The 57,241-nt window shown below is 72.0% G+C and carries 50 protein-coding genes (1 of these 50 cut by a window edge); 33 read left to right on the forward strand and 17 right to left on the reverse strand.

The window, feature by feature from the left end:
* Positions 1-1,276: tetratricopeptide repeat protein (locus AWQ68_RS43465; protein ID WP_084463747.1), on the forward strand; the 1,276-nt coding region annotated here is incomplete at its 5' end.
* A 119-nt stretch (positions 1,277-1,395) separates the two neighbouring features.
* Here AWQ68_RS43465 and AWQ68_RS07370 read toward each other — a convergent pair.
* Both AWQ68_RS07370 and AWQ68_RS07375 read right to left on the reverse strand, forming a co-directional pair.
* On the reverse strand, positions 1,396-2,322 hold the full coding sequence (locus AWQ68_RS07370; RefSeq protein WP_066937660.1) for an MBL fold metallo-hydrolase: 927 nt from the start codon (positions 2,320-2,322) through the stop codon (positions 1,396-1,398).
* Between the two features lie 765 nt (positions 2,323-3,087).
* Positions 3,088-4,314, reverse strand: a complete 1,227-nt coding sequence (locus tag AWQ68_RS07375) for a DUF1015 family protein (RefSeq protein WP_245655793.1) — start codon at positions 4,312-4,314, stop codon at positions 3,088-3,090.
* Between the two features lie 87 nt (positions 4,315-4,401).
* On the opposite strand from AWQ68_RS07375, the gene AWQ68_RS07380 reads away from it, so the two are divergent.
* Together AWQ68_RS07380 and AWQ68_RS07385 are read left to right on the forward strand one after the other, a co-directional pair.
* Entirely contained in the window at positions 4,402-4,824 is a 423-nt protein-coding gene (locus AWQ68_RS07380) for a tetratricopeptide repeat protein (protein WP_066936756.1), read from the forward strand.
* 8 nt (positions 4,825-4,832) lie between these two features.
* A complete protein-coding gene (locus AWQ68_RS07385; protein ID WP_066936759.1) occupies positions 4,833-5,837 on the forward strand; it encodes an HAD-IIA family hydrolase in 1,005 nt (334 codons plus the stop codon).
* A gap of 96 nt (positions 5,838-5,933) precedes the next feature.
* Here the strand turns inward: AWQ68_RS07385 and AWQ68_RS07390 are convergent, their stop codons facing one another.
* Positions 5,934-6,281, reverse strand: coding sequence for an SCP2 sterol-binding domain-containing protein (locus AWQ68_RS07390; RefSeq protein ID WP_066936761.1), 348 nt, complete (start codon positions 6,279-6,281; stop codon positions 5,934-5,936).
* Between the two features lie 707 nt (positions 6,282-6,988).
* Here AWQ68_RS07390 and AWQ68_RS42190 point away from each other — a divergent pair.
* The 13 genes from AWQ68_RS42190 (at position 6,989) to AWQ68_RS07455 (ending at position 20,278) form a co-directional block, all read left to right on the forward strand.
* Complete coding sequence (locus AWQ68_RS42190; RefSeq protein ID WP_157545011.1) at positions 6,989-7,192, forward strand: hypothetical protein; 204 nt, start codon at positions 6,989-6,991, stop codon at positions 7,190-7,192.
* A 250-nt stretch (positions 7,193-7,442) separates the two neighbouring features.
* Positions 7,443-8,252, forward strand: coding sequence for a TlyA family RNA methyltransferase (locus AWQ68_RS07400; RefSeq protein WP_066936767.1), 810 nt, complete (start codon positions 7,443-7,445; stop codon positions 8,250-8,252).
* Positions 8,253-8,281: 29 nt separating this feature from the next.
* Positions 8,282-9,169: an NAD kinase gene (locus AWQ68_RS07405; protein WP_066937662.1), complete on the forward strand. Its 888-nt coding sequence runs from the start codon at positions 8,282-8,284 to the stop codon at positions 9,167-9,169.
* 80 nt (positions 9,170-9,249) lie between these two features.
* The gene (gene recN / locus AWQ68_RS07410; protein ID WP_066936770.1) at positions 9,250-10,968 is read left to right on the forward strand and encodes a DNA repair protein RecN; all 1,719 of its coding nucleotides are present in this window, start codon (positions 9,250-9,252) and stop codon (positions 10,966-10,968) included.
* 73 nt (positions 10,969-11,041) lie between these two features.
* Complete coding sequence (gene steA, locus AWQ68_RS07415; protein ID WP_066936773.1) at positions 11,042-12,238, forward strand: putative cytokinetic ring protein SteA; 1,197 nt, start codon at positions 11,042-11,044, stop codon at positions 12,236-12,238.
* Entirely contained in the window at positions 12,235-13,215 is a 981-nt protein-coding gene (locus tag AWQ68_RS07420) for a copper transporter (RefSeq protein WP_066936776.1), read from the forward strand. Before steA ends, AWQ68_RS07420 begins: the two co-directional genes overlap by 4 nt.
* 119 nt (positions 13,216-13,334) lie before the next feature.
* Complete coding sequence (locus AWQ68_RS07425) at positions 13,335-14,258, forward strand: hypothetical protein (RefSeq protein ID WP_157545053.1); 924 nt, start codon at positions 13,335-13,337, stop codon at positions 14,256-14,258.
* Positions 14,259-14,271: 13 nt separating this feature from the next.
* Positions 14,272-15,951, forward strand: a complete 1,680-nt coding sequence (gene murJ, locus AWQ68_RS07430) for a murein biosynthesis integral membrane protein MurJ (RefSeq protein WP_157545015.1) — start codon at positions 14,272-14,274, stop codon at positions 15,949-15,951.
* Positions 15,944-17,068 (forward strand): glycosyltransferase family 4 protein, encoded by a 1,125-nt coding sequence (locus AWQ68_RS07435; protein ID WP_066936782.1) that lies wholly within the window; start codon positions 15,944-15,946, stop codon positions 17,066-17,068. The genes murJ and AWQ68_RS07435 overlap by 8 nt, the downstream gene beginning before the upstream one ends.
* Before the next feature lie 237 nt (positions 17,069-17,305).
* Positions 17,306-18,262, forward strand: coding sequence for a TerC/Alx family metal homeostasis membrane protein (locus tag AWQ68_RS07440; RefSeq protein ID WP_373281506.1), 957 nt, complete (start codon positions 17,306-17,308; stop codon positions 18,260-18,262).
* A 137-nt stretch (positions 18,263-18,399) separates the two neighbouring features.
* Positions 18,400-19,044 (forward strand): phosphatidylserine decarboxylase, encoded by a 645-nt coding sequence (locus AWQ68_RS07445; protein WP_245655794.1) that lies wholly within the window; start codon positions 18,400-18,402, stop codon positions 19,042-19,044.
* Entirely contained in the window at positions 19,031-19,879 is an 849-nt protein-coding gene (gene pssA / locus AWQ68_RS07450) for a CDP-diacylglycerol--serine O-phosphatidyltransferase (protein ID WP_066936787.1), read from the forward strand. Before AWQ68_RS07445 ends, pssA begins: the two co-directional genes overlap by 14 nt.
* Before the next feature lie 105 nt (positions 19,880-19,984).
* Positions 19,985-20,278 (forward strand): hypothetical protein, encoded by a 294-nt coding sequence (locus AWQ68_RS07455; RefSeq protein WP_066936791.1) that lies wholly within the window; start codon positions 19,985-19,987, stop codon positions 20,276-20,278.
* A 22-nt stretch (positions 20,279-20,300) separates the two neighbouring features.
* On the opposite strand, the gene AWQ68_RS07460 is transcribed toward AWQ68_RS07455, so the two are convergent.
* Entirely contained in the window at positions 20,301-20,951 is a 651-nt protein-coding gene (locus AWQ68_RS07460) for an MBL fold metallo-hydrolase (RefSeq protein WP_066936794.1), read from the reverse strand.
* A gap of 226 nt (positions 20,952-21,177) precedes the next feature.
* On the opposite strand from AWQ68_RS07460, the gene uvrA reads away from it, so the two are divergent.
* From uvrA to AWQ68_RS07515, 11 genes are all read left to right on the forward strand, one after another.
* Positions 21,178-24,018, forward strand: a complete 2,841-nt coding sequence (gene uvrA / locus AWQ68_RS07465; protein WP_066936797.1) for an excinuclease ABC subunit UvrA — start codon at positions 21,178-21,180, stop codon at positions 24,016-24,018.
* A gap of 517 nt (positions 24,019-24,535) precedes the next feature.
* Positions 24,536-24,958, forward strand: coding sequence for a Rieske (2Fe-2S) protein (locus AWQ68_RS07470; RefSeq protein WP_066936800.1), 423 nt, complete (start codon positions 24,536-24,538; stop codon positions 24,956-24,958).
* A gap of 72 nt (positions 24,959-25,030) precedes the next feature.
* On the forward strand, positions 25,031-27,013 hold the full coding sequence (gene uvrC, locus AWQ68_RS07475) for an excinuclease ABC subunit UvrC (RefSeq protein WP_066936803.1): 1,983 nt from the start codon (positions 25,031-25,033) through the stop codon (positions 27,011-27,013).
* Positions 27,013-27,885, forward strand: coding sequence for an RNase adapter RapZ (rapZ, locus tag AWQ68_RS07480; RefSeq protein WP_066936806.1), 873 nt, complete (start codon positions 27,013-27,015; stop codon positions 27,883-27,885). The genes uvrC and rapZ overlap by 1 nt, the downstream gene beginning before the upstream one ends.
* Positions 27,882-28,850: a gluconeogenesis factor YvcK family protein gene (locus AWQ68_RS07485; protein WP_373281507.1), complete on the forward strand. Its 969-nt coding sequence runs from the start codon at positions 27,882-27,884 to the stop codon at positions 28,848-28,850. Before rapZ ends, AWQ68_RS07485 begins: the two co-directional genes overlap by 4 nt.
* Positions 28,851-28,913: 63 nt before the next feature.
* Complete coding sequence (gene whiA, locus AWQ68_RS07490) at positions 28,914-29,894, forward strand: DNA-binding protein WhiA (RefSeq protein WP_066936809.1); 981 nt, start codon at positions 28,914-28,916, stop codon at positions 29,892-29,894.
* Between the two features lie 221 nt (positions 29,895-30,115).
* A complete protein-coding gene (gene gap / locus AWQ68_RS07495; RefSeq protein WP_066936811.1) occupies positions 30,116-31,120 on the forward strand; it encodes a type I glyceraldehyde-3-phosphate dehydrogenase in 1,005 nt (334 codons plus the stop codon).
* Entirely contained in the window at positions 31,120-32,310 is a 1,191-nt protein-coding gene (locus AWQ68_RS07500; RefSeq protein ID WP_066936816.1) for a phosphoglycerate kinase, read from the forward strand. The genes gap and AWQ68_RS07500 overlap by 1 nt, the downstream gene beginning before the upstream one ends.
* Positions 32,307-33,089 (forward strand): triose-phosphate isomerase, encoded by a 783-nt coding sequence (gene tpiA, locus AWQ68_RS07505; protein WP_084463750.1) that lies wholly within the window; start codon positions 32,307-32,309, stop codon positions 33,087-33,089. The genes AWQ68_RS07500 and tpiA overlap by 4 nt, the downstream gene beginning before the upstream one ends.
* Positions 33,090-33,198: 109 nt before the next feature.
* Entirely contained in the window at positions 33,199-33,429 is a 231-nt protein-coding gene (gene secG, locus AWQ68_RS07510) for a preprotein translocase subunit SecG (protein WP_061255550.1), read from the forward strand.
* 126 nt (positions 33,430-33,555) lie between these two features.
* A complete protein-coding gene (locus tag AWQ68_RS07515) occupies positions 33,556-33,903 on the forward strand; it encodes an RNA polymerase-binding protein RbpA (RefSeq protein ID WP_082776862.1) in 348 nt (115 codons plus the stop codon).
* A 116-nt stretch (positions 33,904-34,019) separates the two neighbouring features.
* Here the strand turns inward: AWQ68_RS07515 and AWQ68_RS07520 are convergent, their stop codons facing one another.
* Together AWQ68_RS07520 and AWQ68_RS07525 are read right to left on the reverse strand one after the other, a co-directional pair.
* Entirely contained in the window at positions 34,020-35,636 is a 1,617-nt protein-coding gene (locus AWQ68_RS07520; RefSeq protein WP_066936820.1) for an amidohydrolase, read from the reverse strand.
* Positions 35,637-35,743: 107 nt separating this feature from the next.
* Positions 35,744-37,141: an NAD(P)/FAD-dependent oxidoreductase gene (locus AWQ68_RS07525; RefSeq protein WP_066936824.1), complete on the reverse strand. Its 1,398-nt coding sequence runs from the start codon at positions 37,139-37,141 to the stop codon at positions 35,744-35,746.
* Positions 37,142-37,332: 191 nt separating this feature from the next.
* On the opposite strand from AWQ68_RS07525, the gene AWQ68_RS07530 reads away from it, so the two are divergent.
* Positions 37,333-38,364, forward strand: coding sequence for a GNAT family N-acetyltransferase (locus AWQ68_RS07530; RefSeq protein ID WP_066936827.1), 1,032 nt, complete (start codon positions 37,333-37,335; stop codon positions 38,362-38,364).
* A gap of 46 nt (positions 38,365-38,410) precedes the next feature.
* Here the strand turns inward: AWQ68_RS07530 and AWQ68_RS07535 are convergent, their stop codons facing one another.
* The gene (locus tag AWQ68_RS07535; RefSeq protein WP_066936830.1) at positions 38,411-38,770 is read right to left on the reverse strand and encodes a hypothetical protein; all 360 of its coding nucleotides are present in this window, start codon (positions 38,768-38,770) and stop codon (positions 38,411-38,413) included.
* Positions 38,771-38,840: 70 nt separating this feature from the next.
* On the opposite strand from AWQ68_RS07535, the gene AWQ68_RS07540 reads away from it, so the two are divergent.
* A complete protein-coding gene (locus AWQ68_RS07540; protein ID WP_066936834.1) occupies positions 38,841-39,353 on the forward strand; it encodes a hypothetical protein in 513 nt (170 codons plus the stop codon).
* Complete coding sequence (locus AWQ68_RS45645) at positions 39,313-39,741, forward strand: hypothetical protein (protein WP_066936837.1); 429 nt, start codon at positions 39,313-39,315, stop codon at positions 39,739-39,741. The genes AWQ68_RS07540 and AWQ68_RS45645 overlap by 41 nt, the downstream gene beginning before the upstream one ends.
* Before the next feature lie 152 nt (positions 39,742-39,893).
* On the opposite strand, the gene pgl is transcribed toward AWQ68_RS45645, so the two are convergent.
* From pgl to tkt, 6 genes are all read right to left on the reverse strand, one after another.
* Positions 39,894-40,670, reverse strand: a complete 777-nt coding sequence (gene pgl, locus AWQ68_RS07550) for a 6-phosphogluconolactonase (RefSeq protein ID WP_066936839.1) — start codon at positions 40,668-40,670, stop codon at positions 39,894-39,896.
* Between the two features lie 292 nt (positions 40,671-40,962).
* Entirely contained in the window at positions 40,963-41,877 is a 915-nt protein-coding gene (locus tag AWQ68_RS07560; RefSeq protein ID WP_066936845.1) for a glucose-6-phosphate dehydrogenase assembly protein OpcA, read from the reverse strand.
* A 16-nt stretch (positions 41,878-41,893) separates the two neighbouring features.
* Positions 41,894-43,477 (reverse strand): glucose-6-phosphate dehydrogenase, encoded by a 1,584-nt coding sequence (zwf, locus tag AWQ68_RS07565; protein WP_084463794.1) that lies wholly within the window; start codon positions 43,475-43,477, stop codon positions 41,894-41,896.
* 189 nt (positions 43,478-43,666) lie between these two features.
* Positions 43,667-45,292: a phosphoglucose isomerase-related protein gene (locus AWQ68_RS07570; protein WP_066936848.1), complete on the reverse strand. Its 1,626-nt coding sequence runs from the start codon at positions 45,290-45,292 to the stop codon at positions 43,667-43,669.
* A 1-nt stretch (position 45,293) separates the two neighbouring features.
* Positions 45,294-46,397, reverse strand: coding sequence for a transaldolase (gene tal, locus AWQ68_RS07575; protein ID WP_066936851.1), 1,104 nt, complete (start codon positions 46,395-46,397; stop codon positions 45,294-45,296).
* Positions 46,398-46,404: 7 nt separating this feature from the next.
* Positions 46,405-48,438 carry a transketolase gene (tkt, locus tag AWQ68_RS07580; protein ID WP_373281510.1) on the reverse strand — a complete coding sequence of 678 codons (2,034 nt, stop codon included), beginning with the start codon at positions 48,436-48,438 and terminating at the stop codon, positions 46,405-46,407.
* A gap of 369 nt (positions 48,439-48,807) precedes the next feature.
* Here tkt and AWQ68_RS07585 point away from each other — a divergent pair, with 369 nt between their 5' ends.
* On the forward strand, positions 48,808-49,740 hold the full coding sequence (locus AWQ68_RS07585; RefSeq protein ID WP_084463795.1) for a heme o synthase: 933 nt from the start codon (positions 48,808-48,810) through the stop codon (positions 49,738-49,740).
* Positions 49,741-49,765: 25 nt separating this feature from the next.
* On the opposite strand, the gene AWQ68_RS07590 is transcribed toward AWQ68_RS07585, so the two are convergent.
* On the reverse strand, positions 49,766-51,346 hold the full coding sequence (locus AWQ68_RS07590) for a N,N-dimethylformamidase beta subunit family domain-containing protein (RefSeq protein WP_218006803.1): 1,581 nt from the start codon (positions 51,344-51,346) through the stop codon (positions 49,766-49,768).
* Positions 51,347-51,538: 192 nt separating this feature from the next.
* Here AWQ68_RS07590 and AWQ68_RS07595 point away from each other — a divergent pair, with 192 nt between their 5' ends.
* Together AWQ68_RS07595 and AWQ68_RS07600 are read left to right on the forward strand one after the other, a co-directional pair.
* Positions 51,539-52,909 (forward strand): PrsW family intramembrane metalloprotease, encoded by a 1,371-nt coding sequence (locus AWQ68_RS07595; protein ID WP_084463752.1) that lies wholly within the window; start codon positions 51,539-51,541, stop codon positions 52,907-52,909.
* Between the two features lie 210 nt (positions 52,910-53,119).
* Positions 53,120-54,178: a lytic polysaccharide monooxygenase auxiliary activity family 9 protein gene (locus tag AWQ68_RS07600; protein WP_066936860.1), complete on the forward strand. Its 1,059-nt coding sequence runs from the start codon at positions 53,120-53,122 to the stop codon at positions 54,176-54,178.
* Between the two features lie 391 nt (positions 54,179-54,569).
* Here the strand turns inward: AWQ68_RS07600 and AWQ68_RS07605 are convergent, their stop codons facing one another.
* From AWQ68_RS07605 to AWQ68_RS07615, 3 genes are all read right to left on the reverse strand, one after another.
* Positions 54,570-55,280: a SanA/YdcF family protein gene (locus AWQ68_RS07605; RefSeq protein ID WP_066936863.1), complete on the reverse strand. Its 711-nt coding sequence runs from the start codon at positions 55,278-55,280 to the stop codon at positions 54,570-54,572.
* A 73-nt stretch (positions 55,281-55,353) separates the two neighbouring features.
* Entirely contained in the window at positions 55,354-56,022 is a 669-nt protein-coding gene (locus AWQ68_RS07610) for a response regulator (RefSeq protein ID WP_066936866.1), read from the reverse strand.
* A 17-nt stretch (positions 56,023-56,039) separates the two neighbouring features.
* Positions 56,040-57,241, reverse strand: the 3' portion of a protein-coding gene (locus tag AWQ68_RS07615; protein ID WP_066936869.1) for a sensor histidine kinase. 1 nt of this gene lie beyond the right edge of the window; 1,202 of the gene's 1,203 nt are visible here — the last part of the coding sequence; its start codon straddles the right edge of the window (only 2 of its three bases are visible, at positions 57,240-57,241); the stop codon is at positions 56,040-56,042.

Below are 57,241 nucleotides of genomic sequence, written 5' to 3' on the forward strand. Positions count from 1 at the left end.
CGACGTGGATTCGCGCCCGTCGGGCGGACGGTTCCAGCGGAGCGATGAACGCGGTGGGCGCCCGTTCCGGGAGCGGGACGGCGAGGCCGGGTTCCGCGACCGCCCGCGCCGTCCGTCCGGCCCGCGTGAGGACCGCGGCGGGGACAGGCCGTTCAGCCGTGAGGATTCCTCGGGCGGGAGCCGTACCCGATATGGGCAGGAGACCGAGCCCAACGAGCGCGAGAAGCTGCCCGAGCTGGCGCCCGACATCACGCCGGAGGAGTTGGACAGCGAGGCGCGCGAAGAGCTGAGGTCGCTGCCGAACGACCTGGCCAAGCTGGTGGCCTGCCACCTCGTCGCGGCCGCTCGCGCGCTGAGCGAGGAGGAGCCCGAGCAGGCGTACGAGCACGCGAAGGTCGCACGCCGTTTCGCCGGCCGGATCGGCGTGGTGCGCGAGGCGGTCGGGATCGCGGCCTACCACGCGGGACAGTACGCCGAGGCGCTCGGTGACCTCCGGGCCGCGCGGCGCCTGACGGGCTCGGACGAGTACCTGCCGATCATGGCCGACTGCGAGCGGGGCCTCGGCCGTCCGGAACGTGCTCTGGATCTGGTCCGCTCCCGCGAGGCCGAGCGACTGAACCGGTCCGGGAAGATCGAGCTGGCGATCGTCGAGTCCGGTGCCCGCCGTGACCTCGGCCAGCACGACGCTGCGGTGATCACGCTTCAGCGCGTGCCGGAGCTGCGGGATCCGCAGCCGCGGCCGTGGTCGGCCCGGCTCGCGTTCGCGTACGCGGACGCGCTCGCCGACGCCGGTCACCAGGCCGCCGCCGCTGACTGGTTCGCCAAGGCGATGGCGTTCGACGAGGACGGCGAAACCGACGCGGCCGAGCGCTATGCCCAGCTGACCGGTGGCGTCATCGAGGACCTCGAAGAGGACTACGACCTCGACGATGCCGCCGACTCCGACGCCTCCGACGCCTCCGACGACTCCGACGCCTCCGACGACTCCGACGCCTCTGGCGAGGCCGAGAAGGTCGCCGAGGAGCCCCCGTCCGGCGGCGACGAGGTCTCCGGCGACGCGGAGGAAGAGGAAGAGGACGAGAGCGAGTCGGTAGCGGAAGCGGCCACTCCGGAGCCCTCCGCCGTACCGGCCGCCAAGGAGGACGACGCCGCCTCCGATGAGGAGCAGGAGCAGGCGCCCACGGGGGACGCGGGCGCTCTGGGGCCGGCCTTCATCGAGCCGGACTTCGGTGACGTCCTGGACGGTCCGGAGGACCGGGGCAAGCCGGCGTCCTGACGGATACATGTGAAGGGCGGTGCCACCGGATCCGGTGGCACCGCCCTTTTCCGTACGCGTATCGGTCTCTGGTCCGCGTGCCTGTACGGACCGTATGGGTACGGGCGCGCTCCGGGAGGTCAGCTTGACGTGCGGTCCAGCCAGTGAATGATGCCCGCGACATTGGATGGAGCGCCGCTGAGCAGCTCGAACTGCTCGGCGGTCGCCTCGTCTCCCTGCAGGGCGGCGTACCGCTCTCGCGTCCGGTCGCGGACCATCGCGACCGCGTGATCAAGGTCGAGACCCTCCGATCGGGCCTGGCGGGTGAGGTCCACCCAGATGCGGAGTTCCTCCGCCGAACGTTCGAGGGTTTCGGTCACGTTCGACACCGGGCCGTAGTGGCTGAAGAGCAGCCGCTGCGGACCAAGTGCCTCGAAAAGGGCGATCGAGTCGAGCGCGACTCCGAGGTCGAAGTCCGGCGGCGGAGTGGCGGGGCGGAGGTCGCCCGTCTCGGGCAGGTAGACACCGGCGGCGTCACCGACGTAGAGGTCGCCGCTGAGCGAGTCGAGCAGACCGACGTGGTGCTTGGCGTGGCCAGGGGAGTAGTGGCTCGACAGCGTCCGCCCGTTGCCCAGGTCGACGCTGCCGGTGTCGCCGAGCGCCCGGATCCGGGCCGCGTCGGTGGGCGCCAGGGCGCCGAAGAGCACGTCCAGCTTGTCGCCCCACACCATCTTGGCGCTCGCCATGAGCCGTGAGGGGTCGGCGAGGTGCCGCGCGCCCTTCTCATGTACGACGATCTCGGCGGAAGGATAGAAGCGCGCGATGTCGCCGACGCCGCCCGCGTGGTCCAGATGGATGTGCGTCACGACGACGGTGGCCAGGTCGTCGGGGCCGACGCCGAGCGATGTCAGCGCGTCCCTGACGATCGGCGCCGAGGTGGAGGTTCCCGTCTCCACCAGGCAGGGCCGGTCGCCCAGGATCAGATATCCGGCGGTGATGCCGGAATAGCCCGCCATCCTCGTGTCGATCTCATAGACGTCCGCCCCCAGCGGTGTCACGTTGTCCACAGTCACCCCAATATCCCCAGAATCTGGTTCGGGCAAAGCTCCTTCAGCCTAGTGAAGGACAGTGGTCTCTCGAAGAGAGGGGAGAGACCACATGCATCTGAACTCTGTGCTCCTGCGCGGACGGCTGTCCATGGAGCCCGAGCACCGGGAGCTGCCCAGTGGGGTCGTGCTCACGCGCTGGCGGCTCGCGATCCGCAGGCCCGACGACCATCCCGGCTATCAACGCGCCGACGCCATCGAGTGCGCGACGTTCGAGGACGACGTCCGCGTGATCGTGTCCGACTGGTGCCTGGACGACATCGTCGAGGTCGAGGGCGCGGTGCGCCGCCGGTGGTGGCGGGGTGGCAGTCGCTACGAGGTCGAGGTCCGTACGGCGCGCCGGGTCGAACGCCATCCTGCCCGGAGAGCGCGGGCCGGCAGCGATGAGGTCGGAGCGGCTGAGCGCGCCGGGGAGTTGCCTGGAACGGACGACAACCCGGCGGCCACACCGCCCGACACGCTCTCTCCGGCCGGTGCCGGTTCTCCGCCGGTGCCGCCCAGAGGGGCGGAGGATGACGCTTCTCCAGGCGTGCCGCCCATGTCTGCGGTCGGTCCTGCTACTCCGCAGGCATCACGGCCAACCATTGCGGCAACTTCCACCCCATCTGTGACATCGATCGATGCTGAAGGCGTACCTGCGGCGGAGACCCGCACGGAGTCCGGGCGCCCGGAGGCCGGACGCGCGGAATCGCGGCACGCGGAGGTCGAGGCCGCCGCGGAGGAAGGTCACCCCATGGCGAAGAGGCGCATGACGAGTCCGGTTCGAGGCTTGGGGCTGAACGAGGTGGACTTCCGGGGGACGCGCTCCCCCAGGGCGGCCACGGCCAGCGCGTCCTCGGTCGCGAGCGGATTGAGCAGGACGGCGGTCCCAGACAGCTGGCACGCGAGCCGTACGGCGGCATAGGGGTCGTGATGCACCACCAGCACCTGGCGCTCGTCGTCGGAGATACCCCAGACCTTGGGCAGGAGGAACTCGCTGAGGATCGATGTGTCCAGCGCCCGCCAGCGGGCGGAACGTTCGGGCGGCATCGCGTGTTCGACCTGCATCGGGTCGGGGTTGGTCAACAGGTGCGAGTGGCCTTCTCCGGCGAGCACGAACGCCGGCCCCGTCGCCGTGGCGAGCCCGGACAGTGCGTCGTCGAGCGAGACGAACTCCTGTACCTGCCACGCTCCCTTGGCTCGCGCCGCGGCCTCCGACAGCGCCAGGCCGGGGATCACCCGGTGGATGGCCTTCAGATCGGGTGGGTAAACCGTGGAGTCCACCAGGAGCGCCAGCCCGTAGTCCCATGGGCCGGACTCCTCGTGCTCCTCGCGCAGCTGCTGGTACGTGGCATAGCGGTGGTGTCCGTCCGCGATCAGCGCCTGCCGGTCTCGCAGGTCTTCGCCGATCGCCGCGATCTCCACCGGGTCGGTCACCGACCAGAGGCGGTGACGGAAGCCGTCGTCCGACTGGACGTCGAGGAGCGGGACGCCCATCGCGGCGACCTCGTCGACCAGCCGCGACGCGGCCCCCCCGCCCTCGTACAGCAGGAAGATCGGTTCGAGGTTCGCCTCCGTCGTCCGCATCAACGCCAGGCGGTCGGCGATCGGGCCCGGCATGACGTCCTCATGCGGCAGCACCAAGGGTGAGTCCACCCCCACGGCGCCGATCAGGCCGCGCTGGAGGATCCCGGCACCGCTCTGCTCGTACACGTAGAACGCGGGCAGCGGATCCACGGCGAGTGTCCCGGACGACAACCACTCGTCCAGTTCGGCTCGCGCGTCCGCGTAATGGCTCACACCGGGAAGGATCAGGCGCACCACGTTGTTTGGGTGGACGTCGAGCAGATCCTGAACGTCATCGGGGGAGACGAGGTCGTACGGCGGCGAGGTCACCGCAGCGAGATCGTCCACCGTGAAGCGCACACCGCGGAACGGACGCAGCTCCAGGGCCGGCCGTTCAGAAGTCTCCATACCGGGCATGTTGCCATAAATGCCCAGTCTTCCCGAGGCCGCGGTGGCCGGTTGGTCAGGAAATCGCATTGCAGGAGGCCCCACAGAATGATCCAGGGACGACATGGACCATCGGATGACCAGCAGAACGGCCCGGCTGGAGGTGTTTACGAATGGTTCCAGCGCGGTGTCAAGCTCCTGGAAGAGGGCAGCCCCGCCGCCGCGGCGGCACTCCTGGAACGTGCGGCTCAGGCGGAACCGGAATCCCGCAGCATTCGTGAGGCGCTGGCGCGGGCGCAGTTCAACTCCCGCAGGTATGCCGATGCGGTCGGCAGTTTCCGCTGGATCGTGGATGCCAATCCGGCCGAGGACTACGCCTACTACGGGCTGGGCATGGCATTGTGGCGCACCGGTGACATCGAGGGAGCTCAGGAACCGCTGGCCGTCGCCGTGGCCATGCGTCCCGATCTGCGACATTACGTCTCCGCGCTGACCCAGGTGCGCGCCACCCTGCGGGCGAGGGAGTCGTGAGTCCCGACATGCCGGCAACCCTGGTCGAGGCGTACGACACCCTTCTGCTCGACCTGGACGGTGTCGTCTATCTCGGTCGCCATGCCGTCCAGAACGCTCCCGAAGCCCTTGCCGAGGCGCGGGAGCGCGGAGTACGGCTCGCCTTCGTCACGAACAACGCCTCCCGGACGCCGGGTGCGATCGCCGAGCATCTCACCGGTCTCGGCATCCCGGCGACCCCCGACGACGTGGTGACCTCCGCCCAGGCGGCCGCCCGGCTGGTGGCCGAGCGGTTCCCAGCCGGCTCTCCCGTGCTGGTCGTCGGCGGCATGGGGCTACGCGGCGCGGTCCGGGCGTACGGTCTGCGTCCCGTGACCACCGCGCTGGACGATCCCGTCGCCGTCGTCCAGGGCATCTGGGACGGCCTGTCGTACGGCCTGCTCTGTGAGGGGGCGCTTGCCGTACAGGCGGGGGCCTGGTTCGTCGCGGCGAACGGGGACACGACGATGCCGACCAATCGGGGCGTGTTGCCGGGCAACGGCTCGATGAGCAGGGTGATCGCCACCGCGGCCGGCGTCGAGCCGGTCGTCGCGGGCAAGCCCGAGCCGCCGCTGCACCGGGAGTCGATCATCCGTACGGGGGCGGAGCGGCCGCTGATCGTCGGTGACCGGCTTGACACCGATATCGAGGGTGCGACCCGGGCGGGCGTGGACAGCCTGCTCGTCCTGACCGGTGTGACGGGGCCGCTGGACCTGCTCACCGCGCCGCCGGAGCACCGGCCCGCGCACGTGGCGGCGGACCTGTCCGGGCTGCACGAGCCCCCGGCCCGCATACGGCGCGGCTCCGGCGGGTGGGAATGCGGGGGGTGGACAGCCCGCTGCGCAAGCGGCCGGCTCGACCTGTCCGGCGGCGGCGAACCGATCGACGCGCTGCGCGCGGCATGCGCGGCGGCATGGGACGAGGCCGGCGACGGCCGGGTGGACGAGGACGCGGTGAAGCCCGTCCTCGCGGCCCTCGGATCACTGACACGATGACCGCGAACTTCGGCCGGGCGGGCGACGATCGTCACGCCTGGCCGGAGGAGATTCGGGGAGAGGAGGGAGCCGTCGGGGCGGGCGCCCGCAGTGACGTCAGAGGAGCTTGCGGAGCCGCAGGAGGTCGCCGAGGCTGGCGTCGATCTTGACCCGGCCGCCGAAGAGCGCGCGAGCCATGTCGAGTTCGCCGTTGACCATGGAGATCAGATCCGTGCTTGCGATTGTGATCTTAACCTCGCTGGGCCGGCCGTCCTGCGGTGGAGCGTCCGTGAACGGGTCCAGCCCCGACCGGTGGATCCGGCCGTAGAAGGTCATACCGAGGTCGGAGATGTGGCAGGCGAGCCTGCGCTCGACGACGTGTCTGGCACGGTCCTCGTCGCTGATCTCGTCGAACTGCTCGACGAGTTTCTCGAGCGCCGCCCGGCATTCCTCGACGGTCGCCATGCGTATGCCTCTCTTCCCACGGCCGGTCAGATGCCTCTGTACCTACGGACGGTAGCGTTCCTCATGAGCACTGCGCGAAATGTGACACGTACCGCCGGATCAGCGACAAGGGGGCCGCATGGTGGTCGAGGCCCTGCCAGGCTATGTGCGACTGGCCGATGCCCTCACCACGGCCGCCCCGTTCTCACCGTCGGGCCGTGCCGCGCGCCGAGCACGCCGCCCCTGCCGGGGCGTCGCGACCACCGCACTGTACGGACCGTACCCGGCCGACAAGTACGCACTGTACGCATCGCGTCCCGATCTCAGGGACCGTAATTTACGCACCCGCGCGGGAGAGCCCGCGGGACGTCACGGCGCGCATCGCCACGGGCCCGGCCGCGTCGCCCGCGGCACCGGTCCAGGGGAGCCCCGTACGGGCCGCGAGCGCTGCCCGTATCTCCCCGCCTCGCACCCGGCGAGGCGCCCACCGTCTCCGGTGGCACCCATCGCGAGGCTGCGCCGGACCGAGTCCGCTACGGTCGGACTGACGAGCGTCACGCGTGCCCGCCGTCACGGCGCGGAACCGGACGGACAGCCGCGATGACGGACGGGGAACCATCCAGCACGACCAGAACCGGCGTGCGCGCCGGTTCTGGCACGACCAGGACCGGCGTCGCCGGATCGACAGGACCAGGACCGGCACCCGCCGGATCCATCGGAGGGGACGAATGACCGAGACCGGCGCCGAGCCGTCGGAGGGGCAGCCGACGCCGCGCGGGGGCGACGAGGCCGTCCAGGGGGCGCTGTCCGCGCTCCGGCGGCTCGGGAACCTGCCCGTCGCCGAGCACGTCGGCGTGTTCGAGGAGGCGCTGACGTGCTTGGAGAGCGCGCTCGCGTCCGTGGACGAGCCCGTCGGAGAGCCGCGCAGGTGAACCGTCGATCACAAGAGGCGGCGTCGGCCTTCCGCGTCGCATCCCGCCCAGCTTCCCGTGCCGCATCCCGCCCGGCTTCCCGCGTCGCATCCCGCCCGGCTGCCCGTGGCGTGCCGCGCATGGCGTTCGATGACGTGTCGCGCCCGGCTGCCCGTGCGACGTCGTGTTCCGCCTCGACGCGCGCCGGGACCGGGCGTCCCGTCGGTGGGAGTGGTCTGTCGGAGATGGTTTTTATGGGCTGGTGGGGCCGATGAAGCGGGTGCGTCTGGACAGCGAACTGGTCCGTCGCGGGCTGGCCCGCTCGCGGGAGCAGGCGGCGCAGCTCATTGAGGCAGGCCGGGTGTCGGTGGGCGGCCGTACGGCGGCCAAGCCGGCGACCCAGGTGGACACCGCCGCAGCCATCGTGGTGGCCGAGGACGTCTCGGGACCCGACTACGTCTCGCGTGGCGCGCACAAGCTGCTCGGCGCGTTGGCCGCCTTCGAGGGGCTCAAGGTCGAGGGACGCCGCTGCCTGGACGCCGGCGCCTCCACCGGCGGGTTCACCGACGTGCTGCTGCGGCACGGCGCCGCCCATGTGCTCGCGGTGGATGTCGGGTACGGCCAGCTCGCCTGGTCTCTGCGTACGGACGAGCGCGTCACCGTGATGGAGCGGGTCAATGTGCGCGACCTCACCCCCGACATGGTGGGAGAAGCGCCGACCCTGGTCGTGGGCGACCTGTCGTTCATCTCGCTCCGCCTGGTCCTGCCCGCGTTGACCGCCTGCGCCGCCGAGGTGGCCGAGTTCGCGCTGCTGGTCAAGCCCCAGTTCGAGGTGGGCAAGGAGCGCGTCGGAGCGGGCGGTGTGGTCCGCGACCCGGGCCTGCGCGCCGGGGCCGTCCGGGACGTCGCCACGACCGCGCTGGCGCTGGGCCTGGTCGTGAAGGGCGTCACCGCGAGCCCCCTGCCCGGCCCGTCGGGCAACGTGGAGTACGTCATCTGGCTGGGCAAGGGGCCAGGACACGAGTCGGTGGCCGACCTGGACGAGGCCATCGAGCGGGCAGTGGCGGAAGGGCCGCAGTGACGACACAGAAGCCTCCCGCGCGGACCGTCATGGTCACCGCCCACACGGGCAGGGAACCGGCCGTCGACAGCGCCAGGCTGGTGATCCACCGGCTGATCGGCGCCGGGCTGCGCGTACGCGTGTTCGACGTCGAGGCGGAGGAGATCGCCTGCCCCGGCGTCGACGTCGTGCCCGCCACCCCCGCCTCGCTCCACGGGTGCGAGCTGATGATGGTGCTCGGGGGCGACGGCACGCTGCTGCGCGCGGCCGAGATGGCCCGCCCGGCCGCGGTCCCGCTGCTCGGGGTCAACCTCGGGCACGTCGGCTTCCTCGCCGAGGCCGAGGTCGCCGACCTCGGCGCCGCCGTAGACCGCGTGGTCGACGGCCGCTACGAGGTCGAGGAGCGGATGACGGTCGAGGTCGCCATCCGGCTGAACGGCTCCACGCTCGCGGACACGTGGGCGCTGAACGAGGCCACGGTCGAGAAGGTCGACCGGATGCTCGAGCTCGTCGCCGAGATCGACGGCCGCCCGCTGTCGCGCTGGGGGTGCGACGGAGTGATCTGCGCGACGCCGACCGGCTCCACGGCGTACGCGTTCTCCGCCGGAGGGCCCGTCGTGTGGCCGGAGGTGGAGGCGCTGCTGATGGTGCCGATCAGCGCGCACGCCCTGTTCGCGCGGCCGATGGTGGTCTCGCCGCGTTCCACGCTCGCCGTGGAGATCGTGCCCGAGACCAGCGCGGGGGTGCTGTGGTGCGACGGCAGGCGCCGCTTCGACGTCCCGCCCGGCGCCCGGGTGGAGGTGCGCCGGGGAGTCGTCCCCGTACGGCTGGCCCGGCTGCTGGGCGTGGAGACGACCGGAGCGCCGTTCACCGACCGCCTGGTCGCCAAGTTCGGCCTGCCCGTGGAGGGCTGGCGCGGGCGCGTCCGCTCCCCCTGACACCCTCCTTCCTCGAAAATCTTGGCGATTTGTGCGTAGGATCTCTGGGCGAGATCTGTCGGCGAAACGGGAGGGGACCAGTGCGGCCACGGGTCGAGGAGGTCCGGATCCAGGGGCTCGGCGTGATCGACGAGGCCGTACTGGAGCTGTCACCGGGGTTCACTGTGGTGACCGGTGAGACGGGCGCGGGCAAGACGATGGTCGTCACCGGGCTCGGCCTGCTGTTCGGCGGCCGGGCCGACCCGGCGCGGGTCCGTCCCGGGGCGGACCGGGCGACGGTCGAGGGCACCCTGATCGTCAGTCCGGACGGCAAGGTGGCCCAGCAGGTGCACGACCTCGGGGGCGAGATCGAGGACGGCGAGCTGATCATCTCGCGGACGGTTTCCGCCGAGGGGCGCTCCCGCGCCTGGCTGGGCGGGCGCACCGTCCCGGTCGGGACGCTCACCTACATCGCCGACGACCTCGTGGCCGTGCACGGCCAGATGGACCAGCAGCGCCTCCTCCAGCCCGGCCGCCAGCGCGCCGCGCTGGACCGGTACGCCGGGGACGACCTGGTCAAGCCGCTACGCGCGTACGAGCAGGCGTACCGGCGGCACCGGCAGGTCGTCGAGCAGCTGCGCGAGCTGACCACCCGGGCCAGGGAGCGCGCGCAGGAGGCCGACATGCTGCGCTTCGGCCTGGACGAGATCGAGGAGGCCGAGCCCAGGGTGGGCGAGGACGCCGAGCTCAGGGAGGAGGCCGAGCGGCTGGCGCACGCCGACGCGCTGCGCACGGCCGCCACCACGGCGCACTCCGCGCTGCTCGGCGACCCCATGGCCGGCCCCCAGATCGCGCAGGACGCGGTGTCCCTGGTCGGGCAGGCCCGGGCGGCGGTGGAGGCGGTGCGCTCCTTCGACCCGGCGCTCGCCGGGCTCGCCGACCGGCTGGCCGAGGCCGGATACCTCATCTCGGACGTGGCGACCGAGCTGGCCGCCTACGCCGAGTCCGTCGAGGCCGACCCGGTCCGCCTCGCGGTCGTGCAGGAGCGCAGGTCCCTGCTGACCGGGCTGTCCCGCAAGTACGGCGAGGACGCCGCCGCGGTGCTCGACTGGGCCCGGAACGCCGCGGCCCGGCTGGCCGAGCTGGACGGCGACGACGGACGGATCGAGGAGCTCACCCGCGAGCAGGACGAGCTCGTCGCGCGCCTGGAGGAGCTCGCCGCCGAGCTGACCGCGATCCGGGAGGCCGCGGCCGAGCGGTTCGGGGCCGCCGTCACCGCGGAACTGGCCGCGCTCGCCATGCCGCACTCTCGGGTCAGCGTCGCCGTGACGCGCGGCGACGGCTTCGGGCCGCACGGCGTGGACGAGGTGGAGCTGCGGCTGGCCGCGCATCCGGCGGCGCCGCCCCTGCCACTGGGCAAGGGCGCCTCCGGAGGCGAGCTGAGCCGGGTCATGCTGGCCATCGAGGTCGTCTTCGCCGGTGCGGATCCCGTGCCGACGTTCGTCTTCGACGAGGTCGACGCCGGCGTCGGGGGCAAGGCCGCGGTGGAGATCGGCAGGCGGCTCGCCCGGCTGGCCAGGAGCGCCCAGGTCATCGTCGTCACCCACCTGCCCCAGGTGGCCGCGTTCGCCGACCAGCACCTGGTCGTGGAGAAGGCGAGCGACGGCAGCGTGGTGCGCAGCGGCGTCGTCGCGCTGACCCAGGAGGGCAGGGCTCGTGAGCTCTCACGGATGCTCGCGGGACTGGAAGATTCCGAGCTGGGTAGAGCGCACGCCGAGGAGCTCCTCTCGATCGCATTGGCTGACAAGAACGCACACTGACAGTGTGTGACAAAACTGACACGCTCTGAGCTGCGGGACCATCTTGGTCGCCCACTCTGGCAGGATGGTCACGATGAAGGTCCCGAGCTTGAACGTTCCGGGCCTCCGCCGCAGGAAGGCAGACGACCTTCCCGGGGTCACGGCAGTGGCGAGAATCGACAGACGGACCAAGAGGCTGACCAAGCGCCTCAAGTCCGGGGAGATCGCGATTATCGATCACGTCGACGTCGACCGAGTGAGCGCGGAGGCCCTTGTCGCGTGTGGCGCGGCCGCGGTGGTCAACGTCGCGGCGGGCATCAGCGGGCGCTACCCCAACCTCGGGCCGCAGATCCTCGTCGAGGCCGGTGTCATGGTCGTCGACAACGCCTCCCCCGAGCTGTTCGAGCGGATCAAGGACGGCGACGTCGTCCGCGTCCATGAGGGGCAGATCCACCTCGGCGACGAGCTCGTGGGCAAGGGTGAGGTGCAGACCGCCGAGTCGATCGAGGCCGCCATGACGGAGGCCAGGGCCGGGCTGTCGGTCCAGATCGAGGCGTTCGCCGCCAACACCATGGAGTATGTGCGGCGCGAGCGCGATCTGCTCATCGACGGCATCGGCGTGCCCGAGGTCCGCACGGTCATGGAGGGCCGGCACGTCCTCATCGTCGTCAGGGGCTACCACTACAAGGAAGACCTCGCGACGCTGCGGCCGTACATCCGGGAGTACCGTCCGGTGCTCATCGGCGTGGACGGCGGGGCCGACGCCCTGCTGGAGGCCGGCTACCTGCCCGACATGATCGTCGGAGACTTCGACTCGGTGTCGGAGAAGGCGCTGTGCTGCGGCGCCGAACTGGTGGTCCACGCCTACCGGGACGGCCGCGCTCCGGGCCTGGAGCGCGTGCACCGGCTCGGGCAGCAGGCCGTCGTGTTCCCGGCCACCGGCACCAGCGAGGACATCGCCATGCTGCTCGCCGACGACAAGGGGGCGTCACTGATCGTCGCCGTCGGCACGCACTGGACACTCGTCGAGTTCCTCGACAAGGGCCGTTCCGGCATGGCCAGCACCTTCCTCACCCGGCTCCGGCTGGGCAGCAAGCTCGTCGACGCCAAGGGCGTCAGCAGGCTGTATCGCAGCCGCATCTCCACGCCGTCATTGCTGCTCCTCGTCGCCACCACGCTGATCACGATCGGCGTGGTGCTTTCGGTCTCGCCCGTCGGCCGCATCTGGCTGAACGGGTTGATCGAGGCGTGGAACGGCTTCACCTTCTGGCTGGTCGGACTCTTCTCGTGATCGATTTCCGTTATCACCTCGTCTCCATCGTGGCGATCTTCCTCGCGCTCACGGTCGGCATCGTGCTCGGCAGCACCGTCCTGGAGACGCCGTTCTACCGGACGGCAGAGGAGATCACCGGCCAACTGCGCCAGGCGAACACCGAGAACCGGGAGACGATCACCGCGTTGCAGGCGCGGGAGAAGGGCGCCGCCGCCTTCGTCACCGCGCACACGGCCGAGCTGGTCCGCGGCCAGCTCCCCGGCGAGCGGGTCGTGCTCGTCGAGGCACCCGGGGCCCCGGCCGGCCTGCGCGACGACATCGTGAAGGTCCTCGGCGACTCCGGCGCCGTCTACACCGGCCGGGTCAGCCTGACCGAGAAGTTCCTCGAAGCCGACCAGGCCAACGTCGTCGACCAGCTCGCCGGCACCGTCGCCCCCGTCGGCACGCGGTTCCCCGACGGGGCCACGCCGTACGAGAAGGCGGCGGCGGTGCTGGCCGGCGCCCTCGTCACCGGCGACCGGGGCCAGGCGGGGCGGGACGACCCGGCCGCCGTGAGCGTGCTCGAGGCGTTCCAGACCGGCGGCTTCCTGGCCATGGCCGGCTCCCCGGCGCAGCGGGCGAACATCGCCATCGTGGTGGCGCCGGCCCAGCCGTACGAGGGGGAGACCGCCGAAGGCCAGACCGCGGCGGTCGTGGCCCTCGCGGCCGGGCTCGACTCCGCGGGCGTCGGCGCCGTCCTGGTCGGCACCACCACCGCCTCCGGCGCGGGCGGCGCGATCTCCGCCCTGCACGACGCGGGCGAGGCGGCGTCGAACGTCTCGACGGTGGACACCGTCGACATGCCCGCGGGCCGCATCACCGTCGTCTACGCTCTGCGGGAGCAGCTCGCCGGCCGCTCCGGCGCGTACGGCGTCGGCAGCGACACCACCGCGTTCTCGCCGCCCGTGTCTCCCGGCATCGGCCCGACCCCCAAGCCGGTGGCCTCGGGCGGCTGACCGAGCGCGTCCCGAGCACGATCGAGGAAGAGGAGCCTGCTGTGGCCAGTCGCCCCTGGACCGGTCTGGTGGTGAGCGCTCTGCGGCGCACGCCGGCGGGAGCGCGCCCCGGATCGGCGATCGGCGTCCTCGCCGCCGCCGTCGCGGGCGCGGCCGCCGGAGCGGTCGCCGCTCGCGCCGCATACGCGGCGTTTCGCCGTCGTCCCCCGATCGGCGACGAGAAGACGTGGACGAGGAGCAACCACAGAGGCGAGCCGATCACCCTGCTGGAGGGCCCGGCCCTGGTCGCCGGAGCCGGCGCGGCGACGGCGCTCGTGCCGGGCCTGCCCGCGCGGCTTCGCGCCGCCGCGCTGCTCGCCGGTCTCGGCGGCGGTGCCCTCGGCGCGTACGACGACGTGCTCGGCACGACCACCTCGAAAGGCTTCAAGGGGCACCTGACGGCGCTCGCGCGCGGCGAGGTGACGAGCGGAGCCATCAAGATCATCGGGATCGGCGCGACCGGCCTCGCCGCGGCGGTGCTCGCCCGCGACCCGGCCGCCCGTCCCTCGGGCGCGGCCGTGGGCGCCCTGGACACGCTGCTCGACGGTGCCGTCATCGCCGGGAGCGCCAACCTGGCGAACCTCTTCGACCTCCGACCGGGGCGGGCCATCAAGGTCGCGTTCCTGGCCGGGACGCCGCTGCTCGCGGCCTCCCTCGCGACGCGCACGACCGGCGTCCCCGCGCGGAACGCGACGGCGGCCGTGCTGACCGCGGTCCCGCTCGGCGCGGCCGCCGCGCTGCTGCCGGAGGACCTGGGAGAGCGGGCCATGCTGGGCGACGTCGGGGCGAACGCGCTCGGCGCCCTGCTCGGGCTCGCCGCCACCGTGCGGCTGGGCCGTACCAGCCGGCTGGTCGTGCTCGGCACGGTCGCCGCGCTCACCGCCGCGTCGGAGAAGGTCAGCTTCACCAAGGTGATCGCCGCCAACCCCGTGCTCAACCGCGTCGACATGCTGGGCCGGCGTCCCGTGCCGCCGCCGCCCGTGGTCGTCTCCGCGACCCCGTGAGATGCGGCTCAGCATGACCCGCCGACTGGGCGCGGGCGTCGCCGGCGCGGCGGTGCTCATCGGGGCGATCAGCATGCTCGCCCGCGCCACCGGCTTCGCCAAGCAACTGGTCTTCGCCCGCGCGGTCGGCACGAACTGCCTGTCCACCGCGTACGTCACCGCGAACAACGTGCCGAACATCGTGTTCGAGATCGTCGTCGGCGGGGCGCTCGCCGGGATGGTCGTGCCGGTCCTGGCCGGAGCCGCCGGGCGCTCCGCCCCCTCTCCCGAGGCCGACAAGGGGGCGCGCGAGGAGGTCGGCTGGATCTCCTCGGCGCTGCTGACCTGGGTGATCGTGCTGCTGGTGCCGATCGCCCTGTTCACCGCGCTGCTGGCCGGGCCGCTCGTCGGCCTGGTCGCCTCGACCGTCCCCGGGTGCGACGCGGGCCAGGTGGCCGAGATGGCGACCCGGATGCTGGTCGTCTTCGCCCCGCAGATCCCCCTGTACGGCGTGGCCGTCGTGCTCTACGGCGTGCTTCAGGCCCACCGCCGCTTCTCCGCCCCCGCCGTCGCCCCGCTGGTCTCGAGCGTGGTCGTCATCGTCGCGTACCTGCTGTTCGTGCCGTTCGGAGGGGTCGGCGCCGACGTGGCCGAGCTGCCGCGCCCGGCCGAGCTCGCGCTCTCCGTCGGCACCTCGCTGGGGGTGCTCGCCCTGGTCGTCACGGTGATCGGCCCGGTCTCTCGACTCGGCCTGCGCCTGCGGCCGACGCTGCGCTTCCCTCCCGGCGTCGCCGCGCGGGTGCGCGGACTCGCCCTGGCCGGGCTCGGCGCGCTGGTGGCGCAGCAGGCGGCGACGGCGATCCTGATCCCCGTGGCCAACCGGATCGGCGGCGGCGTGCTCACCGCGTACGGCTACGCCTGGGCGATCTATCAGGTGCCGTACGCCGTGCTCGCGGTGCCCATCGCGACGAGCGCGTTCCCGGTGCTGTCCTCCCGGGCGGCCGACGGCGACCGGGAGGGCTTCGCCGCGCTGTCGGCCCGTACGACGCGGGCCGTGGTGCTGGTCTCCGGGCTCGCGGCGGGAGCGCTCGCCGCCGTCGCCGTTCCCGCCGCCGAGGTCTTCCTGGCGCAGGCGGACTCCCGCGTCGACATCGCCGAGTTCGCCCGCGCGATCGCGCTGTTCGCGCCGGGACTGGTCGGCTACGGCCTGACCGCCCATCTCAGCAGGGTGTTGTACGCGGACGGCCGGGGCAGGCAGGCCGCGCGCGGCCTCGTCGCCGGATGGCTGGTCGTCATCGTCGCCCAGATCGCCTTCGCGGCCGTGCTGCCCGCCGGATGGAAGCTCGCCGGGCTGGCGCTCGGCCAGGCGGCCGGCATGACGGCGGGGGGAGCGCTCCTGCTCGTCTCGGTGCTGCGGGCCCGCGGCGCGGAGGCGCTGCGCGGCGTACCCCGGGCCGCGGCCGCCGCGCTGGCCGGCGGGGGCGCGGGCTGGCTGGCCGGCGCGGGAGCCGTACGGCTCGTGGACGTCAGCGGGCCGTGGGCCGGTGCGGGAGCGGCGATCCTCGCCGGGATCGCCGCCGTCGCCGCGGGGGTCCTGGTGGCGGCGCTGCTCGATCGCGAGGACCTGCGCGCCGTCAGGCCGCGCCGTAAAGCGGCGTCCGGGACAGAGGTGGCCGGACCAGAGGCGGCCGGAACGAGGGGGAACGGTGTCTGATCACGACGTGCGCCGCATCGCGCTCGTGCTGGGGACCAGCGCGGGAGGCGTGGGCCGGCACGTGCGGATGCTCGCCGAGCGGCTCGCCGGAGACGGCCGCCAGGTCGTGGTCGCGGGACCGCGCGCGACCGAGGACGCCTTCGACTTCACCGGAGCGGGCGCGCGGTTCGCGGAGGTGCCGATCGCGGACCGGCCGCGTCCCCTGGCCGATGCCGGGGCCGTCCGCCGGCTGCGCGGCGCGCTCAGGGGCGCGGACGTCGTGCACGCGCACGGACTGCGGGCGGGTGCCTTCGCCGCGCTCGCGCTGATGGGATCCGGGCGCGGGCCGCGCCTCGTGGTCACCCTGCACAACGCCGTCACCGCGGGCGGGGCGATCGGCGCCATCTACGGCGTGCTCGAGCGGATCGTGGCGCGCCGGGCCGACGCGGTGCTGGTGGTGTCCCCGGATCTCGGGGAGCGGATGCGGGCCAGGGGAGCGCGGCACGTCGCCGCCGCCGTGGTGCCCGCGCCGCCTCTCACGCCGCCCGCCCGCGCGCCCGAGGACGTGCGGCGCGAGCTCGCAGAGCGGGCCGCGGGCTCCTCGGGCTTCTCCGCGGACCGTCCGGTCGTGCTCACGATCGCCAGGCTGGCCCAGCAGAAGGGGCTGGAGACGCTGCTGGACGCGGCCGCCGGGCCGTTCGAGACGCGGCCGTTCTTCGTGGTCGCCGGTGACGGCCCGCTGCGGGAGGAGATGCGGGAGCGGATCGACGCCGAGCGGCTGCCCGTCCTGCTGTACGGCTGGGCCGACCCGGCGGACCTGCTCCAGGTCGCGGACGTGATGCTGGTGCCGAGCCGCTGGGAGGGGCAGCCGCTGAGCGTCCAGGAGGCGCTGCGGGCCGGGACGCCGATCGTCGCCACCCGGGTCGGCGGCGTCCCCGACCTCGTCGGCGACGCCGCGGTGCTGGTGCCCGAGGGGGACGCCGCGGCGATGCGCGCGGAGATCGACCGGCTGCTCGGCGAGCCGCGCCTGCTCGCGGTTCTCGCGGAGCGGTCCGCCCGGCGGGGCCGTGAGCTGCCGGACGAGGCGGACGCGCTGGCCTCGGCCCTGCGGGCCTACTCCGCGGAGGGGCCACTCTGACACCCCTTGGCCGGGCGAGGCGCCGTAGGTCGCCGCTGACCCGGCGATGCGGTCTTCTTGAACATCGGATTAGGTGCGCCCCCACCTGATCCCTATACTGGGCGCGTTGGGGGGAGTATCCCTTCGCGGCGGTTCCGTCATCACGGTGTCAGCACCCGGGGCCGTCGGTCCGTGTACACGGGCGGGAGAGACTCCGGCAGTGTGTTTCGCGCGCGCCGGAGGTTAACGATCTTGAACGTGTCCGTGTGGGTCTGGGTCGCAGTCGTCGTCGGGTTGCTCCTCGTCCTGGCCTTCGACCTGTGGATCGTCGACCGTGGTGAACCCCGCGAGTTCTCCATGCGGCAGGCCACGTTCTGGGTCATGTTCTACGTGATGTTGGCGGTGCTCTTCGGCATCGGCCTGCTCGTGCTGTGGAGCCCCCAGGCGTCGGGAGAGTTCTTCGCCGGATACATCACCGAGTACAGCCTGAGTGTCGACAATCTGTTCGTATTCTTCATCATCATGTCGCGGTTCTCGGTGCCGCGGTTCTACCAGCACAAGGTCCTGCTGGTCGGGGTCCTGCTCGCCCTGGTGATGCGGGGCGCGTTCATCGCGGTCGGCGCGGCGGCCCTCGCGGAGTTCAGCTGGCTCTTCTACATCTTCGGCCTCTTCCTGATCTACACGGCGTACACGCTGGTCCGGGACCACAACAAGGAGGAAGAGGAGTTCACCGAGAACCTCCTGCTCCGCACCGCCCGCCGGGTCTTCCGTACCACGCCTGACTACGTCGGCTCCCGCGTGACGGTGAAGGTGAACGGCAAGCGGCTGGTCACCCCGATGCTCATCGTGATGATCGCCATCGGCACCACCGACCTGCTGTTCGCGCTCGACTCCATCCCGGCGATCTTCGGCCTCACCAAGGACCCGTTCATCGTCTTCACCGCGAACGCGTTCGCCCTGATGGGACTGCGTCAGCTGTACTTCCTGCTGGGCGGTCTGCTGCAGCGCCTGGTGTACCTCAGCTACGGCCTCGCGTTCGTGCTCGGGTTCATCGGGGTTAAACTCGTTCTCGAGGCGTTGCATGAGAGTCATGTCTCATGGGCGCCGCAGATCCCGATTTGGGTGTCCCTGGCGGTTATCGGCGTCACGATGACCGTGACGACGGTCGTCAGCCTGATCAAGGCCCGTCGGGATGAGGTCGTCACTCCCGGTTGAGGCCCCACAGGGCTAGCGCAACGGGAATTGACACTGTTTGCTTGTCTCGTTGTGCCGTACAAATGACCACGGGATCGGTAATATCGATCGTTAAGGCGCATATCGGTCCCCTGTCGCAAAGAGTACAAAGGTTCCCTGTGTCCAACGATTCCGAAAATCCCCGAGGCCGGGTCCGGCTCGCGCGCGGGGTGTCGCCGTGGCTGGCGCCGACCGCCGCCGCGGCGGTCGTCACCACGGCCCTCGTCCGCAAGTCCCCCCGATGGGCCCTGGCCGCGGCGCCGCTCACGGCGCTCACCGGCGCGATGCTGTGGTTCTTCCGCGACCCCGAGCGCGTCCCCGGCGAAGGGCGGATCGTCTCGCCGGCCGACGGCGTGGTGCAGAGCATCGACCCGTGGCCCGACGGCCGCACCCGGGTGGCGATCTTCATGAGCCCTCTGAACGTGCACGTCAACCGCGCGCCCGCGGCCGGCACGATCACCTCGGTCGAGCACGTGCCCGGCGGGTTCGTCCCGGCCTTCAACAAGGACAGCGACAAGAACGAGCGTGTCGTGTGGCACTTCGACACCGAGCTCGGCGACATCGAGATGGTGCAGATCGCCGGCGCGGTCGCGCGCCGGATCGTGCCGTACCTGTCCGCGGGCACCAGGGTGGCGCAGACCGAGCGGGTCGGCCTGATCCGGTTCGGGTCGCGGGTGGACGTCTACCTGCCCGAGGGCATCGAGCCGGCGGTGAGCGTCGGCCAGAAGACCGTGGCGGGGGTGACTCGCATTGACCACGCCTGAGCTCCGCGCTGAGAGCTGGCCGGTTGGCGAGCTGGAGGAGGAACCCCGCGGCCCCGTGGGCAAAGCGTTCCGTCTGTCCGCCGCCGACTCCCTCTCGCTCGGCAACGCGCTCAGCGGATTCCTCGCCGTCTGCGTCCTGGCGTGGTCGGCCATCTCCGACCTCCTGCAGCGGTCCGGCGCCAAGTTCGAGCCCGACCCGCGGTTCTTCGGCACCGCCGTGGTCCTCCTGCTCATCGGCGCGACCTGTGACCTGTTCGACGGGCTGGTCGCCCGCAAGTTCCGCGCGTCCGCGATGGGCGCGGAGCTGGACAACCTCGCGGACGTGATCAGCTTCGGCTTCGCGCCCGCCTTCATGGTCGTGATCTGGGGCGGCTTCTCCGGCCGGCTCCCGCTGTGGCTGGTGCTGTGCGCGGCCGCGTCCGTCCTGCTCGCCGGCGTCGTACGGCTGGCCCGCTTCGCCTGCGTCAAGACCAAGAGCGGCGACTTCATGGGCCTGCCCATCCCCATGGGCGCGATGACGGTCGTGTCGATCGTGCTGCTCTTCCAGCCCAACTACGTGACGATCGCCGGCATCTTCGCGGTCGCCTGGCTCATGGTCAGCCGCATCGAGTACCCCAAGCCCAAGGGCAACGTCGCGGCGGTGGTCCTCGCCTGGATGATGATCAACGTCGCCTGCCTGAGCATCTGGGCGTCCGGCCTGGCCGGGGGCGACCAGCTCATCACCGTGGGCGCGGTCATGCAGATCGCCATCGTGGCCGCCATCCCGCTGCGCGTTCTGATCTTCAAGTGGGAGCGCCGCCGGGCGCGCCGCTCCGAGCACGAGCACGTCGGCTGACCGCGCGACGCGGAACGCACATTGGGAGGGGCCCGGATGGACATCCGGGCCCCTCCGCTTTCGTGTCCGGCTTCCGGCCTACGCGATCACCCTGTTTAATGAGGCATGACCGCTATCCCGCCTCGTGAGCACACCCGGACGTACTTCCTCGGCAAGCTGGCCGAGGTGTTGGAGATCAGGGGACTCGACGTCGCGCTCCGGTCCAATCCCCCCTCGTTGAAGGCCACCGATCCGGCCGCGACGATGCTCAGCGAGACGGTCGACTGCGTGGCCACCCCGGACGGCTGGTTCTACCGGTGGTCCTGGGGCGAGATCGTGGAGAGCACGGACGACCCGGAGGCCGCGGCCGACCGCATCCTGAAGGTGTTCGCCGTCCGGTCGGCGGGCGGACGCGCCTGAGGCGGCCGGGGGATCCCCACCGTCACCAGCCGCGGGCGCGCCACTCCGGCAGCGACGGGCGCTCGGCGCCGAGGGTCGTGTCCCTGCCGTGGCCCGGATAGACCCAGGTCTCGTCCGGCAGCCGATCGAAGATCCGCTCGACGACGTCGGTGTAGAGCCGATCGAACCGCTTGGGGTCCTTCTGCGTGTTGCCGACCCCGCCGGGGAACAGCGAGTCGCCGGTGAACAGGTGGCCGCCCGCGCCGTCGTACAGCAGCGCGATCGACCCCGGCGTGTGCCCGCGCAGGTGGATGACCTCGAGCGGGATCCGGCCGACGGTGATCCGGTCGCCGTGCTCGACCGTACGGTCCACGGCGACCGGCAGTTCCGGCGCGTCGAGGGGGTGGGCCACCACCCGCGCCCCGGTCGCCGCCGCCACCTCCTTCAGGGCCATCCAGTGGTCCCCGTGCCGGTGGGTCGTCACGATGGTGCCGATCGGCCGGTCCCCGATCAGGGCGAGCAGGCGGCGTGGCTCGGCGGCGGCGTCGATGAGGAGGCCGTCGCCGGTCTCCGCGCAGCGCAGCAGGTAGGCGTTGTTGCCGAAGTCGCCGACCTCGATCTTGGAGATGGTCAGGCCGGGCAGCTCGCGCACGTCGGCGGGGCCGCCCTTGGTCACGTCACCGGTGTAGCTCATGCCACTCCTTCATCCTCGGTTCCGGGGCGTAGGTCATCATCGCCGACTCGGGGGCGGACGGTCGCAGGAGCCCATACCCTGGACTGACAGGGGACACGACCATCGGAGTGTCCGCTGGGGCCCCGGCGGCGAACCGGAGGCGGCTCCGGCCCCCACGAAATTGTCGGTGCCTCCGGATAGCCTCCCCGTGCACCTCTGTTGACTCCAACGACCTATCGGGACCGCTGTGGCTGACCGCCTGATCGTGCGTGGCGCACGTGAGCACAATTTGAAGGACGTCTCGCTCGACCTCCCGCGAGACGCTCTGATCGTCTTCACCGGGCTCTCTGGCTCGGGCAAGTCCAGCCTGGCCTTCGACACCATCTTCGCCGAGGGCCAGCGGCGCTATGTCGAGTCGCTGTCCTCCTACGCCCGGCAGTTCCTCGGGCAGATGGACAAGCCCGACGTCGACTTCATCGAGGGACTGTCCCCGGCCGTCTCCATCGACCAGAAGTCGACGAGCCGCAACCCGCGCTCCACCGTGGGCACCATCACCGAGGTCTACGACTACCTCCGTCTGCTCTGGGCCCGCATCGGCAAGCCGCACTGCCCCACCTGCGGCCGGCCGATCGCCAAGCAGACCCCGCAGCAGATCGTGGACCGGGTGATGGAGCTGGAGGAGGGCACCCGCTTCCAGGTGCTCGCCCCCGTCGTGCGCGGCCGCAAGGGCGAGTACGCCGAGCTGTTCCGCGAGCTGCAGACCAAGGGCTTCGCCCGGGCCCGGGTGGACGGCACCATCGTCCGCCTGGAGGAGCCGCCCACGCTCAAGAAGTACGAGAAGCACGACATCGAGGTCATCGTCGACCGCCTCTCGGTCAAGGAGAGCGCGCGCCGCCGGATGAACGACTCGATCGAGACGGCGCTCCAGCTCTCCGGCGGCACGATCACGCTCGACTTCGTCGATCTGCCCGAGGACGACCCGGGTCGCGAGCGCTTCTACTCCGAGCACCTGTACTGCCCGTACGACGACCTGTCGTTCGAGGAGCTGGAGCCGCGGTCCTTCTCGTTCAACTCGCCCTTCGGCGCGTGCCCCGAGTGCACCGGGCTCGGCACCCGGATGGAGGTCGATCCGGAGCTCGTCGTACCCGACCCGGAGCGGACTCTCGGCGACGGCGCGATCAGCCCGTGGTCCGGCGGCCACACCAGCGACTACTTCGTCCGGCTGCTCGAAGCGCTCGGGTACGCGATCGGGTTCGACCTCGACACGCCCTGGGAGCGGCTGCCGAAGAAGGCGCAGAAGGCGATCCTGAACGGCCACGGCGAGCAGGTGCGCATCCGCTACAGCAACCGGTACGGCCGCCAGCGCGACTACTACACCACCTTCGAGGGCGTCATCCCGTGGGTGCAGCGCAGGCACGCCGAGTCCGAGAGCGACGCGATGCGCGAGCGGTTCGAGGGCTTCATGCGGGAGATCCCGTGTCCCGCCTGTAAGGGGTTCCGGCTCAAGCCGGTCTCCCTGGCGGTGACGGTGGGGGACGCCTCGATCGCCAAGGTGTCGGCCATGTCGATCGCGGACTGCGCCGCCTTCCTGTCGGCGCTGGAGCTGTCCGATCGCGACGCGCACATCGCCGAGCGGGTGGTCAAGGAGATCAACGCGCGGCTCGGCTTCCTCCTCGACGTCGGCCTCGACTACCTCACGCTCGACCGGGCCGCGGGCACGCTCGCCGGCGGCGAGGCGCAGCGCATCCGCCTGGCCACCCAGATCGGCTCCGGCCTCGTCGGCGTGCTGTACGTGCTGGACGAGCCGTCGATCGGCCTGCACCAGCGGGACAACCACCGGCTGCTCGAGACCCTCATCCGGCTCCGCGACATGGGCAACACGCTCATCGTCGTCGAGCACGACGAGGACACCATCGCGGCGGCCGACTGGGTCGTCGACATCGGCCCCGGCGCGGGCGAGCACGGCGGCCAGGTGGTCGTGTCCGGCACGGTCGAGGAGCTGCTCGCCAGCGAGCAGTCGCTCACCGGCGCCTACCTGTCCGGCCGCCGGGCGATCGAGGTCCCGGACGAGCGGCGCAAGCGCGACCGCAAGCGGCAGCTCGTCGTCAAGGGCGCCCGCGAGCACAACCTCAAGGGCGTCGACGTGGAGTTCCCGCTCGCCGTCTTCACCGCCGTCACCGGCGTCTCGGGCTCCGGCAAGTCCACGCTGGTCAACGACATCCTCTACGCCGCGCTGGCCAAGGAGCTGAACGGCGCGCGCACGGTCCCCGGCCGCCACTCGCGGGTGACCGGCACCGACCTGGTGGACAAGGTCGTGCACGTGGACCAGTCCCCGATCGGGCGCACGCCGCGCTCCAACCCCGCCACCTACACCGGCGTCTTCGACCACGTGCGCAAGCTGTTCGCGGCGACCACCGAGGCGAAGATCCGCGGCTACCTGCCCGGCCGGTTCAGCTTCAACGTCAAGGGCGGCCGGTGCGAGGCCTGCGCGGGCGACGGCACGATCAAGATCGAGATGAACTTCCTGCCGGACGTCTACGTCCCGTGCGAGGTCTGCCACGGCGCGCGCTACAACCGGGAGACCCTGGAGGTCCACTACAAGGGCAAGACGATCTCCGAGGTCCTGGACATGCCGATTGAGGAGGCGCTGGGGTTCTTCGACGCCATCCCGGCGATCCGGCGGCACCTGCAGACGCTGCACGACGTCGGCCTCGGCTACGTACGGCTCGGCCAGCCGGCGACCACGCTCTCCGGAGGCGAGGCCCAGCGCGTGAAGCTCGCCTCCGAGCTGCAGCGCCGCTCGACCGGCCGCACCATCTACGTCCTGGACGAGCCGACCACCGGTCTGCACTTCGAGGACATCCGGCGGCTGCTGGGCGTGCTCAACCGGCTCGTGGACAACGGCAACACGGTCATCGTCATCGAGCACAACCTGGACGTGATCAAGACCGCGGACTGGATCATCGACATGGGCCCGGAGGGCGGCTCGCGAGGCGGCACGGTCGTCGCCACCGGCACTCCGGAGGAGGTCGCCCTCGTCGAGGGGAGCCACACCGGCCTCTTCCTGCGCAAGATCCTCGGCGTCTGACCGCGACCATGCGGGGCGTCGGACGGCGGCCCCGGCGCCGGCGTCGTCGTGGAGGGGCCGGTTTTCCGGCGGCCACGAACGACGCGGGTGAACCGGTCGGCGACCTGACGCGGGGCGGTCGACGGGCCGGCGTCCCGAGGTCGGGTCGCAGCCCCGGCCCTGCTTGCGCTCGCCGCGCCCTGGAAAGGCCGATCGCCGCCCCGGCCGGCATCGCCTCGCCCCGGCCGGAAGCGACGAGGGTGGAGGCGGTCGGGGGAGCGGGCGCACCGGGCGTGGTTGCGGCAGGAGTGGTCGCGCCGGGTCCGCGTGCCCAACGGCCGCATGCGCCCGGGTCTCAACGGCCGTCCGCCTCGGCCGTCCGCCTCGGCCGTCCGCCTCGGCCGTCCGCCTCGGCCGTCCGCCTCGGCCGTCCGCCTCGGCCCGACGCGTCGGCCTGTGCGGCCGGGGCGAATGCGGGGGCGGCGGCTCCCGTCCATAGGCTGGAGTCACACCCCGATCCCGAGAAGGAAAATCCACCATGACGAGCAGCTCCCCGTCCATGCCCACGCGCCGCCAGGTGCTCGGGACCGCGGGCGTCGCCGCGTGCGGCGTCGCGCTCGCCGGATGCGGTGTGGGCGTGCCGCCGGAGCCGGTGGTGCCACCCGGGATCAAGGGGAAGCCCATCGCGAAGGTGGCCGACGTCCCGGTCGGCGGCGGCACCCTGATCATGGACTGGAAGATCGTGCTCACCCAGCCGTCGGAGGGCGTGTTCAAGGCGTTCACCGCGACCTGCCCGCACAAGGGCTGCCTCGTCGGCCGGTTCGCGGACAAGGCCGTGGAGTGCCCCTGCCACGGGAGCGCGTTCGCGCTCGACACCGGCGCCTGCCTGCGCGGCCCGGCCGGCGCGCCGCTCAAGGAGTTCCCGCTCCGGGTGGACGGCGACAGCATCGTGATCCTCTGACGGGCCGTCCCCGGCCCGTCCGCCGCACGATCGCGATCTGCTTTGTCGGTCGCTGACAGTAGGCTTGCATTTGTGGCGGATCCGGCAACCTATCGACCAGCGCCTGGAGCGATTCCCGACTCCCCGGGCGTCTACCGCTTCCGCGACCCCGGCGGCCGGGTGATCTACGTGGGCAAGGCCAAGAGCCTGCGCCAGCGGCTCAATTCGTACTTCGCGGATTTCGCCGGCCTGCACCCGCGGACCCAGACGATGCTCACCACGGCGGCCGGCGTCGACTGGACGGTGGTCGGCACCGAGGTCGAGGCGCTCCAGCTCGAATACTCCTGGATCAAGGAGTTCGACCCCCGGTTCAACGTGAAGTACCGGGACGACAAGTCCTATCCGTACCTCGCGGTGACGATGGGGGAGGATTTCCCCCGCGTGCAGGTGCTGCGCGGCGCCAAGCGCAAGGGGACGCGCTACTTCGGGCCCTACTCCCACGCCTGGGCGATCAGGGAGACGGTCGACCTGCTGCTGCGCGTGTTCCCGGTGCGCACCTGCTCGGCCGGGGTGTTCAAGCGGGCCGGCCAGATCGGGCGGCCGTGCCTGCTCGGATACATCGACAAGTGCTCCGCCCCCTGCGTGGGGCGCGTCACCCCGGAGGAGCACCGCGCCCTCGCCGAGGACTTCTGCGACTTCATGTCGGGCAACACCGGCCGGTTCATCAAGCGGCTCGAGAAGGCCATGCGCGAGGCCGCCGCGGTGGAGGAGTACGAGCGGGCCGCCCGGCTGCGCGACGACATCCAGGCGCTCCAGCGGGCTCTGGAGAAGCAGACCGTCGTGCTCGGCGACGACACCGACTGCGACGTGATCGCCCTGGCCGAGGACCCGCTTGAAGCGGCCGTCCAGGTCTTCTACGTGCGCGGCGGCCGCATCCGGGGCCAGCGCGGCTGGGTGGTCGACAAGGTCGAGGAGGCCACTCCAGGCGACCTGGTGGAGCACTTCCTGCTCCAGATGTACGGCGAGGCCGCGATCCCCCGGGAGATCCTGGTCGCCGCGCTGCCGCCGGACGCGGACGCCCTGGCCGAGCTGCTGTCCGAGCAGCGGGGCGCCCGGGTCGATCTGCGCGTGCCGCAGCGCGGAGACAAGAAGAGCCTGATGGAGACCGTCGAGCGCAACGCCAAGGAGTCCCTGGCCCAGCACAAGCTCCGGCGCGCGAGCGACCTCACCACCCGCAGCCGGGCGCTGCAGGAGATCGCCGACGCGCTCGGCCTGGACCAGGCGCCGCTGCGGATCGAGTGCTACGACATCTCGCACATCCAGGGCACCGACGTGGTCGCCTCCATGGTGGTGTTCGAGGACGGCCTGGCCCGCAAGAGCGAGTACCGCCGGTTCTCCATCAAGCACGCCGAGGGCGACGTCGCCTCCATCCACGAGGTCATCTCGCGCAGGTTCAAGCGCTATCTGGAGGAGCGGTCGGCGACCGGCGAGCTGGGCGCCGAGCCCGCCCCCGAGTCGGCGGCCGGCGACGGAGCGGAGGACGAGGGCGCCGACCCCCGCACCGGCCTGCCGATCGACCCCGACACCGGGCGGCCGCGCAAGTTCGCCTACCCGCCGAACCTGGTCGTGGTCGACGGCGGCCCCGCGCAGGCGGCGGCCGCCCAGCGCGCGCTGGACGAGCTCGGCGTGGACGACGTCGCGGTCTGCGGCCTCGCCAAGCGGCTGGAGGAGGTGTGGTTGCCGGGCGACGACCAGCCGGTGATCCTCCCGAGGTCGAGCGAGGGCCTTTACCTCCTGCAGCGCGTTCGCGACGAGGCGCACCGGTTCGCCATCGCCTACCATCGTTCGAAGCGATCCAGAGCCCTCAAGGAGAGCGCGCTCGACGAGGTCCCCGGCCTCGGCCCCGCCCGCAGGCAGGCGCTTCTCCGGCACTTCGGGTCGCTGAAGCGGCTGCGCGAGGCGGGCGTGGCCGAGATCCGTGAGGTCCCCGGCATCGGTCCCGCGACGGCCGAGGCCATTGTGACCGCGCTGAGCGGCGCGCGGGACGCCGACCGAGAGAAAGCGGTGAGCGACTGATGTGCGCTGCGAGAGAGCCGGCGTTCGTGATCGTCACGGGCATGTCGGGGGCGGGCCGTAGCACCGCCGCCAAGGCCCTTGAGGATCTGGGCTGGTTCGTCATCGACAACCTGCCGCCGGGGCTGCTGTTCTCCCTGGCGGAGGAGGCGGGCCGGGTCAAGCTGGCCGCGGACAAGGTGGCGGCGGTCGTCGACGTGCGCAGCCTCGCCTTCACCTCCGACCTGAACGCGGCGATCGGCGAGCTGGACGGCCGTGGGGTCGGGTTCCGCGTGGTCTTCCTGGAGGCCAGCGACGAGGAGCTGGTGCGCCGGTTCGAGAACGTGCGCCGTCCGCACCCGTTGCAGGGCGACGGGCGGCTGGTGGACGGCATCGCGCGCGAGCGCGGCATCCTGCGCGAGGTCCGGGCCAACGCCGACCTCATAATCGACACCTCCTCGCTCAACGTCCACGAGCTGCGCAACAAGATCGTCTCCTTCTTCGGCGGCGAGGACCGGCCGGGCCTCAAGGTCAACGTGGTCTCCTTCGGCTACAAGTACGGCCTGCCGGTGGACGCCGACCTCGTGGTGGACTGCCGCTTCCTGCCGAATCCGCACTGGGTCCCCGAGCTGCGCCCGATGAGCGGCCTGGACGCCTCCGTCCGCGAGTACGTCCTCGGCCAGATCGGGGCCAAGGAGTTCCTCGACGCGTACGAGGAGGTCTTCGGGGTGGTGGCCGCCGGCTACGCGCGCGAGGGCAAGAGCTACGCGACGCTCGCCGTCGGCTGCACCGGCGGCAAGCACCGCAGCGTGGCCATGGCCGAGCAGCTCGGCGTGCGGCTGCGCGACCGCGGCATCGAGGTGCAGGTCAGCCACCGCGATGTGGGGCGCGAGTGACGGTTCAGGACGAGGGGAGCGAGGACGGCGGCTCCTCCGGCCCGAAAGTGGTCGCCCTCGGCGGAGGACACGGCCTGTACGCGTCCCTGTCGGCGCTGAGGACGGTGGCACGCGACCTCACGGCCATTGTCACGGTGGCCGACGACGGGGGCTCCAGCGGCCGTCTGAGGCGTGAGCTTGGCGTCATCCCGCCCGGCGACCTGCGCATGGCCCTCGCCGCGCTGTGCGGCGACGACGAGTGGGGCCAGACGTGGAGCCGGGTCGTCCAGCACCGCTTCCGCAGCGAGGGGGAGCTGCACGGGCACGCGGTCGGCAACCTGCTGATCGTCGCGCTGTGGGAGCTGCTCGACGATCCGGTCCAGGGGCTCGACTGGGTGGGACGCCTGCTCGGCGCCCATGGCCGGGTGCTGCCCATGGCGTCGGTCCCGCTGGACATCCAGGCCGAGGTCGAGCTGGACGGCGAGGTCACGACGGTACGCGGCCAGGTGGCGTGCGCGCTGACGCCCGGCCGGGTCCGGGCGATCTCGCTGCTCCCGCCGGACCCGCCGGCCTGCCCGCAGGCGGTGCAGGCCATCCACGATGCCGACTGGGTGGTGTTCGGGCCGGGGTCCTGGTTCACCAGCGTCCTGCCGCACCTCAAGGTCCCCGAGCTGGCCCAGGCGCTGCACGCCACGACCGCGCGGCGGCTGGTGGTCCTCAACCTGGCCCCCCAGCCGGGTGAGACGGATGGTTTCTCCCCCGAGAAGCATCTGGAGGTGCTCAGGGAGCACGCCCCGTCGCTCGCCGTCGACGCGGTGCTCGCCGACAACGGCGTGGTCGGCGATCCGCGCGAGTTGGAGAAGGCGGTGGTGTCCCTGGGAGCGCGTCTCATATTGGCCGATGTGGGCGCTTGTGACGGATCTCCCCGGCACGACGGACCACGTCTTGCCAACGTCCTGGACGAGATTTTCCGTGAGAAGCGGTGAGACCGGCCCTCTGAGGTGCGAGAGACTGGCTGCCAAAGTCTGTTTGGGGGAGGACACGCGCAGATGGCCATGACGGGTGTGGTGAAGGACGAGCTGAGCCGCCTTTCGGTGCTGAAGCCCTGCTGCCGTAAGGCCGAGGTCTCGACGCTGTTGCGGTTCGCGAGCGGCCTTCACCTGGTGGGCGGACGGATCGTGATCGAGGCAGAGCTCGACACCAACGTCACAGCCCGCCGCCTGATCAGGGACATCGGCGAGGTGTTCGGCCACAAGGCCGAGGTGCTGGTGCTGGCCCCCGCGGGGCTGCGCAAGGGCTCGCGCTACGTCGTCCGCGTCTACCGCGACGGCGAGGCGCTGGCCCGGCAGACGGGCCTGATCGACAACCACGGCCGCCCGGTCCGCGGGCTGCCCCGCCAGGTGGTCTCGGGCGCGACGTGCGACGCGGAGGCGGCCTGGCGCGGCGCCTTCCTGGCGCACGGCTCGCTGACGGAGCCCGGACGGTCGATGTCGCTGGAGGTGACCTGCCCGGGACCCGAGGCGGCGCTGGCTCTGGTCGGCTCCGCCCGGCGGCTGAAGATCCACGCCAAGGCGCGCGAGGTGCGCGGCGTGGACCGGGTCGTGGTCCGCGACGGCGACGCGATCAGCGCCCTGCTCACCCGGCTCGGCGCGCACGACAGCGTGCTGGCCTGGGAGGAGCGGCGGATGCGCCGCGAGGTCCGGGCCACGGCGAACCGGCTGGCCAACTTCGACGACGCCAACCTCCGCAGGTCGGCCAGGGCCGCCGTCGCGGCGGGCGCCCGGGTCCAGCGGGCGCTGGAGATCCTCGGCGACGACGCGCCCGAGCACCTGGTGATCGCCGGGCGGCTCCGGGTCGAGCACAAGCAGGCGTCGCTGGAGGAGCTCGGCCAGATCGCCGACCCGCCGCTGACCAAGGACGCCATCGCGGGGCGGATCAGGCGGCTGCTCGCGATGGCCGACAAGCGCGCCCAGGACCTGGGCATCGCCAACACCGAGGCCAACCTGACGGCCGAGATGCTGGCCCCCTGACCTCGGCTTCCTCCTCGCACATTCATGGCGGCCGGTTTGCGCGTGCGAACCGGCCGCTTTGCCGTGCGCACCCCTCGCTGACGCCCGCTTTGCCGGTCCCGATCAGCGGTGGGGCCGCGTTGGTCTAAACCAATTTGAGTCGGATAAGGTCTGAGACTGAGGTTTCAAAGCCAGCCCTGTCGCCGGGCAGCCGGCGCACGACGTACGAGGAGACCGATTCCGTGAGCATCCGCGTAGGCGTCAACGGCTTCGGCCGTATCGGCCGCAATTTCTGGCGCGCTGTGGCAGCCAGCGGTAAGGACATCGAGATCGTCGCGGTCAACGACCTGACCGACAATGCCACTCTTGCCCACCTGCTGAAGTACGACAGCATCCTTGGCCGCCTGCCGTACGAGGTGAAGGCCTCGGCGGACGAGATCACCGTGGACGGCAAGGCCATCAAGGCTTTCGCCGAGCGTGACCCCGCCAAGCTGCCGTGGGGCGACCTGGGCGTCGACGTGGTCGTCGAGTCGACCGGCCTGTTCACCGACGCCACCAAGGCCAAGGTGCACGCCGACAACGGCGCCAAGAAGGTCATCATCTCCGCTCCGGCGAAGAACGAGGACGTGACGATCGTCATGGGCGTCAACCACGACACCTATGACCCGGCCGCGCACACGATCATCTCCAACGCGTCGTGCACGACCAACTGCCTGGCCCCCATGGCCAAGGTCATCAACGACACCTTCGGCATCGAGAAGGGTCTGATGACCACGATCCACGCGTACACGCAGGACCAGAACCTGCAGGACGGCCCGCACAAGGACCTGCGCCGGGCCCGCGCCGCCGCGCTGAACATCGTTCCGACCTCCACCGGCGCCGCCAAGGCGATCGGCCTGGTCCTGCCCGAGCTCAAGGGCAAGCTCGACGGCTACGCGCTGCGCGTGCCGATCCCCACCGGCTCGGCCACCGACCTGACCGTCGAGGTCCGCCGCGAGACCTCGGTCGAGGAGGTCAACGCCGCGCTGAAGGCCGCCGCCGAGGGCCCGCTGAAGGGCGTCCTCAGCTACACCGAGGACGAGATCGTCTCCTCCGACATCGTCACCGACCCGGCCTCCTGCATCTTCGACGCCGGCCTCACCAAGGTGATCGGCAACCAGATCAAGGCCGTCGGCTGGTACGACAACGAGTGGGGCTACTCCAACCGCCTCGCCGACCTCATCGAGTACGTGGGCGCCTCTCTCTGATGCGGACCATCGACTCGCTCGACGTGAAGGGTCGGCGCGTGCTCGTGCGCGCCGACCTCAACGTCCCTCTCGACGGGGAGACGATCACCGATGACGGGCGGATCCGCGCGTCGGTGCCGACGATCAGGAAGCTGCTCGACAGCGGCGCCAAGGTGATCGTCTGCGCCCACCTCGGCCGCCCCAAGGGATCGCCCACCCCGAAGTACTCCCTCGCGCCGGTCGCGCGCCGGCTGTCGGAGCTGCTCGGTGAGCACGTCGCGTTCGCCACGGACGTGGTCGGCGAGTCCGCGCAGGCCACCGTGGCCGCGCTGCAGGACGGCCAGGTGGCGCTCCTGGAGAACCTGCGCTTCGAGCCGGGTGAGGAGTCCAAGGACGACGAGGTCCGCGGCGCGTTCGCCGACCGGCTGGCCGCCCTGGCCGAGCTGTACGTCGGCGACGGCTTCGGCGCCGTCCACCGCAAGCACGCCAGCGTCTACGACGTGCCCAGGCGGCTGCCGCACGCGGCCGGCGGCCTGATCGTGGCCGAGGTCGAGGTGCTCAGGCGCCTCACCGAGGACCCGGCCCGTCCGTACGTGGTGGTGCTCGGCGGCGCGAAGGTCTCCGACAAGCTGGGCGTCATCGCCAACCTGCTGTCCAAGGTCGACCGGCTGCTGATCGGCGGCGGCATGGCCTACACCTTCCTCGCGGCGCAGGGCCACGAGGTCGGCGGCTCGCTGCTGCAGGAGGACCAGCTCGACCAGGTGCGCGGCTTCCTGGCGGAGGCGAAGGAGCGCGGCGTCGATCTGGTGCTCCCGGTGGACGTGCTGGCGGCGACGGAGTTCGCGCCGGACGCGCCGCACGAGGCGGTGGACGCGACCGCGATCCCGGCCGACCGGCAGGGGCTCGACATCGGCCCGCGTACCCGCGAGCTGTTCGCCTCCAAGCTGGCCGACGCGCGGACCGTCTTCTGGAACGGCCCGATGGGCGTGTTCGAGTTCGACGCGTTCGCGGGCGGCACCCGGGCCGTGGCCGAGGCGCTGATCGCCTCCGACGCGTTCACCGTGGTCGGCGGCGGCGACTCCGCGGCGGCCGTGCGCCGCCTGGGCCTGCCGGAGGACGGCTTCTCGCACATTTCCACCGGTGGCGGGGCGAGCCTCGAATACCTCGAGGGCAAGACCCTGCCCGGACTCGCAGCTCTGGAGGACTCGTGAGCCGCAAGCCGCTCATCGCCGGCAACTGGAAGATGAACCTCAACCACCTCGAGGCCATCAACCTGGTGCAGAAGCTGGCGTTCTCCCTCACCGCCAAGGACTTCGACGCCGTCGACGTCGCGGTCCTCCCGCCGTTCACCGACCTGCGCAGCGTGCAGACCCTGGTGGACGGGGACAAGCTCCAGATCACGTACGGCGGGCAGGACCTGTCCCAGCACGACGCGGGGGCCTACACCGGGGAGATCTCCGGCGCGATGCTGGCCAAGCTCGGCTGCACCTACGTGCTGGTGGGTCACTCGGAGCGGCGGCAGTACCACGGCGAGGACGAGGCCGTGTGCAACGCCAAGGTGAAGGCGGCCTACCGGCACGGGATCACGCCGATCCTCTGCGTCGGCGAGGGCCTGCCGGTCCGCCAGGCCGGCGAGCAGGTGCCGCACACCCTGGCCCAGCTCGACGGCGCCCTCGACGGGATCTCCGCCGAGCAGGCGAAGTCCCTGGTCGTGGCGTACGAGCCGGTCTGGGCGATCGGGACCGGCGAGGTCGCCACCCCGGAGGACGCGCAGGAGGTCTGCGGGGCGATCCGGACGCGACTCGCCGAGCTTTACGACGGCGAGGTGGCCGCGGCCGTCCGTATCCTTTACGGAGGATCGGTCAAGTCCGACAACATCGCCGGGATCATGGCACAGCCCGACGTGGACGGCGCCCTCGTCGGAGGGGCCAGCCTCGACCCGGGTGGGTTCGTGAAGATTTCCCGCTTTGGCGAGATGTCGGCGGGCTGAGCCGTTCGGAGGGTGCGACTTGACAACAAGTCGTACCCTCATAGGGCAAGATTGAATCGTCACACCGCTGGTGTCGCGCACCTGCGCGAGTCATAGGAACAGGTCAACGGTGATTATCGGAATCTCCATCGCCCTCATTCTGTCGAGCGCCCTGATGGTGCTGCTCGTGTTGCTGCACAAGGGCAAGGGTGGTGGTCTCACGGACATGTTCGGCGGCGGGTTCTCGTCGTCGTTCGGCGGGTCGGCGGTGGTCGAGCGCAACCTCGACCGCCTCACGATCATCACAGGCGTGGTGTGGTTCGTCTGCATCATCGCGCTGGGCCTGCTGCTCAAGCCGTAACGGCCGTAACGCCAAAAACGGTCAGGCTGTAAAAAATCGGGCAGAAATGGCTCATCTGCGGCGACACGTGACATAGATTCATCTTTCCCCCGTGTCCCGCGGGGCGTGAGAGCGAGGAGTTCATTCGTGGGTAGTGGCAACGCGATCCGTGGCAGCCGAGTCGGTGCGGGCCCCATGGGGGAGGCCGAACGCGGCGAGGCGGCCCCCCGAGTGCGGGTCTCGTTCTGGTGCGCGAACATGCACGAGACGCGTCCCAGCTTCGCCAGCGACGCGGCCATCCCTGAGCACTGGGACTGCCCCCGGTGCGGGCTGCCGGCCGGTCAGGACGAGGCGAACCCGCCCGCTCCGCCGCGAAACGAGCCGTACAAGACGCATCTCGCGTACGTGAAGGAGCGGCGCAGCGACAAGGACGGCGCGCAGATCCTGGCCGAGGCCCTGGAGCGGCTGCGGTCCTCGTCGCGTCCGATCTACTAGCCGCATCGCACCCAGGCCCGTCTCACGGTATCGCGCGAGGCCCCCGTTCCCCTGTGGAACGGGGGCCTCGTCGTGTCCGGGCTGAGCCGTACGAGCGGGCGAACCGGGAACCGCCGTCAGCGGGCCGTGTTGTCCGCGACGCACTCCCCGTCGACGAAGGTCATCCGCACGCCGGTCGTCCAGATGTCCGTGGGGTCGAGGGCGAAGGGATCGCGGTCGAGCACGACCAGGTCGGCGGGACGGCCCTCCTCGATCACCCCGGCGGGCGAGCGGTTCAGCCAGGCCGACCCGGCGGTGTACGCCGTCAGCGCGGTGCGCAGGTCGATGCTCTGGCCGGGAAGGAACGGGGTCTGCGCGGTCGGGTAGGACGCGTGGACCGAACTGCCGGGTTCGGTCCGGTTGACCGCCACGTGGACCGCCTGCAGCGGGTCGGCGGATGTGACCGGCCAGTCCGATCCGGCCGCCAGCCGGGTGCCGTGCCGTACGAGATCGGCGAAGGGGTACTGCCAGGCCGAGCGCTCCTCGCCCAGGTAGGGGATGCACAGCTCGTCCATCTGGGCGTGGTGCGTGGCCCACAGCGTCTGGAGGTTCGCGGTGACGCCGAGGGCGGCGAAGCGCGGCACGTCCTGGGGCGTGACGATCTGCAGGTGGGCGATGTGGTGCCGGTTCTGCGGGGACGTGCCGGTGAGCGCGTCCAGCGCCTCCCGCACGGCGCGCTCCCCGATGGCGTGGAAGTGCACCTGGAACCCGTGGGCGTCGAGCTCCTTGACGTACCCCTTGAGGAGCTCCGGGTCCACGTACGACAGGCCGGTGCCGCCGCAGCGGCAGTAGGGCTCGATGACGGCGGCGGTGAAGTTCTCCGCGATGCCGTCCTGCATGATCTTCACTGAGGTGGCGCGGAAGCGGTCGAGGCCCTCGGCGCGGGCGCGCCGCTCCAGCAGCTCGGGGATCTGCTCGGCCCCGCGGGCGCGGTCCCACCACAGGGCGCCCACCACGCGGGCCTTGAGACGGCCGCTGGAGGCCGCGGAGAGGTACGCGGGAAGCTGGTCGTCCGAGCCCGCGTAGGAGCCCACGATGGCGTCCTGCCACCCGGTGACGCCGAGGGTGAACAGGTACTGCTGCGCCTCCAGCAGGGCCGCCTCGACGTCGGCGGCGGTCGGGCGCGGCGTGAGCAGGCCGACGAGGTCCATCGCCCCCTCGTGCAGGACGCCGCTCGGGGTGCCGTCGGGGTCGCGCTCGATCCGCCCGTCGGCCGGGTCGGGCGTGTCCTTGGTGATCCCGGCCAGTTCGAGGGCGCGCGTGTTGACCCACGCCGCGTGGTGGTCGCGCTGGATCAGGTACGCGGGCCGGTCGAGGAAGTCGAGCTGGGTGCGGTGGGGGAGCCCGCCGGGGAAGGCCGCCATGTCCCAGCCGCCGCCGCTGATCCACGTCTTCTCGGGGTGCGCGGCGGCGAACGACGCGATCCGCGCCAGATATTCGTCGAGGCCGTAGATCTCGGCCAGGTCGCAGGCGGCCCGCTCCAGTCCCGCCTGCACGGGGTGGATGTGGGCGTCGACGAAGCCCGGCGTCAGCAGCCCGCCGCGCAGGTCCACCGGCTCGGCGCCGGGCGAGAGCCGTACGAGGTCGGACTCGGCGCCGACGGCGGCGATGACGCCGTCGCGCACGAGCACCGCCTCGGCGAATCCGCCGGGGGTGAGGACCCGGCCGCCGCGGAACAGGATGGAGGAGCTCACGATCGCCCTCTTTCTTCATGTGCTCATGGGTCGTTCCACGTCATCCGCGCCGACGTGGTGGCGAAACGGTATCCGCGCGCCCGGAGTGCCCGGACGCGCGGGAGAGGTCAGTGACCGGTGATCATGTCGGCGACGCGGGCCAGCACGGAGGTCGTGCGCATGCCCCCGGCCTCGCGGGCGTCGGCGACGCGGTACAGGCGGTACATCGAGTGGACCCCGAGCCAGCGCAGCGGCTCCGGCTCCCAGGCGCGGACGCGGCGGCCCACCCAGGGCAGGCCGGTGAGCGGCGTCTCCCGCCCGAGCACCAGGTCGCGCAGCGTCCGCCCGGCCAGGTTGGTCGTGGTCACGCCGTGCCCGGTGTATCCGCCCGCCCAGCCGAGCCCCGTCGCGCGGTCCAGGCCCACGGTCGCGCACCAGTCGCGCGGCACGCCGAGGACGCCCGACCATGCGTGCGCCACCCGGGAGGACGCCACGGCGGGGAAGAACGACGTCAGCAGGCCCCACAGCGCGTCCACGGTCCAGTCGTGGGTGTGGCCGCGGTCGTCCACGCGCGAGCCGTACAGGTAGGGGCGGCCGCGCCCGCCGAACGCGATGCGGTCGTCCGCGGTGCGCTGCGCGTACATGTAGTAGTGCGCCATGTCCCCGAGCAGTTCGCGGCCCTCCCAGCCGATCGTCTCCCACACCTCGGGCGGCAGCGGCTCGGTGACGATCAGCGAGCTGTTCATGGGGAGCCAGTCGCGGTGGTGGCCCGGGATCGTGGCGGTGAACCCCTCCGTGCAGCGCAGCACGTGCGCGGCCCGCACGGCGCCGTACGGCGTGACCGCGCGGCCCGGCTCGATCTCCGTCACGGGCGTGCCCTCGAAGAGGTCCACGCCCAGGGCGCGTACGGCGTCCGCGAGCCCTCGGGCGAGCTTGGCGGGCTGGACCCGGGCGCAGTGCGGGCTCCAGGTGGCGGCGACCGCTCCCGACACGCGCAGCCGCTCGTCCCTCTCGGCGGGCGTGAGCAGGCGGACGTCCTCCTCGGTCCAGCCCCACTCACGCTGCCCGGCGATCTCGGCGCGCAGCCGGGCCTCCTGAGCCGGGCCCCGCGCGACGTTGAACAGCCCTCCCTTGACGATGTCCGCGTCGATGCCCTCGGCGGCGCAGACCGCGATGACCTCGTCGATCGCGGCGAACATCTCCCGCTGCAACCGCTGGGTGGCCTCCCGTCCGTGGGTCTTGGCGTACCGCTCCGGCGAGCCCGCGAGCGCCCCCGTCAGCCAGCCGCCGTTGCGTCCGGACGCGCCGAACCCGGCGAACTCCTTCTCCAGGACCGCCACCCGCAGGGAGGGGTCGGCCTTCTTCAGGTAGTAGGCGGTCCACAGGCCGGTGTAGCCCCCGCCGACGATCGCGACGTCCACCTCCCTGTCGCCGTCGAGCCGGCCGCCGGGGGCGGGGATACCCAGGGATCGATACCAGAAGGACACATCGCCGTTGACGAAATCTGGGGACAGCGGAGCGTTCATGAGGCATATCCTGCTATATCCGTACCAGCTGGAGAACCTCGCTGCGGAAGTCGTTGCGAAACGTCGGCTGGCGTGCCGATAACGTCGCCCATGACAGGATTTTCCAGGGTGAAACGGTCGGCACACCTTCGTGTAGCAATCGCGTAACAGATCTACGACAGGATTGCCTCAACACGGAGGGAGCGGTATCGATGGGGTTCTTGCGGATCAGGACGACGGTGGACGAGCGGCCCGGGCGGCTGGCCTCGCTGGCGACGGCGTTGGCCGACAAGGGCGGGAACATCCTCGGCCTGTCCGTCCAGCCGGACACGGACGGCACGGTGGACGAGTTCGTCGCCGAGATCCCCGCCTCCGCCGAGACCGTGCGCGCCGCCCTGGAGTCCGCCGGCGGGCGCCGCGTCCAGGTCGTCTCCGCGACCGCCCACGACCTCACCGACGAGCCCACCCGCGCGCTGCTGCTCGCCGCCCGCCTGCGCTCCACGCCCTGGCGGCTCCCGGAGATCCTGCGCGAGCTGATGCGGGCCGACGACGCCCGCTGGGTCTACGGTGGCGACCTCTCCGACCTGCCCGACCCGACCCTGCTCACGGTGCCCGTGGCGCCGAAGCGCGCGATCCGGCTGCGCCGGGCGGGGCTGCCGTTCACCCTCACGGAGGCGGCCCGCGCCGCCGCGCTCGTACGGCTCGCGCAGCCGCCCGCCGAGGCGCAGAGGTCCGAGCGGCCGGTACGGCTCGGCGACGGCACCGAAGTCGTGATCAGGCCGCTGACCTCGCTCTACCGCGAGGCGGTCCGGGACCTGCACGAGCGCTGCTCGCCCGAGTCCCGCAGGTTCCGCTACTTCACGTCCATGCCGACGCTGCCGCCCCGGATGTTTGAACGGCTCTGCGACCGCGACCGCGGCCACTCCCTCGTGGCCGGGCACGACGGCCAGGTGGTCGCCATGGCCAACCTGCAGTTCGGCGCGGAGCCCGGAACCGCCGAGATGGCCCTGCTGGTGGAGGACCGCTGGCAGGGACGCGGCCTCGGCGCGATCCTCGCCCGGATGCTTCTGGAGGCGGCGCGCGACCTCGGCCTCGCGGAGGTCAGGGCCTCGTTCCTGTCCGACAACGCCCGCATGCGGGCGCTCCTGCTCTCCCTCGGCGCCACGCTCACCTACACCGAGGACCCCGGTGTGGTCGAGGCGCGGATGCCCGTGGGCGTGGCGACGACAAGCTCCCCGAGCTGAACCCGGTCACAGGGATCATCCCGGCGTGCGGCGGCTCAGGAGGTCGCTACCGCCGCCGGCGCTGGCCGAGGGCGTAGGCGACGTTGACCGCGACGATGCCGGTCCACACGATCACCAGCCCCGGTATGCCGGCGGAGAACGTGGCCGCGCCGGTGAGCGGGATGGAGATGCCGAGCGAGCCGAGGGCAAGACCGAGGTGGCGCTTGCGGTCCTGCTGCTCCGCCCACGTGGAGTGGCGCGGGTCGGGGAGCCGGCTGTCGGCTTCCGCCTTGACACGTTGCGCGATGGTGGCCTCGATGCGGTCGAGGAAGGCCTCCGTCAGCGCGGATTCGTATTCGGGACCGAGCTCGCGGCGGGCCTCGACGGTCGCGCGCAGCTCGTCGCGGGGCAGGGGGGCGTCCGGCATAGGTCCAATCTGCCAGATTTCCCGCGATCACGCGCCTACCGGCGGCCGAGATCGCGGGTAGAGATCGAGGGTGGACCTCAACGCGGCCGCCGACCGGCTGTACGGCCTGCCACCGAACGAGTTCACCGCCGCGCGCGACGCGCTGGCCAAGGAGATCAAAGCCGCGGGAAACGCCGACCTGGCCCGTGAGGTCGGGAACCTGCGCCGCCCCACCGTCGCGGCCTGGGCGGTGAACCAGGCGGTGCGGCGCCATCCCGAGGAGATCGGCGAGCTGCTCGACCTCGGGGAGCGGCTGCGGACGGCCTGGCACGAGCAGGACGCGGAGGCGCTCTCGGAGTTGACCGGCCGGCGTTCCGAGCTGACCGGGCGGCTCTCCCGCCTCATCGCCGAAGACGCCGAGGCCGGGGGGCGCCGCCCGGCCGCCCTTCCCGAGGTCGAACAGACGCTCGACGCCGCCATCGTGGACGCGGACGCCGCCGAGCGGGTGCGCCAGGGACGCCTGACAGCCCCTCTGAGCTACAGCGGCTTCGTCCCCGCCCCGATTGCCCCGCACGGCCCGTACGGGCGCGCCAGGACGCCCTGAGAGGCCGCGCGCACGCGAGCGCGTACGACGCGAGCCGGAGCGGGAAGCCGCGGAGGGCCGGGCGGGGGAGCGGCGAGAGCGGGAACGGCAGGCCCGGGAGCGCCGGGCCGAGGCGCTGCGGCGCGCCGCCGAGGAGGCCGACCGGGCCGCCGCGGAGGCGGAGGCGCGCCACGCCGAGTGGACCGCCGAGAGGGAGGCGGCGGCTGGTGAGCGCGACCGGCGCGCCGCCGAGGTGGCCGCCCTGGAGGACCGGCTCGCCGCGGCCAGGGAACGCCTGGAAGACGCCGAGCAGCGGCTGCGCGTGGCCGAGCGGGACGAGGCGACGGCCGCGCGGGCCGCCGCGACCGCCCGTGAGAAGGCCACCCACGCCCGCGCCACCCTGCCCTGATTGCCTCGCTGCGCTCGGCGGGCTCGGGGCGCCCCAAGTCGGCTCGTGCCCTCCTCACTCGGGACTCGTTCCTCGCCCGCTCGCTCGTCGGCTACTTCCCCGCCGCGCCCCTCGCAGGCCCGCGAGCGAAGCGAGCGCCATATCGCGCCGGGTCAGGGGGAGGCGATGCGGCCGAGGCCGGGCGGGATCTTGCCGGCCGCGGCGCGGTCGAGCAGGAACAGGGTCCGGCGGCTGCCGCGGGCCCCGGCGGCCGGGACCTGGATCGGGCCCGCCCCCGACAGCGCGAGGTGGACGGCCTGCGCCTTCTCCGCGCCCGCGGCGACGATCCACACCTCGCGCGCGGTCCTGATCGCCGGGAAGGTGAGCGACAGGCGGGTGGGCGGCGGCTTCGGCGAACCGTGCACCGCGACGACCGAGCGCTCCTCCTCGTAGAGGGCGGGCTGCCCGGGGAACAGCGACGCGACGTGGCTGTCCGGGCCCATGCCGAGCAGCAGCACGTCGAACGACGGAACCGGGCCGTGGTCCTCCGGACGGGATGCCTTCTCCAGCTCGGCCGCGTAGACCTCGGCCGCCTCCTCGGCGGTCAGTCCGGAGTCCGCCGCCGGCATGGCGTGGACACGCGCCGGATCCAGGTCCACGTGGTCGAGCAGCGCCGCGCGGGCGCCGGTCTCGTTGCGCTCGGGGTCGCCCGCGGGCAGGAAACGCTCGTCGCCCCACCACACGTCGAGGGCGCGCCAGTCGATGGCGTCGCGCGCCTTCGACCCGGCGAGCGCCGCGAGCGTCGCGATGCCGACGGTGCCGCCGGTCAGCACGAGATGGGCCGACCCGCGGGCCGCCTGGGTGTCGGCCAGGCGGGTGATCAGGCGGGCCGCCACGGCCTGGGCGAGCACCTCCGCGTCGCGGTGGACGATGACGTTGGGGACACTCACGGCTGTTCCTTCTCCATCGGGCTGAGTCGCCTCTGACAAATAACGCCCTGCCGCACGCGGCCCAGACGGCGCCTCGCCGCGTGGCCGCCGCGGCACGGAAAGTCGGCCGGAGGCTCCGCTCCGGCCTTCCCCTCCGCCTTGTGAGGCGTCCGTCTGGCCTGATCCTCGCTGCGGCGAAGATCCAAGAAACACTCCCGAGGTCGTGTCCGGCGAATCCCGCCGCGCTGCGCGCGGTCGGTGTCCGCCGGACGCTCCCTCGGGCACTCCATCGGCACGATCAGGCCGAACGGGCTCAGGAGGCCGGGGACTTCGCCAGCCACTGGATCGCCGATCCGTACACGTCGTCCGAGTCCAGACGGCGCAGCTCCTCGGCGAGCAGCTCGGCGGTCGGCCGGCGGGCCAGGGCGACGCGCCGGTTCGGCTGTTCCGGCCGGGACAGGGTCGCGAGCCGAGCGTCCGTCCTGGAGATCACCAGTTCGCCGCCCTCGGCGAGCGTGAGCCGCACCTCGGTGATGCCCGGCCCCTCGCTCTCCTCCGCCTCCACCGAGGCGTTGAGCCGTTCGGAGAGCCAGGCCGCGAGCAGCGGCACGCTGGGGTTGCCCGCCGCGCCGCGCACCACGCCGGACCGCACCCGCCCGGTAGGCCGGTCGAACGCGGCCGCCAGGAGGCTGCGCCACGACGTGAGCCGCGTCCAGGCGAGGTCGGTGTCGCCCGGGACGTAGCCCTTGTGGCGGCCCGCGATGGCGGCCAGGGAGTCGGCCACCGCCCGGGCGTCGGTGATCCGCCGGGTGGCGAGCCGGCCCACGGCGTCCTGCGACGGCACCGGAGGCGCGTCGCCGGGCCACCAGGCCACCACCGGCGTGTCGGTCAGCAGCAGCGGGCTGATCACCGAGTCGGCGTGCTCGGTGAGCCGGCCGTACAGGCGGAGCAGGACGACCTCGCCCGGGGACGACTCGCCCATCCGCACCTCGGCGTCGAGCCGGTCGGGCTCGTACGGGTCGCGCTTGATGACCGTCAGCACCCGGGAGGGGTGCTCGCGCGCGGCCTCGGTGGCCGCGCGCACCGCGTCGTACTGGCCGGCCTCGTCGCTCACCACGACGAGGGTGAGCACCATGCCCACCGCGGGCGCGCCCATCTGGTGGCGCAACTGGGTGAGCGTCGACGAGATCTTCGAGGCCGTCGTGTCGGTCAGGTTGAAGGTGGTCACGGCGCCTTCCGTTCACTCACAGCCGTCGCCACACACGCCCGTCGCGGGTGATCATGGCGTCGGCGGACGGCGGGCCCCACGTGCCCGCGGGATAGCCCTCGGGACGGCCGGAGGCCGCCCAGTGCTCCTCGATCGGGTCGAGGATCTTCCACGACAGCTCGACCTCGGCCTGGTGCGGGAACAGGGGCGGGTCCCCGATGAGGACGTCGAGCAGCAGCCGCTCGTACGCCTCGGGGGAGGACTCCATGAACGACTCGCCGTAGGCGAAGTCCATGCTGACGTCCCTGACCTCCATGGCGGTGCCCGGCACCTTCGAGCCGAAGCGCACGGTGATCCCCTCGTCCGGCTGGACGCGGATGACCAGGGCGTTCTGCCCGAGTATCTCGGTGTCGGTCGAGCTGAACGGCAGGTGCGGCGCCCGCTGGAACACCACGGCCACCTCGGTGACCCTGCGGCCGAGCCGCTTGCCGGTGCGCAGGTAGAAGGGGACGCCCGCCCAGCGGCGGTTGGCCACCTCCAGCCTGACGGCGGCGTAGGTGTCGGTGATGGAGTCCGGCGAGATGCCCTCCTCCTCCAGGTAGCCGACCACCGGCTCGCCGCCCTGCCAGCCCGCGGTGTACTGCCCGCGCGCGGTGCCGAGCGACAGGTCGGCCGGCAGCCGGACCGAGCGGAGCACCTTCTCCTTCTCGCGCCGCAGTGAGTCGGCGTCGAAGGACGTGGGGTCCTCCATCGCGACCAGGGCGAGTAGCTGCAGGAGGTGGTTCTGGATCACGTCGCGGGCGGCGCCGATGCCGTCGTAGTAGCCGGCGCGGCCGCCGATTCCGATGTCCTCGGCCATCGTGATCTGGACGTGGTCCACGTAGCCGCGGTTCCAGATCGGCTCGTACAGCGTGTTCGCGAAGCGCAGGGCCAGGATGTTCTGGACGGTCTCCTTGCCCAGGTAGTGGTCGATGCGGAAGACCGACTTCTCCGGGAACACCGCGCTGGTGATGGCGTTGAGCTCGCGGGCGGTCTTGAGATCGCGGCCGAACGGCTTCTCGATCACCACCCGGCGCCAGGCGCCCTCGGGGGCGTTGGCCAGGTTGGTCCGCTTGAGCTGCTCCACGACCACCGGGAAGAACTTCGGCGGGACCGACAGGTAGAACGCGTAGTTCCCGCCGGTGCCGCGCGTCTCGTCGATCTCCTTGAGCATCATCGCGAGCACGTCGAAGGCGCCGTCGTCGCTGAACTCGCCAGGGCAGAAGTGGATGCCTTCGGCGATCTGCCGCCAGACCTCCTCGCGGAACGGCGTCCGCGCGTGCTCCTTCACCGACTCGTACGTCACCTGGGCGAAGTCCTCGTGCGCCCAGTCGCGGCGGGCGAAGCCGACCAGGGAGAACCCCGGCGGCAGCAGGCCGCGGTTGCCCAGGTCGTAGATCGCCGGGAGGAGCTTCTTCTTCGCGAGGTCGCCGGTCACGCCGAACAGGACGAGCACGCAGGGGCCGGCCACGCGGGGCAGCCGCTTGTCGCGCGGGTCCCGCAGCGGGTTCGCCGGGCCCTCCTCGTCGGTGGCCAGGCCGAGGGCGGCCGCCAGATCGCGCTCCTCCGATGTCTCGGACATCTCGGATACTTCGGGCGCCCCCGGCACGCGCCCGCCGTCATGTGTCTCCGCCGGGCCGGCCGGCGCGGCCGCCGCCGGGACGTCACTCGTCCCGGCGGCCGCCTGCGCCGTCTCGGCTGGGCGGTTGTCCCGCTCACCCATCGGATCTCCTCGCGCTCCGGCTCGTCGCCAGTGGCGTGCTCATCGAGGTCAGAGCTCCTCCGCCACTGACAGCAGGTGCTTGACGCCGGCCACCCGGTCGGTGAGGTGCAGGCGCACCGCCGGACGACCCCGCGAGGCCAGCGCCCCGAGGTCGCCCAGGGCCTGGGCGAGCTGGAGCCGGCCCAGGGTGTACGGCTTGCCCGGCACCTCGACGTCCTCGGTGACCGCGCCGGTGATCTGCAGGAAAACGCCCGCCTCCGGACCGCCCTTGTGGAACTGGCCGGTCGAGTGGAGGAAGCGCGGCCCCCAGCCGAACGTGACCGCGTGGTCCGTCCGGTAGTCGAGCAGCGCCCGCAGCGTGGCCGGATCGGCCGCCGCCCACGCCTCGGTCAGCTCCTCGAACGAGGCGTCGCCGACCCGGGCCGCGTCGAACGCCGCCTCCCGGTCCAGGTACGCCATGATCGCGAGGTAGCCGCGCTCCGGGATCGCCCGCAGCAGCCACGTCAGCACGTCCGCCAGGTTCTTGGGGTCGCCGGGCACGTCGCCGTAGACCTCGACCGGGCCGTCGGTGAGGAGCGGCGTGCCGGTCGGCAGCGGCCCGTCGCCCGCCTCGCTCAGGATGCGGGTGGTGTTCTCCTTGGACTCGGCGACGTTCGGCTGGTTGAACGGGTCGATCCCGAGCAGCCGGCCGGCGATCGCCGTGGCGTACTCCCAGACGAGGAACTGCGCGCCCAGCGGGCCGTCCACCGAGGTGCCGCCGTCCTGGCCGATGTTCACCAGGAACTGGTCCTCGGCCTCGGCCGCCTCGGCGCCGACGACGGGCAGGATGCCCTTGCCCGACTTGCCGGTCGACTCCGCGATGAGCTGCTCGATCCAGTCGGGGAGCCCGTTGATGTCGGTCATGCTGTCGCGCAGCACCATCTTGTCGCGCCCCGCGAGCGCCTCGGCGCCGAGCAGCACGCCCAGGTCGAGGCCGGGGTTGCCGTCGTCGCGGGACAGCAGCGGCGCGACCTCCCCCGCGTCGTCGAGCAGCCGCGCGACGTCGGCGCCGGCGAGCGCGCTCGGCACCAGCCCGAACGCGCTGAGGGCGCTGTAGCGGCCCCCGACGTTCGGGTCGGCCAGCACGATCTGGTAGCCCGCCTCGATGGCCGTCTGCTCCAGCGGAGAGCCGGGGTCGGTCACCACGACGATGCGGTCGGCCGGGTCGATCCCGGCGTCGCGGAACGCCTTCTCGTAGATCCGCCGGTGGCTGTCGGTCTCGATGGTGCCGCCGCTCTTGCTGGCGACGACCAGCAGCGTGCGCTCCAGGCGGTCCGCCAGCGCCCGCCGGACCTGTCCGGGGTCGGTGGTGTCGAGCACGGTCAGCGGCACGTCCTCGGTGGCGCAGATCACCTCCGGGGCCAGCGACGAGCCGCCCATCCCGGCCAGTACGACGTGGTCGAGGCCCTCCGCGCGCGCCTTCTCGACGAGCTTGGTGATCTCGGGCAGCAGCTCCCTGCTGGTGAGGGGGAGCTTCAGCCAGCCGAGGCGGACGGCCGCCTCGGCCCTGGCCTCGGCTCCCCACAGGCCGGGGTCGCCGGCGGCCAGCGCCGCCGGCACCCCCTCCGCCACCAGCTTCTCCCGGAGGGCGCGGACGCTCTCCGGCTCCTGGCCGAGGGTTACCTCGATGGTCATCTCAGGCCTTCCCGAGCTCGGCGGTCACGGTCTCCAGGAGCTCCTTCCAGGAGACCTCGAACTTGTCCACGCCCTCGTTCTCCAGCACCCGGACGACGTCGTCGTAGTCGATCCCGGCCTCCTTGAGCGCGGCCATGGTGTTCCACGCCTGCTCGTAGAAGGGGCGGATCGTGTCGCCCGAGATCTTCCCGTGGTCGGCGACCGCGTCGAGCGTCTTCTCCGGCATCGTGTTGACCGTGCCCGCCGTGACGAGCTGGTCCACGTACAGCGTGTCCGGGTAGTCGGGGTTCTTCACGCCGGTCGAGGCCCACAGCGGGCGCTGCGGCCGGGCGCCCGCCGCGCGCAGCGCCTGCCAGCGCGGGCTCGCCATGACCTCCTCGAACGCGGCGAACGCGAGCCGGGCGTTGGCCACGGCGGCCTTGCCCTTCAGCGCGGCCGCCTCGGGCGTGCCGACCCGGTCGAGGCGGGCGTCGATCTCGGTGTCCACCCGGCTGACGAAGAACGAGGCGACCGACTCGACGGTGGAGAGGTTGACGCCGTTCGCCTGGGCCTTCTCCAGGCCCTCCAGCCATGCGTCCATCACGGCGCGGTAGCGCTCGAGGGAGAAGATCAGCGTGACGTTGACGCTGATGCCCTCCGCGATGCACTGCGTGATCGCGGGCAGGCCCTCGACGGTCGCCGGGATCTTGATGAACAGGTTGGGCCGGTCGACCAGCCACCACAGCGCGCGGGCCTCGGCGATCGTCTTCTCCGTGTCCCGGGCCAGGCGCGGGTCGACCTCGATGGAGACCCGGCCGTCCACGCCGTTCGTCGCGTTGAAGACGGGGCGCAGCACGTCGGCGGCCCAGCGGATGTCGAAGGTGGTGATCGACCGGACCGCCTCGTCGACCGAGACGCCCCGCACCCGCAGGTCGTGGAGCTGCGCGTCGTACGCGTCGCCCTTGCTCAGGGCCGCCGCGAAGATCGTGGGGTTGGACGTGACGCCCACGACCTGCTTGTCCCGGATCAGGGCGGCAAGATTGCCGGTGCGCAGGCGATCACGGCTGATGTCGTCCAGCCAGATCGACACGCCGGCCCCGGTGAGGCGCTTCAGGTTCTCGCTCATGATCTCCTCAGTTTCCGGTCGTCTCGCCCTTGTCGGCCCCCGTCTTGGCGAGGCTCGCCTTGGCGGCGGCCACCACGCGGTCGGCGGTCAGGCCGAACTGCTCGAAGATGGTCCTGTACGGCGCGGAGGCGCCGAAGTGCTCAAGGCTCAGCACTGCCCCTTCATCACCGACGAACTCGTGCCAGCCGAGGGAGATTCCCGCTTCGACGGCGACCCGGGCGCGGACCGCCGGGGGCAGCACCGACTGCTGGTACGCGGCGTCCTGGGCGCGGAACCATTCGACGCACGGCATCGACACGACCCGGGTCGGGACGCCCTGCTCCTCGAGGATCTTGCGGGCGCCGACGGCCAGCTCGACCTCGCTGCCCGTGGCGATGATCACGACGGCGGGCTGGCCGGTGGAGGCGTCCTGCAGGACGTAGCCGCCGCGCGCGACCCGGTCCGGGTCGCCGGTGCCCTCGTAGACCGGCAGGTTCTGCCGGGTCAGCGCGAGCGCCGCCGGGCGGTCGGTGTGCTCCAGGATCGTCTTCCAGGCCGCGGCCGTCTCGTTGGCGTCGGCCGGGCGCACCACGTCGAGGCCCGGGATCGCGCGCAGCGACCACAGGTGCTCGATCGGCTGGTGGGTCGGGCCGTCCTCGCCGAGGCCGATCGAGTCGTGCGTCCACACGTAGGTCACCGGCAGCTTCATCAGCGCGGCGAGCCGCACCGCCGGACGCATGTAGTCGCTGAAGACGAGGAAGGTGCCGCCGTACGGGCGGGTGCCGTTGTGCAGGGCGATGCCGTTGAGGATGGCGCCCATGCCGTGCTCGCGGATGCCGAAGTGCAGCGTGCGGCCGTACCGGTTGCCCGGGAACTCACGGGTCTGGTACTCGTCCGGGATGAAGGACGGCTCGCCCTTCATCGTGGTGTTGTTGGACTCGGCGAGGTCGGCGGAGCCGCCCCACAGCTCGGGCAGCACCGGCGCGAGGGCGCTCAGCACCTCGCCGGACGCCTTCCGGGTGGCGATCGAGGAGCCGACCTCGAACGAGGGCAGCGCCTTGTACCAGCCGTTCGGCAGGCGCCGGGCCGAGATCCGGTCGAACAGCTCGGCGCGCTCGGGGTTGGCCACCCGCCAGCTCTGGTAGCCCTTCTCCCACTCGGCACGCAGCTCGCGGCCGCGCTTGACGACCTCCCTGGAGTGGTCGAGGACGTCCGCCGGGACCTGGAAGGTCTGCTCGGGGTCGAGGCCGAGCACCCGCTTGGTGGCGGCGACCTCCGCGTCACCCAGCGCAGCGCCGTGGATCTTGCCGGTGTTCTGCTTGTTCGGCGAGGGCCAGCCGATGATGGTGCGGAGCTTGATGAACGTCGGCCGCTCGGTCTCCGCGCGGGCCGCCTCAAGCGCGTCGTACAGCGCCTGGACGTCCTCCTTGTACTCCCCGGTCGCGGTCCAGTCGACCTCGAGGACCTGCCAGCCGTACGCCTCGTAGCGCTTGGTGATGTCCTCCGACAGGGCGATCTGGGTGTCGTCCTCGATCGAGATGTGGTTGGAGTCGAAGACGACCGCGAGGTTGCCCAGCTTCTGGTGGCCGGCGAGGGCGCTGACCTCGTGGCTGATGCCCTCCTCGATGTCGCCCTCCGAGGCGAAGCACCAGATCATGTGGTCGAACGGCGACGTCCCCTGAGCCGCCTCCGGGTCGAACAGGCCGCGCTCGCGGCGGGCCGCCATGGCCATGCCGACCGCGTTGCCGATGCCCTGGCCGAGCGGGCCGGTGGTGGTCTCGACACCGACGGTGTGGCCGTACTCCGGGTGGCCGGGGGTGAGGCTGCCCCACTGCCGCAGCGCCTTGAGGTCCTCCAGGCGCAGGCCGTAGCCGGACAGGTAGAGCTGGATGTAAAGGGTCAGGCTGCTGTGACCGCAGGAAAGGACGAACCGGTCGCGGCCCACCCACTTGGCGTCGGACGGGTCGTGCCGCAGGACTCGCTGGAAAAGGAGATAGGCCGCGGGAGCCAGGCTCATCGCAGTTCCGGGGTGACCCGAGCCCGCCTTCTCGACCGCGTCCATGGCGAGTGCTCGCACCACGTCCACCGCACGCCGGTCGAGGTCGGTCCACTCAAGGCTTGCGCTGCTCAACTGCTGATTCCCCTCTAGGTTCATTGCCCAGGTTTTGGCATTTCCCGCCCACACGGGACCCTAACGGGTCGGCGCTCCTACCGCTCGGTAGACCGCCGCCCTACCGGTCGCCCGGCGCGGGGAGCGCGGTGTACCGGCGGGGTCGCGAAGGCGTCCCTTCCGGCCCCAGTTCAGGGACCACCGGTTCTCCCGACTACAGTGAGTCCTCAAGTGCCTGGCTGCTGCCTGGAGATCCGCTCAATTCAGAGGTTACGCGTTGACCCCGCACACGCTGGAAGCGCCTTGACGGTGCTGACGAAGATGGAATCGGTGCCCCCGCTCGGAACGGCGGTGGCGACCGCGCCGCGCTCCTTGGGCGCGCTTGTTCGGGCGTACGTCGCGCTCACCAAGCCGCGGATCATCGAGCTGCTGCTGATCACAACCCTCCCCGTCATGTTCCTCGCCGCGCGCGGCCTGCCTCCGTTGTGGACCGCCATCGCGACGATGGTCTTCGGCACGCTGTCCGCGGGCAGCGCCAACGTGCTGAACTGCTACATCGACCGGGACATCGACAAGACGATGCGGCGCACCCGCCGCCGTCCCCTGGCCAAGTCGGAGGTCTCCCCGACGGGCGCGCTGGTCTTCGGCGTGATCCTCGGCGTCATCTCCACCGTCGGCCTCGGCCTGGCCGTGAACTGGCTCGCCGCCGCGCTGTCGCTGGGCGCGATCCTGTTCTACGTCCTCGTCTACTCGCTGGTGCTCAAGCGCCGCACCGTCCAGAACATCGTCTGGGGCGGCATCGCGGGCTGCATGCCCGTGCTGATCGGCTGGGCGGGCATCACCGGCAGCCTCTCCTGGGCCCCCGTCGTGCTGTTCGGCGTGGTGTTCTTCTGGACGCCGCCGCACACGTGGACGCTGGCCATGCGCTACCGCGAGGACTACGCCTCGGTGGACGTGCCGATGCTGCCGGTCGTCGCGACCGAGCGCCGCGTGGTGCGCGAGGTGATCGCCTACACCTGGGCGACCGTCCTGTGCTCGCTGCTGTTGTGGCCGGTGGCCGGGACCTCGTTGCTGTACCCGGCCGTCGCCGCCGTCCTCGGCGCCGCCTGCCTGTGGGAGGTCTACCGCCTGCTCGGCCGGCTCAACGCGGGCAAGACCGGCGTGGACCTGCGCCCGATGCGCTTCTTCCACTGGTCGAACATCTACCTCGCCCTGCTGTTCCTCACCGTCGCGGTCGACTCGCTCCTGGTCTGACCGGGAGCGGGGGCCCGCGCCCCGCTCAGGCGTAGAACGCGTGGACGTTGTCACGCGGAGCCGTTCGATGCTCGCCCGCCGGACCACGCGCGAAGGCGCGCAGCAGGTTCGTCGTCGTCCTGGTCACGAACTTGCGGGTCCGCGCGTCCATCCCGTGCAACTGCGGCCCTTTCGGGTAGCCCGCCCGGAGCGCCTCCACCCACCGCATCGTGCCCGTCGCGAAGACCCCGGCGCCGCTCGGCGTCGTGTAGTACGCCGAGTCGGCGAAGCTGGGCCGGTTCCCGCACATGAGGGGCGAGTGGGCGATGATCTCGATCGGCCGGGGCGTCGGCACGCTCGGCGTCACCCGGTCGTACTCCACGCCGACCAGGTGCGGGAACGCGTCGCCGCGCCGTACCCCGGTCCCCTCGAACAGCCAGTGGTGCGGCGCCGTCACGACATAGGGGGCGTCGGCGGGGAACCCGTCGTAGTAGACCCCCGTGAGCGACGACTCCGGGTCCGGCGCGGGCGACGACCGGAAGTCCGCGGTCACCTCGGCGGGTCGCCGGCCGTACATGGGGTCGCGGGCGTACTGGTCCTTGTAGCAGACGACCAGGCGGCCCCCGTTCTCGATCCGGATGCGGCGGTAGCAGGTGTTGGCCCCAAGGAACGCGATGTTGGACCCGGCGTCCCTGGCCCGGGTGACCTGCCTGCGGCTCTGCGGCGTCCAGTACTCGTCGTGGCCGAGGAAGACGACGGCCGCCGCGCCCTTCATCACCTCGGGCGTCAGATCCAGGCCCGTCGTGTACGCCAGCGGGATGCCGAGGCGTTCGGCGAGGACGACCAGCCCCCGCTCGTAGACGAGGAACTTCTCCGCGCCGTTCTTGTCGTAGGGGCGGTCGAAGCTGACCGCGAGTGAGCGGGCGCCGTAGCTGCCGTCCTTGCCGTAGTAGAGGCTGTAACCGCCCCACTGGTTGTACGCCTGCCAGGTGGCCGCCGCGTGCACCAGCAGCGTCCGCCCGGTGGCGTCCGGGGAGCGCACGATGAGCGGCACGTACCGCTGATGCCCGTTCGCGGAGTCCAGCCGCAGCAGGTAGGCGCCCTCCGGCCAGCCGGCCGTCGGCACCGTGAGGGAGCGCCGCCAGTTCGCGTGCACCGTGCGGGTCGCGCCGTCGAGGTCGCCGCGCCCCTGCCTGCGGCCGGGCAGCCACTCCGACCGCCACACCCGGCGCGCCTCGGCCCCGCCGTACCAGCCCATGCGGTACGCGGTGACCCGGTAGCGGTCGGCGGTGGTCGAGACGCGCATCTCTACCGGGTGGCCGGGAAGCACGCTCACCTGGTCGCAGTACCCCTCGATGGCCTCGGCGGGGCCGTACGAGCGGGCCCGCCAGGAGGGGTCGCCGGGCCGGAGCCGTTCGTAGCGGGTCGGCGGCGTGGTCGCCGCCGGGTCGGGGGAGGGGCTCTGGGACGGCAGCAGGAGCGGCCCGGACGCCGGCGTTCCGGCCGCGCCCGCCCGCGTCGCCCCCTCCCCGGTGACGGCCCCGCAGGCCGTGGCCCCCGCGGTGGCGGCGGCCACCACACCGAGGAAGGTCCTGCGGCTCAGCCTGCCGCCGTCGTTCTCGCCCATCCGCTCCGCCCCCTGTGACGAACGGCACACACGAAGATCACTTCCACAGCACGTTACCCGCGGGCGGGAAAGGCTCGGTCGAGCATACGGTCAGGCGGGAGTCCGCATTGAGGAAAGCCGAAGAACATCCGCGGCCGCGTGATCTTCGGGGGCGGGGCGGACAGCGGGTCCCCTGTCGGTTACATTCGCGGAGTGGCGAGCCTGGATCCCCGTACCGTGCTGAGGGAGCGTCCGTCGGTCGGCCTGATCATCGGTCTGGTCCTGGCAGGCGTCTGCGCCCTCGTGACACTGTCGTTCGACGTCTTCGACGGCGACCCCGTCCAGTTCTTCATCGCCCTCGTGCTCGCGGTCGCCCCCGTCCCGCTGCTGCTCGCCGGGGTGCTGGCCCTCGACCGCATGGAACCCGAGCCGCGCGCCAACCTCGCCTTCGCGTTCGCCTGGGGCGCGGGGGTGGCCGTGCTCTTCGCCGGCCTGCTCAACTCGCTCAACCTGATCTACATCGAGCACCAGATCGGCAACACCGTCGACGCCCGCAACCTCGTCGCGACGTTCGGCGCCCCGCTGGTCGAGGAGACCATGAAGGGCCTGGTGCTGGTCGGGCTGCTCCGGTTCCGCCGCCAGGAGCTCGACGGCCCGACCGACGGCATCATCTACGCCAGCATGGTCGGCCTGGGGTTCGCCATGTCGGAGAACGTCAGCTACTACCTGGCCGCGCTGTCCGAACACGGCCCGGAGGGGCTCGCCGCGACGGTCGTGCTCAGGGGCGTGCTCTCGCCGTTCGCGCACCCGCTGTTCACCTCCCTGATCGGCATCTCCGTGGCGTACGCGGCCCAGCGGCGTGGCGCGACCGGGGTGGTGCTGGCGGGCTGGGTCGGCGCGATGGTGCTGCACGGCCTGTGGAACGGCCTCGCCTCGTTCGGCGGCTTCCCCGGGCTCGCGGTCGCGTACCTGGTGCTGATGGTCCTGCTGTTCGTCGAGCTGGCCGTGATCTTCCGCGACCGCAAGCGGATCGTCGGGCTGATCCACCACTACCTGCCGCCGTACGAGCGCAACGGGCTGATCAACGAGGCGGACATCTTCATGCTGTCGTCGCTCAAGGGCCGGCGGCAGGCGCGCCAGTGGGCCAAGGCCCACGGGGGCAAGGCGGGGGTGCGGGCGATGAGCGACTACCAGCTCGCCGCCACCGAGCTGGGGCTGCTGCACGAGCGGGCGTCCCGCGGCGGGATCGACGAGAAGTCCTTCCTGGAGCGGCAGCGCGCGCTCGCCGGCCTCATGGCGCACGCGCGCATGTCGTTCCCGCTGCCCGAGCGGCACCGGCACGCGGCCGCCCAGGGGATGCCGCCGCCGGGATACGCCCCCGGGGCCCCGCCACCGGGGTACGGCCCGTCCCCCGGGGCTCCTCCGCCGGGACACGGGCCGGGCGCCCCTCCGGGGCAGGGTCCGGGGACACCGCCCGGGACACCGCCGCAGGGTCAGTCGCCGCAGAGTCACCCCTCGCCCCCCGAGCATCCCCCTCCGCCGCTTCCGGGGCCTCCCCACTGGACCCCGCCCTCCGGGGCGTAGCACGCGAAATCCCCAAAAGGTTCTCTTTTGCCGTAGGCATCCCCGTGCTTGAATCGGGGTGCGCGATGGCCCTGATGGGTGGGCTCAGCAGGGCGTGCGGCCCGCCGTACGCCGCTCTTTCACCGGCAACGCCGTTCCGGCGTGCCCGGCGCGCCTCCCTGCGGGGCGGGGCGCGCGTCGCGGTGCGCCCACCCATCGAGGAGAACCCCTGTGAGATCCAGGCGCGAACTCGCCGTCCTCGCCACGCTCACCGTCGCGGTCGCCGCGATCGTCGTCGCCCTGTTCCAGGCCGCCGCCGACGCGCACGGCGCGCTCCAGGCGCCCGCCAGCCGGACCTACGCCTGCTATGTCGACGGCCTGACCGGCGGCGAGATCAAGCCCGTCAACCCCGCCTGCAAACAGGCCGTCGCCGAGGGCGGCACCCAGCCGCTCTACGACTGGTACGGCGTGCTCCGCTCCGACGGCGCCGGCCGTACCCGGGGCTTCATCCCGGACGGTCAGCTGTGCAGCGGTGGCTTCGCCAAGTACGCCGCCTATGACGCGCCGCGGGCGGACTGGCCGATCACGACCATCAGGGCCGGTTCGGTCTACGACTTCGTCTACGGCGCCTGGGTGCCCCACCCCGGCGGCTTCAAGCTGTACGTGACGAAGGACGGCTACAACCCCACCAAGCCGCTCACCTGGGCGGACATGGAGGAGGAGCCGTTCCTGACCGTCGATCCCGAGCCCGCGGTGAGCGACGGCGCCTACCGCTTCTCGGGACGGCTCCCGGACAAGAGCGGGAGGCACCTCATCTACGCGGTGTGGTACCGGTCGGACAGCCAGGAGACCTTCTACGGCTGCTCGGACGTCATGTTCATCCGGGACTCCGCGTCGCCTTCGCCGAGTCCTTCGCCCAGTCCCTCGCCGAGCCCGTCGCCCTCGGCTTCGCCCAGTCCCTCGCCGAGCGCCTCGCCCGGCGGGCCCGCAGGAGCCTCCTGCACGGCCTCGGTGACGTTGACGAACTCCTGGCCGGGCGGCTTCCAGGGGGAGGTCACCATCAAGAACACCGGATCGAGCGTGCTCAACGGCTGGTACGTCCAGTGGACGCTCCCGACCGGGGCCAAGCTCACGCAGGCGTGGAACGGCACCTCCATGCAGAGTGGGCCGATCGCCATGATCCACGCGGAGACCTGGAACTCGGCGCTGGCGCCGGGGGCGAGCGCCACCGCGGGCTTCCTCGGCACATCCGCGACGACGCCGTCGTTCACCGACGTGAGCTGCGGCTGACGGACGCTACGCCGTTGTCCCGCCGGGGACGGACGCCGTGACGGCGGGAGCGTCGCGAACAGAGCCGGGGAGAGCGCCCGAGTGCGCTCTCCCCGGCTCTGCGATGGGTGGGGCGAAGCGGGATCCGCCCTCATTCACGCGACGCGACGGCCTCGCTCGTACGGCCTCACCTCCCGGGGGTCCTGGGCCCGGTCACGGGACGCCCGGACCTTACGCCGCTGCCGGGAGCGAGGGCCAGGAAAGCCGTCGTGCCGGCCGGAAGAACCGCAGATCGGGGTGGTCGCCGGGATGAAAGTTTCGCCCCGGCGACGCCGCGCGGCCGGGTGGACGAGGCCGGGTCAGGAGGGGAGGGGTGTGCGGCCCGTACGAGGTCGAGGCGGGGTGTACCGGGTCAGGAGGCGAGGGCGCGGTCGAGGGTGACCTCGCGCGGGCCGAGAAGGGGGTCCGCGTGGAGGATCCGCGCCTCCAAGAGCGCCTTCGCGGAGGCGAAGAACTCGCGGGTGGCGTACATGTAGGTGTCCAGCGGCCAGTCCACGGAGGAGTCGTCGCCGACGCCGAAGGTGTCGAGCCCCGCCGTACGGCACAGCGCGACGGCGCGCGGCAGGTGGAAGTCCTGCGTCACCACGACCGCCCGCGACGCCCCGAAGATCTTCCGGGCGCGCACGCAGGAGGCCCAGGTGTCGAACCCGGCGTAGTCGAGGACGACCTTCTCCGCCGGGACGCCGTGGGAGGTGAGGTAGTCGCGCATCGCCGTCGGCTCGTCGTAGCCGACCCGGCTGTTGTCGCCCGACACCAGCAGCGCGCGGACCTTGCCCGCGCGGTAGAGCCGGACGCCGATGTCGAGGCGGGTGCGCAGCATCGGCGTGGGGGTGGCGTGCGCGGTGAGCCCGGCGCCGAGTACGAGGGCGACCGGCATCGCGGGCACCGAGGAGAGCCAGGCGTCCGACCGGTCCGCCGTGACGCGGTGCTCGGAGCTGTCCAGCCACGCCCAGGTCATCGGGGTGATGGCCAGGACGCTCAGCGCGACCAGGGCCTGGAAGCCGCGTCGCAGGCCGGTGCGCGACCAGGTCCAGGGGAGCAGCCGGCTCGGGAGGACGCTCATGGAGCACCAAGTCTAGTGCGGTGATCCGAGAAGAATCCGATGATCGGCGAGGATCCTTGGCGCACCGGCCGGGTCAGGCCCGGCCGGCCGCCTCGGCGTCGTGGACGATGAGCGCGATCTGGACCCGGTTGTTCAGCCCCAGCTTCGTGAGGATCCGCGACACGTGGGCCTTGACGGTGGGCACGCTCATGTAGAGCTCGGCCCCGATCTCCGCGTTGGACTTGCCCTCGCCGAGCGCGACGGCGACCTCCCGCTCGCGCACGCTGAGCTTGTCCAACTGCGCGCGGGCCCGGTCCCGGCGGCCTCCCGCGCCGCCGTCGGAGACGTGCGAGATGAGCTGGCGGGTGACCGCGGGCGACAGGATGGGCTCGCCCACGGCGACCCTGCGTACGGCGGACACCAGGTCGGCCGGGTGGATGTCCTTGAGCAGGAATCCGGCCGCGCCCGCCCGCAGCGCCCGCAGTACCTGCGCGTCGGCGTGGAAGGTGGTCAGCACCACCACCTCGGGCGGGTTGGCCGTCGCGCGCAGCGCCTCGGTGGCGGTCAGCCCGTCCACCCGGGACATCCGGATGTCCATCAGCACCACGTCCGGCCGGTGCTCGGCGACCATGAGCGGCACCTGGTCGCCGTCGGACGCCTCGCCGGCGATCTCGATGTCGCCCGCGCCCGCCAGGATCATCGACAGCCCGGCGCGCACGAGCGCGTCGTCGTCCACGATGAGCACCTTGATGCGACGGTCCATGCCCTCCCTTTCTCGATTCACGACCACGGCAGCCAGGCGCGGAGCACGAAGGCGCCCTCGTCCGACAGGTGGTGGTCCAGCCGTCCGCCGGCCAGCTTGGCACGTTCGGCGAGGCCGATGAGCCCGGTGCCGGCGCCCGGGATCTCGGAGACGGCCTGCCGCCGGTGCGCCGCCGCCGGCACCGGGTTGGCGACCTCGACCGTCAGCCCCTCGCCGGGCGCGCCCGCCACCCGTACGGTCACCGGGGTGCCGGGGGCGTGCTTGCGGGCGTTGGTCAGCGCCTCCTGGACGATGCGGTACGCGTTGCGGCCCAGCGCCTCGGGCGGCGTGGGAGCGGACGGCGCGGGCTCGACGAGGTCGAGCGTGACGTCCATCCCGGCCTGCCGCGACTCCTCCACCAGCGCGGGCAGGTCGGCCAGCGTCGGCTGCGGGCGCTCCGGCCGCGCGTCCTCCGGTGCCTGCCGCAGGACGCCGATCACCTCGCGCAGGTCCTGCAGCGCCTGGTGGGCACTGGTCCTGATGGCGCTCGCCGCCCGTTGGATCTGCTCGGGCGGGGCGCCGGGACCGTACTCCAGGGCTCCGGCGTGCAGGCTGAGGATCGAGATGCGGTGGGCGAGCACGTCGTGCATCTCGCGGGCGATCCGTTCCCGCTCCAACTGCCTGGCCTCCTCGGCGGCGGCGGACGCCCGGGCCCGCAAGGAGATGACGAGCTGCCGCCGGGCCCGCACGACGATGCCCCACGCGAAGATCATCATGATGACCGTCGCCAGCAGCAGGAACGAGCCCCACACGCCGAACTCGGGGTCCGGCCAAACGTGGACGTAGGGGATCGCCGTCAGGAGGAAGAAGGCGAGGACCGGTCCGGCGATCTTGAAGGGGCGGTGCACGGCCACGGTGAACAGGGCGACCACGCCGGCGCCGCCGAGCAGCGTGAACACCGAGCCGAGCAGCGACGTCACCAGGGCCAGGGTGACCGGCCATCGGCGGCGCAGCCACAGGGCCGCGCAGGCCAGCGCGCCGAGCACCTGCTCGGTGACGACGTACGCCCGCGGCTTGCCGGCGATGTCCGGCGCCGCGGCGAGTGCCAGCCCGCAGGCGGACAGGAACAGCGCCGTGTCCACGATCCAGTCGCGCGTGGAGCGCCGCGCGGGCCGCTCGCCCTCGCCCTCGCCGAGGAGGACCGAGGGCAGCAGCCACCGGTACTCCATCCGCGACGTCA

The organism is Microtetraspora fusca, assembly GCF_001570365.1.
Taxonomy (GTDB): Bacteria; Actinomycetota; Actinomycetes; order Streptosporangiales; family Streptosporangiaceae; genus Microtetraspora; species Microtetraspora fusca.

Excerpts from the sequence above, each read along its gene's own strand:
- AWQ68_RS07375 (WP_245655793.1), bottom strand. The coding sequence starts at position 4,314 with ATGGAGACTTCTGAACGGCCGGCCCTGGAGCTGCGTCCGTTCCGCGGT.
- AWQ68_RS07380 (WP_066936756.1), top strand. The coding sequence starts at position 4,402 with ATGATCCAGGGACGACATGGACCATCGGATGACCAGCAGAACGGCCCG.
- AWQ68_RS07385 (WP_066936759.1), top strand. The coding sequence starts at position 4,833 with ATGCCGGCAACCCTGGTCGAGGCGTACGACACCCTTCTGCTCGACCTG.
- AWQ68_RS07390 (WP_066936761.1), bottom strand. The coding sequence starts at position 6,281 with ATGGCGACCGTCGAGGAATGCCGGGCGGCGCTCGAGAAACTCGTCGAG.
- AWQ68_RS42190 (WP_157545011.1), top strand. The coding sequence starts at position 6,989 with ATGACCGAGACCGGCGCCGAGCCGTCGGAGGGGCAGCCGACGCCGCGC.
- AWQ68_RS07400 (WP_066936767.1), top strand. The coding sequence starts at position 7,443 with ATGAAGCGGGTGCGTCTGGACAGCGAACTGGTCCGTCGCGGGCTGGCC.
- AWQ68_RS07405 (WP_066937662.1), top strand. The coding sequence starts at position 8,282 with ATGGTCACCGCCCACACGGGCAGGGAACCGGCCGTCGACAGCGCCAGG.
- steA (WP_066936773.1), top strand. The coding sequence starts at position 11,042 with ATGAAGGTCCCGAGCTTGAACGTTCCGGGCCTCCGCCGCAGGAAGGCA.
- murJ (WP_157545015.1), top strand. The coding sequence starts at position 14,272 with ATGACCCGCCGACTGGGCGCGGGCGTCGCCGGCGCGGCGGTGCTCATC.
- AWQ68_RS07455 (WP_066936791.1), top strand. The coding sequence starts at position 19,985 with ATGACCGCTATCCCGCCTCGTGAGCACACCCGGACGTACTTCCTCGGC.
- AWQ68_RS07460 (WP_066936794.1), bottom strand. The coding sequence starts at position 20,951 with ATGAGCTACACCGGTGACGTGACCAAGGGCGGCCCCGCCGACGTGCGC.
- AWQ68_RS07470 (WP_066936800.1), top strand. The coding sequence starts at position 24,536 with ATGACGAGCAGCTCCCCGTCCATGCCCACGCGCCGCCAGGTGCTCGGG.
- rapZ (WP_066936806.1), top strand. The coding sequence starts at position 27,013 with ATGTGCGCTGCGAGAGAGCCGGCGTTCGTGATCGTCACGGGCATGTCG.
- whiA (WP_066936809.1), top strand. The coding sequence starts at position 28,914 with ATGGCCATGACGGGTGTGGTGAAGGACGAGCTGAGCCGCCTTTCGGTG.
- AWQ68_RS07500 (WP_066936816.1), top strand. The coding sequence starts at position 31,120 with ATGCGGACCATCGACTCGCTCGACGTGAAGGGTCGGCGCGTGCTCGTG.
- AWQ68_RS07525 (WP_066936824.1), bottom strand. The coding sequence starts at position 37,141 with ATGAACGCTCCGCTGTCCCCAGATTTCGTCAACGGCGATGTGTCCTTC.
- AWQ68_RS07530 (WP_066936827.1), top strand. The coding sequence starts at position 37,333 with ATGGGGTTCTTGCGGATCAGGACGACGGTGGACGAGCGGCCCGGGCGG.
- AWQ68_RS07535 (WP_066936830.1), bottom strand. The coding sequence starts at position 38,770 with ATGCCGGACGCCCCCCTGCCCCGCGACGAGCTGCGCGCGACCGTCGAG.
- zwf (WP_084463794.1), bottom strand. The coding sequence starts at position 43,477 with ATGTCCGAGACATCGGAGGAGCGCGATCTGGCGGCCGCCCTCGGCCTG.
- AWQ68_RS07570 (WP_066936848.1), bottom strand. The coding sequence starts at position 45,292 with ATGACCATCGAGGTAACCCTCGGCCAGGAGCCGGAGAGCGTCCGCGCC.
- tal (WP_066936851.1), bottom strand. The coding sequence starts at position 46,397 with ATGAGCGAGAACCTGAAGCGCCTCACCGGGGCCGGCGTGTCGATCTGG.
- tkt (WP_373281510.1), bottom strand. The coding sequence starts at position 48,438 with ATGGACGCGGTCGAGAAGGCGGGCTCGGGTCACCCCGGAACTGCGATG.
- AWQ68_RS07585 (WP_084463795.1), top strand. The coding sequence starts at position 48,808 with ATGGAATCGGTGCCCCCGCTCGGAACGGCGGTGGCGACCGCGCCGCGC.
- AWQ68_RS07590 (WP_218006803.1), bottom strand. The coding sequence starts at position 51,346 with ATGGGCGAGAACGACGGCGGCAGGCTGAGCCGCAGGACCTTCCTCGGT.
- AWQ68_RS07605 (WP_066936863.1), bottom strand. The coding sequence starts at position 55,280 with ATGAGCGTCCTCCCGAGCCGGCTGCTCCCCTGGACCTGGTCGCGCACC.
- AWQ68_RS07610 (WP_066936866.1), bottom strand. The coding sequence starts at position 56,022 with ATGGACCGTCGCATCAAGGTGCTCATCGTGGACGACGACGCGCTCGTG.